At 70.3% G+C, this 57,671-nt stretch carries 39 protein-coding genes (2 of these 39 only partly in view); 18 read left to right on the top strand and 21 right to left on the bottom strand.

Features of this window, described 5'->3' with window-relative positions; all coding sequences use genetic code 11:
• Together QT196_RS22355 and QT196_RS22350 are read left to right on the top strand one after the other, a co-directional pair.
• On the top strand, nucleotides 1–731 hold the 3' portion of the coding sequence (locus QT196_RS22355; protein ID WP_168480716.1) for an ATP-binding cassette domain-containing protein. The gene continues 238 nt to the left of window position 1, outside the view; only the last 731 of its 969 coding nucleotides appear in the window; its start codon lies off the left edge, out of view; it ends in the stop codon at nucleotides 729–731.
• Nucleotides 728–1,486, top strand: coding sequence for an ABC transporter permease (locus QT196_RS22350; RefSeq protein WP_168480715.1), 759 nt, complete (start codon nucleotides 728–730; stop codon nucleotides 1,484–1,486). The genes QT196_RS22355 and QT196_RS22350 overlap by 4 nt, the downstream gene beginning before the upstream one ends.
• 58 nt (nucleotides 1,487–1,544) lie before the next feature.
• Here QT196_RS22350 and QT196_RS22345 read toward each other — a convergent pair whose 3' ends face one another.
• On the bottom strand, nucleotides 1,545–1,721 hold the full coding sequence (locus QT196_RS22345) for a hypothetical protein (protein WP_168480714.1): 177 nt from the start codon (nucleotides 1,719–1,721) through the stop codon (nucleotides 1,545–1,547).
• A gap of 139 nt (nucleotides 1,722–1,860) precedes the next feature.
• Entirely contained in the window at nucleotides 1,861–2,049 is a 189-nt protein-coding gene (locus QT196_RS22340) for a hypothetical protein (RefSeq protein ID WP_248001263.1), read from the bottom strand.
• Nucleotides 2,050–2,155: 106 nt separating this feature from the next.
• Between QT196_RS22340 and QT196_RS22335 the strand changes: the two genes are divergently transcribed.
• Both QT196_RS22335 and QT196_RS22330 read left to right on the top strand, forming a co-directional pair.
• Nucleotides 2,156–2,992 (top strand): helix-turn-helix transcriptional regulator, encoded by an 837-nt coding sequence (locus tag QT196_RS22335; RefSeq protein ID WP_290355539.1) that lies wholly within the window; start codon nucleotides 2,156–2,158, stop codon nucleotides 2,990–2,992.
• Nucleotides 2,989–3,186, top strand: a complete 198-nt coding sequence (locus QT196_RS22330) for a DUF397 domain-containing protein (protein ID WP_274737428.1) — start codon at nucleotides 2,989–2,991, stop codon at nucleotides 3,184–3,186. Before QT196_RS22335 ends, QT196_RS22330 begins: the two co-directional genes overlap by 4 nt.
• Nucleotides 3,187–3,238: 52 nt before the next feature.
• Here QT196_RS22330 and QT196_RS22325 read toward each other — a convergent pair whose 3' ends face one another.
• Nucleotides 3,239–4,138, bottom strand: coding sequence for a hypothetical protein (locus QT196_RS22325; protein WP_290355538.1), 900 nt, complete (start codon nucleotides 4,136–4,138; stop codon nucleotides 3,239–3,241).
• 44 nt (nucleotides 4,139–4,182) lie between these two features.
• Nucleotides 4,183–5,589, bottom strand: coding sequence for a histidine--tRNA ligase (gene hisS, locus QT196_RS22320; RefSeq protein ID WP_290355537.1), 1,407 nt, complete (start codon nucleotides 5,587–5,589; stop codon nucleotides 4,183–4,185).
• Between the two features lie 142 nt (nucleotides 5,590–5,731).
• On the opposite strand from hisS, the gene QT196_RS22315 reads away from it, so the two are divergent.
• The 4 genes from QT196_RS22315 (at nucleotide 5,732) to QT196_RS22300 (ending at nucleotide 28,321) form a co-directional block, all read left to right on the top strand.
• Entirely contained in the window at nucleotides 5,732–13,948 is an 8,217-nt protein-coding gene (locus tag QT196_RS22315) for a non-ribosomal peptide synthetase (protein WP_290355536.1), read from the top strand.
• Between the two features lie 71 nt (nucleotides 13,949–14,019).
• Nucleotides 14,020–21,897, top strand: coding sequence for a non-ribosomal peptide synthetase (locus QT196_RS22310; RefSeq protein ID WP_290355535.1), 7,878 nt, complete (start codon nucleotides 14,020–14,022; stop codon nucleotides 21,895–21,897).
• Entirely contained in the window at nucleotides 21,894–27,545 is a 5,652-nt protein-coding gene (locus QT196_RS22305) for a non-ribosomal peptide synthetase (RefSeq protein WP_290355534.1), read from the top strand. Before QT196_RS22310 ends, QT196_RS22305 begins: the two co-directional genes overlap by 4 nt.
• Entirely contained in the window at nucleotides 27,542–28,321 is a 780-nt protein-coding gene (locus QT196_RS22300) for an amino acid racemase (protein ID WP_168480708.1), read from the top strand. The genes QT196_RS22305 and QT196_RS22300 overlap by 4 nt, the downstream gene beginning before the upstream one ends.
• On the opposite strand, the gene QT196_RS22295 is transcribed toward QT196_RS22300, so the two are convergent.
• Nucleotides 28,258–29,037 carry an alpha/beta fold hydrolase gene (locus tag QT196_RS22295; RefSeq protein ID WP_168480707.1) on the bottom strand — a complete coding sequence of 260 codons (780 nt, stop codon included), beginning with the start codon at nucleotides 29,035–29,037 and terminating at the stop codon, nucleotides 28,258–28,260. The genes QT196_RS22300 and QT196_RS22295 overlap by 64 nt on opposite strands.
• A 227-nt stretch (nucleotides 29,038–29,264) precedes the next feature.
• On the opposite strand from QT196_RS22295, the gene QT196_RS22290 reads away from it, so the two are divergent.
• The 5 genes from QT196_RS22290 to QT196_RS22270 all read left to right on the top strand — a co-directional run bounded on the left by QT196_RS22290 (nucleotide 29,265) and on the right by QT196_RS22270 (nucleotide 33,387).
• Nucleotides 29,265–30,464, top strand: coding sequence for an NAD(P)/FAD-dependent oxidoreductase (locus tag QT196_RS22290; RefSeq protein WP_290355533.1), 1,200 nt, complete (start codon nucleotides 29,265–29,267; stop codon nucleotides 30,462–30,464).
• Nucleotides 30,465–30,693: 229 nt separating this feature from the next.
• Nucleotides 30,694–30,828: a lasso RiPP family leader peptide-containing protein gene (locus QT196_RS22285; protein ID WP_018090024.1), complete on the top strand. Its 135-nt coding sequence runs from the start codon at nucleotides 30,694–30,696 to the stop codon at nucleotides 30,826–30,828.
• A 36-nt stretch (nucleotides 30,829–30,864) separates the two neighbouring features.
• Nucleotides 30,865–32,703, top strand: coding sequence for a lasso peptide isopeptide bond-forming cyclase (locus tag QT196_RS22280; RefSeq protein WP_290355532.1), 1,839 nt, complete (start codon nucleotides 30,865–30,867; stop codon nucleotides 32,701–32,703).
• Nucleotides 32,681–32,938 (top strand): lasso peptide biosynthesis PqqD family chaperone, encoded by a 258-nt coding sequence (locus tag QT196_RS22275; protein WP_168480704.1) that lies wholly within the window; start codon nucleotides 32,681–32,683, stop codon nucleotides 32,936–32,938. Before QT196_RS22280 ends, QT196_RS22275 begins: the two co-directional genes overlap by 23 nt.
• Nucleotides 32,935–33,387 (top strand): lasso peptide biosynthesis B2 protein, encoded by a 453-nt coding sequence (locus tag QT196_RS22270; protein ID WP_290355531.1) that lies wholly within the window; start codon nucleotides 32,935–32,937, stop codon nucleotides 33,385–33,387. The genes QT196_RS22275 and QT196_RS22270 overlap by 4 nt, the downstream gene beginning before the upstream one ends.
• 75 nt (nucleotides 33,388–33,462) lie before the next feature.
• On the opposite strand, the gene QT196_RS22265 is transcribed toward QT196_RS22270, so the two are convergent.
• Nucleotides 33,463–34,176: a TioE family transcriptional regulator gene (locus QT196_RS22265; RefSeq protein ID WP_211117402.1), complete on the bottom strand. Its 714-nt coding sequence runs from the start codon at nucleotides 34,174–34,176 to the stop codon at nucleotides 33,463–33,465.
• Between the two features lie 102 nt (nucleotides 34,177–34,278).
• Between QT196_RS22265 and QT196_RS22260 the strand changes: the two genes are divergently transcribed.
• Nucleotides 34,279–35,454, top strand: coding sequence for an erythromycin esterase family protein (locus QT196_RS22260; RefSeq protein ID WP_290355530.1), 1,176 nt, complete (start codon nucleotides 34,279–34,281; stop codon nucleotides 35,452–35,454).
• A gap of 156 nt (nucleotides 35,455–35,610) precedes the next feature.
• On the opposite strand, the gene QT196_RS22255 is transcribed toward QT196_RS22260, so the two are convergent.
• Nucleotides 35,611–36,261 carry a response regulator transcription factor gene (locus QT196_RS22255; RefSeq protein ID WP_168480700.1) on the bottom strand — a complete coding sequence of 217 codons (651 nt, stop codon included), beginning with the start codon at nucleotides 36,259–36,261 and terminating at the stop codon, nucleotides 35,611–35,613.
• The gene (locus QT196_RS22250; protein WP_248001260.1) at nucleotides 36,258–37,394 is read right to left on the bottom strand and encodes a histidine kinase; all 1,137 of its coding nucleotides are present in this window, start codon (nucleotides 37,392–37,394) and stop codon (nucleotides 36,258–36,260) included. The genes QT196_RS22255 and QT196_RS22250 overlap by 4 nt, the downstream gene beginning before the upstream one ends.
• 131 nt (nucleotides 37,395–37,525) lie before the next feature.
• Between QT196_RS22250 and QT196_RS22245 the strand changes: the two genes are divergently transcribed.
• A complete protein-coding gene (locus QT196_RS22245) occupies nucleotides 37,526–38,278 on the top strand; it encodes a methyltransferase domain-containing protein (RefSeq protein WP_248001259.1) in 753 nt (250 codons plus the stop codon).
• Complete coding sequence (locus tag QT196_RS22240) at nucleotides 38,275–38,910, top strand: DedA family protein (protein WP_290355529.1); 636 nt, start codon at nucleotides 38,275–38,277, stop codon at nucleotides 38,908–38,910. The genes QT196_RS22245 and QT196_RS22240 overlap by 4 nt, the downstream gene beginning before the upstream one ends.
• A gap of 236 nt (nucleotides 38,911–39,146) precedes the next feature.
• Here QT196_RS22240 and QT196_RS22235 read toward each other — a convergent pair whose 3' ends face one another.
• The 4 genes from QT196_RS22235 to QT196_RS22220 form a co-directional block, all read right to left on the bottom strand.
• A complete protein-coding gene (locus QT196_RS22235) occupies nucleotides 39,147–41,003 on the bottom strand; it encodes an ABC transporter ATP-binding protein (RefSeq protein ID WP_290355528.1) in 1,857 nt (618 codons plus the stop codon).
• 107 nt (nucleotides 41,004–41,110) lie between these two features.
• Nucleotides 41,111–41,227: a class III lanthipeptide gene (locus QT196_RS22230; protein ID WP_290355527.1), complete on the bottom strand. Its 117-nt coding sequence runs from the start codon at nucleotides 41,225–41,227 to the stop codon at nucleotides 41,111–41,113.
• A gap of 60 nt (nucleotides 41,228–41,287) precedes the next feature.
• On the bottom strand, nucleotides 41,288–42,115 hold the full coding sequence (locus QT196_RS22225; protein ID WP_290355526.1) for a hypothetical protein: 828 nt from the start codon (nucleotides 42,113–42,115) through the stop codon (nucleotides 41,288–41,290).
• Between the two features lie 105 nt (nucleotides 42,116–42,220).
• Nucleotides 42,221–42,937: a CPBP family intramembrane glutamic endopeptidase gene (locus tag QT196_RS22220; protein WP_290355525.1), complete on the bottom strand. Its 717-nt coding sequence runs from the start codon at nucleotides 42,935–42,937 to the stop codon at nucleotides 42,221–42,223.
• A 92-nt stretch (nucleotides 42,938–43,029) separates the two neighbouring features.
• On the opposite strand from QT196_RS22220, the gene QT196_RS22215 reads away from it, so the two are divergent.
• Nucleotides 43,030–43,605, top strand: coding sequence for a TetR/AcrR family transcriptional regulator (locus QT196_RS22215; RefSeq protein ID WP_266737904.1), 576 nt, complete (start codon nucleotides 43,030–43,032; stop codon nucleotides 43,603–43,605).
• Between the two features lie 225 nt (nucleotides 43,606–43,830).
• Here the strand turns inward: QT196_RS22215 and QT196_RS22210 are convergent, their stop codons facing one another.
• Nucleotides 43,831–43,965, bottom strand: coding sequence for a hypothetical protein (locus QT196_RS22210; RefSeq protein WP_290355524.1), 135 nt, complete (start codon nucleotides 43,963–43,965; stop codon nucleotides 43,831–43,833).
• A 1,120-nt stretch (nucleotides 43,966–45,085) separates the two neighbouring features.
• Here QT196_RS22210 and QT196_RS22205 point away from each other — a divergent pair.
• Nucleotides 45,086–47,164, top strand: coding sequence for an AIPR family protein (locus tag QT196_RS22205; RefSeq protein WP_290355523.1), 2,079 nt, complete (start codon nucleotides 45,086–45,088; stop codon nucleotides 47,162–47,164).
• Between the two features lie 111 nt (nucleotides 47,165–47,275).
• Here the strand turns inward: QT196_RS22205 and QT196_RS22200 are convergent, their stop codons facing one another.
• From QT196_RS22200 to QT196_RS22165, 8 genes are all read right to left on the bottom strand, one after another.
• On the bottom strand, nucleotides 47,276–50,353 hold the full coding sequence (locus QT196_RS22200) for an HsdR family type I site-specific deoxyribonuclease (protein ID WP_290355522.1): 3,078 nt from the start codon (nucleotides 50,351–50,353) through the stop codon (nucleotides 47,276–47,278).
• 3 nt (nucleotides 50,354–50,356) lie between these two features.
• The gene (locus QT196_RS22195) at nucleotides 50,357–51,565 is read right to left on the bottom strand and encodes a restriction endonuclease subunit S (RefSeq protein ID WP_290355521.1); all 1,209 of its coding nucleotides are present in this window, start codon (nucleotides 51,563–51,565) and stop codon (nucleotides 50,357–50,359) included.
• Nucleotides 51,558–53,132 carry a type I restriction-modification system subunit M gene (locus QT196_RS22190; RefSeq protein ID WP_290355520.1) on the bottom strand — a complete coding sequence of 525 codons (1,575 nt, stop codon included), beginning with the start codon at nucleotides 53,130–53,132 and terminating at the stop codon, nucleotides 51,558–51,560. Before QT196_RS22190 ends, QT196_RS22195 begins: the two co-directional genes overlap by 8 nt.
• Nucleotides 53,133–53,519: 387 nt before the next feature.
• Entirely contained in the window at nucleotides 53,520–54,317 is a 798-nt protein-coding gene (locus QT196_RS22185) for a phosphotransferase (protein ID WP_290355519.1), read from the bottom strand.
• Nucleotides 54,307–54,789 (bottom strand): NUDIX domain-containing protein, encoded by a 483-nt coding sequence (locus QT196_RS22180; protein ID WP_290355518.1) that lies wholly within the window; start codon nucleotides 54,787–54,789, stop codon nucleotides 54,307–54,309. The genes QT196_RS22185 and QT196_RS22180 overlap by 11 nt, the downstream gene beginning before the upstream one ends.
• A 39-nt stretch (nucleotides 54,790–54,828) precedes the next feature.
• Nucleotides 54,829–56,421, bottom strand: coding sequence for a hypothetical protein (locus QT196_RS22175; RefSeq protein WP_290355517.1), 1,593 nt, complete (start codon nucleotides 56,419–56,421; stop codon nucleotides 54,829–54,831).
• Nucleotides 56,418–57,452 (bottom strand): glycosyltransferase, encoded by a 1,035-nt coding sequence (locus QT196_RS22170; protein WP_290355516.1) that lies wholly within the window; start codon nucleotides 57,450–57,452, stop codon nucleotides 56,418–56,420. The genes QT196_RS22175 and QT196_RS22170 overlap by 4 nt, the downstream gene beginning before the upstream one ends.
• Nucleotides 57,437–57,671 carry the 3' end of a hypothetical protein gene (locus QT196_RS22165; protein ID WP_290355515.1) on the bottom strand. 341 nt of this gene lie beyond the right edge of the window, so 235 of the gene's 576 nt are visible here — the last part of the coding sequence; the start codon falls outside the window, past its right edge — the gene reads right to left on this strand; the stop codon is at nucleotides 57,437–57,439. The genes QT196_RS22170 and QT196_RS22165 overlap by 16 nt, the downstream gene beginning before the upstream one ends.

The following is a 57,671-nucleotide window of genomic DNA, read 5'->3' as shown; positions in this document are numbered from 1 at the left end:
GACTCACCGGCCAGTACGCCTCGGTGGACGAGGACATCTCGGGCTGGGAGAACCTCTATCTCATCGCCCGGCTGTTCAACCTGCGCGGGCGCAAGGCCCGCGCCCGCGCCGACGAGATGCTGGAGCGGTTCAGCCTGACCGAGGCCGGCAAACGGCCCGTCGGCGGCTACTCGGGCGGGATGCGCCGACGGCTCGACCTGGCGGCCAGCCTCACCGGCGACCCCCGCGTGCTGGTCCTCGACGAACCGACCACGGGCCTCGATCCGCACAGCCGCAACAGCCTCTGGGCGGAGGTGAACCGGCTCGCCGGGCAGGGCACCACCGTGCTGCTCACCACCCAGTACATGGAGGAGGCGGAGGCGCTCGCCGACGCCCTGGTGGTGATCGACAGCGGCCGGGTCATCGCCTCCGGCTCCACCGCCGAACTGCGCGCGCGCCTGGGCGGCCAGATGCTCCGCATCCAGCCCGAGGAGCCCGGCGACCTGGCGCGGATCTGCCAGGTCCTGGTGGCCGCGGGCCACACCGAGGCCGCCGTCATGGCGGACGAGGGGCGGCTCCAGCTGCCGCTGACCGGCGGGGGCAGTCAGCTCACCGCGGTGGTCAGGACCCTCGGCGAGGCGGATATCCCGCTCGCCTCACTGGACACCCATATTCCGAGCCTTGACGAGGTCTTCCTCAAGCTCACCGGACCCGCGGCCAGGGAACCCGTCGCCGCTAGGAGCGCGGCATGAGTTCACTGGTACGTCACTCGCTGGCGCTGTCGCGCCGCAATCTGCGCAAGTCGCTGGCCAGTCCGGGGCAGGTGCTGGACACCGCGCTGATGCCGGTGGTGCTGTCCGTCATCTTCATCTACGCCTTCGGCGGCGCGATCGCCGGGAACAGCGCGGACTACCGGCAGTATCTGATGCCGGGAATCATGGCCCTGAACCACACCATCGTCTCCCGCACCGCGGGCATCGCGCTCAACACCGATTTCTCCTCCGGGGTGATGGACCGCTACCGGTCGATGCCCGTCGCCCGCTCCGCCGTCCTCATCGGCCGGGTCTCGGCGGATTCGGTCCGGCTGCTGATCAGCCAGCTCGCGGTGTTCGCGTTCGCCCTGCTCATCGGCTTCCGCGCGGACAACGGCCTGCTGCCCACCGTCGCCGCCTTCGGTCTCCTGCTGCTGTACGGGATCGCGCTGTGCTGGGTGAACGCCTTCATCGGCCTGGCCGCCCGGAGCATCGACACGGTGCAGAGCGTGAGCACCATCGCCATGCTGCCGCTCCAGTTCGGCAGTTCGGTGTTCGTCGCACCCGACACCATGCCCGGCTGGCTGCGGGTCTTCGTCGAGCACAACCCGATGACCCTGGTCGTCGACGCGTCCCGCAACCTGATGATCGGCGGCCCCGTCGCGGCCTCCGCCCAGGGCGCCCTGCTGTGGATCGCCGGGCTGATCGCGGTGTTCCTGCCGCTGTCGGTGTGGAAGTACCGGTCCCGGACCTGACCCGGCCGCGCGGGGCCGTCGCCGGCCTGACACCGGCGACGGCCCGTCCACACGGGGATTACTTGCCGTCCCCGCCCTGCGGCTGCGGCTCGCGGGGTGCCTCCGGGGGCATGGGCCCGCCGTCGTGCTTGCCGCCGTCCGCCTCCATGTCCGCGGGGTGCCGGAACGGGACTCCGCGCCAGCCTTCGGCGTCGGGCGTGCGCGTCTCATACGTCTCGACAGCTAAGGCACTCATCTACCAGCCTCCTCTTTCGCAAGGGGCCATGCCGCCGTACCGTCGGGGGCATGGCCCGTAGGCCGCGGAGGATTTCCTCTGCGGTTGGTCACCCGTCCCGGCGCTCACCTGTCCAGGGTTTTGGACGCCGGGGCGGGGGTCACTGCCCCTCGTGCTTGGGGTGGTTCCTGAGTTCGATGTTCAGGTCAACAACCTTGCTCTTGTCGCCCCGTGCCTCTGCCAACTGCCGCTCGTTTACCAGCGCCTGGCAGATGTCGCACTCTGCCGCAGGCTTCGGGGCGGGCCGGGGTTCGCCGAGCTGTACCGGTGGGGTCAGACTGCCGGACACGACCACTCCTCTCCGTAGTGATTCCACTACCAGGAGTCCTCAGCGTGGCCTACAGTCAGGGACCATTCAACGTGTCACTTGCGGACGGAAGGACAGTGAAGGGCCTTTGAATCGCAACGAGTTGAACCCGGACGCTTCCCCTCAGGCGGCCTACGGAGCGCGTTTACGTAGCCTGCGAGAGGCGCGCGACTGGACTCAAGAGGACCTGGCCGAACGCGCGGAATATTCGAGCGTGCATGTTTCGGCCGTCGAAAACGGTCGGAAACCTCCAACTCTCCGGTTCTCGCGTAGCGTGGACCGTGTCTTCGGCCTTGAGGGCACAGCGGACTCGTTCGAGCGTGAGTACCGCGAGATCAAGCACGGCAGCCTGTTGGAGGGGTTCCCCGAGTACGTCGGGTACGAGGGCCGGGCGGTAGAGATCCGGCTGTTTCAGATCGGGCTGATCCCCGGCTTGTTGCAGACACCGGAGTACGCGCGGACGGTGGCGGAGGGCGATGTGCAGCGTGGGGCCATCACGCCCGAACAAGCCGAAGAGCGGGTCTCCTTCCTCGCGGAGAGGCAAGCCGCGCTGGTGCGGTCCCGGCCTCCCATGGTGCTGGTGGTGATGGATGAGAGCTGTCTCCGTCACGAGATCGGTGGTGCCGAGGTCATGGAAGGTCAGCTCCGGCGACTGGTCGAAATCGCTTCCCTCCCCAACTGGGTAGTGCAAGTGGCGCCCTTCGACATAGGAGCAAGGCGGGCGTTCAACCTGCCGGTGAACCTCCTCACTCTGGCTGACAGGTCCGTGGTCGCGTATGCCGAGTCACAGGCACGGGGGCATCTGGAGCGCGAAGCCACCGCCGTGCTGCCCATGGTGACGGCATACCATCAGTTGCAGGCCGAAGCGTTGGCGCAGGCGACGTCTGTGGCCGTGATCGAGCAGCTGCGAAAGGGCATCCCGTGACGACCGAATCCCCCCGCTGGTTCAAGTCCTCCTACAGCAGCAACGGCGGCGACTGCATCGAGGTTGCCGCCACTGGCACCGGCGCTGTCCCCGTCCGCGACAGCAAGGACCCCAACGGCCCGGCGCTCACCTTCTCCGCGAACGGCTGGTCGTCGTTCGTCGCTGCCGTCAAGGGTGGGGAGTTCCCCGCCTGAACCCGCAGCAGACGCTGAGTAACCGGCCCTCGCCAAGTGGCGGGGGCCGTTGTCATGGGGCCGCTCGGTCACCAGTGCCGAGGGGTAGCCAAGTGGCTTGGCAGCATCGCAGCCCAGTTGATCTGCGTTCCGGCCTGTCGGTACCTGGGGGTTGCCAGGAAGGGCCAGCGACGGAGAGCAGCAGCGCGCCGACGCCCGTGGCAAGGAGCGGCAGTCGGCAGAGGCCGATCCGTGCGGGCCAGGTACCGCATCGGCTGCGGTGCGGTGGAGAAGAGATACTTCGGGGGTGCCCCGACGGCGGAACCAGGCGAGGGCGCCGGGCCGACCGCCCGCTGCGACGGGATCGCCTGGTCTGACATCGCCCCGCTGCTACTACGCATCGAGGTGCGACATCAGCCGGGCCGAAAGACGGCGGCCCGGGCGCGACGTCCGGGCGGAGTCCGACGATGCGCCGGACCGCTTCCTCGCCCCGCCAGGCGTCATGCCAGCGTTCGGTGTTCTCCTGGAGCCGCGAGACGTAGCCGCGGGTCATCTCGTAGAACGCCCGGACGCCGTGCTCCTTCATGTAGCCCCAGTTGAACTCCAGGCTCTTGAGCACGACGGGGAATGGATGCAGCGCCTGGGTGCGTCCCCAGGTCTCCAGTACGTCCTCGACGTCGAGCCTGCCGGCCCGCTCGTCCAGGACGGTCCACATGCCCTGGGCGTCGTAGTCGCCGAGCACCTGGTCGAGGATCCCGGCGCAGCGGCGCAGGTTCGCCTTCTTCGCCTGAAAGACCCGGGCGGCCTCGGTGCGCGCCTCGCCCGTGGGTTCCTTGCGGGCCTTGCTGATCGCCCGGGTCAACTCCGTGCTGAGAGCCGCCTCGTCACACAGTGAGTCTCCGAAGCTGAGCCACGGGTCCGGAAACCCGCGCTCAGCCGTAACCTCGAAGATCCGATCGCCTTGCGTTCCCATCCGCTCCTCCTCGAAAGTCGGCAGCAGGCAGGGCTCGCTACGCGTCAACTGGATGGTGCGCACCGCCGCGCGAGTTCCGCGACAGCCTGATCGAGCGGGACCTGGACTTGCTCGCCGCTGTCCATGTCCCGCAGCGTGACCGTACCGGCGTCTCGCTCGGCCTTGCCGTAGATCACGCAGAAGCGGGCCCCCTGGTCGCCGGCCCACTTCATCTGCTTGGCGAACTTCCCACTGGATCCGAGATAGACACCCGTTCGAACCCCGGCGCGGCGGATTTCAGCCGCCAGCCGGAAGCTGTCCGCAGACTGGTCCTCGCCCATGACCGTGACGGCCACGTCAATCTGCGAGTAGCTGTCCTGGTCGGCCTGATTCAGCAGCGGCAGGATGCGCTCGATGCCCAGCGAACCGCCACAGGCGGGCGAGTCCTTACCCCCGAGCCGACCGATGAGCCCGTCATACCGGCCACCCGAGGCGATCGAGCCCGGCATGCCCGGTGCCACGACCTCGAAGATGATCCCCGTGTAGTAGTCCAAGCCCCGCACCAGGTTAGGCGTGAACCCGATTCGCTCAGCGGGGATCGCGTCCTTCGTCAACTCCAACAGCCGGTCCACCTCCGACAGGCCCGCCTGACCCATCTCGCTGGACTTCAGCTCCCCCCGGATCCGCTCGACCGCATCCGACGAGGTGAGGTCATCCACCAGGCCCTGCGCCACCTCGGACGACAGCCCACGGTTGGACACCAGCTCGGCGACGACGGCCTCCGGCGAGAGCTTGTCGAGCTTGTCGAGCGTGATCAGCACACCGGAGCCGAGGTGCTCGGGGACCTTGTATGCCTCCAGCAGACCGAACAGCACATGCCGGGAGTTCACCAGGAACCGGAACTCCGGCACCCCGAGCGCATCCAGTGCGTCGTGCAGGGCGAGGACGACTTCGGCGTCGGACAGCGGGGAGGAGGAGCCGACGATGTCCAGGTCGCACTGCACGAACTCGCGGAAGCGTCCCTTGCCCGGCCGGTCGGCGCGCCACACCGGAGCGATGGCGTACCGCTTGTACGGGGAGGGGAGCTGGCTGCCGTAGGCCGCCGCCGCGCGAGCCAGGGGCACCGTGAGGTCGTAGCGGAGAGCAAGATCAGCCTCGCCGGTCGCCTCATGCTCACCGCGGCGGAGGATCTTGAAGATCAGCTTGTCGCCCTCGTCACCGTACTTGCCGGTGAGGACGTCCAGCCGCTCGAACGCCGGCGTCTGGAGGGGCTGAAAGCCGTAGCGGCCGAACACTTCCCGGATTGTCGCGAACGCGCGTTCCCGCCTCTCATGCTCGGCGGCGAGGAAATCGCGGGTGCCGGACGCGGGCTCAAACTGCTTCAACGAGGCCATGCGGCCATAGTCTTGGAAGCCGGGTGCCGCAGGCAAAACACATCGGCGCGGAAGCAGTGGCCGCAGCTCGGGCGGCATACGACCGCCTGCGCGCCCCCGCCGTACAAGGAAAACCCCAGCTCAGCAAGCGAAATGGCTTCAATAGCGCACTGAAACCCGAGGTTCTTAGCCTCCCGTCGGTGATGTGCCGCGTTTCTGCTGATGCACAAGGAGTTCCTCGATGAGTGGTCCGAAGGCCCAGGCGCAGTGGCAGGGAATGGAGCGGCCGTTCGCCGCGCTGACGCTTCCCGAGCTCTTCGAGGACCAGGTACGGCGTACTCCTGACGCCCCGGCCCTCGGCTGTGGTGGCGAGCAGCTCAGCTACCGGGAGGTGAACGCCCGCGCCAACCGGCTGGCCCGGCTGCTGACGGAGCGGGGCGTGGGCCCCGAGCGGATCGTCGCGGTGCTGGTGCCCCGGTCCCTCGATCTCGTGGTGTCGCTGCTGGCGGTGGCGAAGACCGGTGCCGCCTATCTGCCGATGGACACCGACTACCCGGTGGACCGCGTCGCGTTCATGCTGTCCGACGCCCGTCCGGCCTGCCTGCTCACCACGGCCGGTGCCGGGGCCGGTGCGGCGGCGGAGGGTTTTGCCGGGGCGTCCGTGCTGCTGGACGATCCCGCCGTGGCGCAGGCGCTGTCGCGGGCCGCGGACGCCGACCTCGGTGACGGGGAGCGGATATCGCCGCTGCGTCCGGCGCACCCCGCCTACGTCATCTACACCTCGGGCTCCACCGGCGTGCCCAAGGCGGTGGTGATCGAGCACCGGGCGCTCGCCGACTATCTCGGCTGGTCCCGGCAGACGTACCCGAGCGTCCGCGGCACCTCGCTGTGGCACTCGTCGGTGTCCTTCGACATGACCGTCACCTCGCTGTGGGTGCCGCTGGTCAGCGGCGGCCGGGTGCTGGCGGGCCCGCTGGAGGAGGACGCGTTCGGCGGCGCGCCGGAGTGCACCTTCCTCAAGGCCACCCCCAGCCATCTGCCGCTGCTCGATGTGCTCCCGGCGGGCTTCTCCCCCACCGAGGAGCTGATGCTGGGCGGTGAGGCGCTGATCGGTTCCGTGCTGGACGTGTGGCGGCGGCGTCACCCGGCGGCCACGGTGCTGAATGTGTACGGGCCGACGGAAGTGACCGTCAACGCGGCCGAGTTCCGGCTGGAGCCCGGTGAGCCGACCCCCGACGGGGTGCTGCCGCTGGGCCGGCTGATGGACAACGCCCGCGGCTATGTCCTCGACGCCGCGCTGCGGCCGGTCGGGGAGGGTGTCGCGGGCGAGCTCTACATCGCCGGGCCGGGGCTCGCGCGGGGCTATCTGGGGCGGCCGGGGCTGACGTCGGAGCGGTTCGTCGCCGATCCGTACGGGGCTCCGGGCAGCCGGATGTACCGCACGGGCGACCTGGCGCGCTGGCGGGCCGACGGACAGCTGGAGTTCCTGGGCCGCACCGACCACCAGGTGAAGGTGCGCGGGCACCGGGTCGAGCTGGGGGAGATCGAGGCGGCGCTGCTGCGGCATCCGCTGGTCTCCCGGACCGTGGTGCTGGTCCGCGAGGACCGCGCGGGCGACCAGCGGATCGTGGCCTATGTGACGGGGGCGGGGACGGGCGGCGCGGAGGCACCCGAGCCGGCGGCGCTGCGGGAGCTGGTCGCGGAGTCGCTGCCGGACTACATGGTGCCGTCGGCCGTGGTCGTCCTGGAGCAGTGGCCGCTGACCCCGAACGGCAAGGTCGACCGGGCCCAACTGCCCGCTCCTGACTACGCCGCGCACGCCGAGAGCGGCGGCCGGGCGCCGCGCAATTCCACCGAGGAAGCCCTCAGCTCGCTCTTCGCCGATGTCCTCGGCCTGCCCGCCGTCACCATCGACGACAACTTCTTCCACCTCGGCGGACACTCCCTCCTCGCCACCCGCCTCATCAGCCGGATCCGCGCCACGCTGCACGCCGAGATCAGCGTCCGCGCGCTCTTCGAGCACCCCACCGTTGCTGAACTCGCGCCCCAGCTCGCCGGCGCACACACGGCACGCAGCCCCCTCACGCCCACCACCCCACGCCCGGCGCACCTCCCCCTGTCCCCCGCCCAGCGCCGGCTCTGGTTCGCCTACCAGCTCGAAGGCCCCAGCCCCACCTACAACATCCCCCACGCCTTCCGGATCGGCGGCCCGCTCGACCACCCCACTTTGGCCACCGCCCTGGCCGATCTCACCGACCGCCACGAACCGCTCCGCACCCGCATCACCGAACACGACGGTGAACCGCACCAGACCGTCCTCCCCGCCGGTCAGGAGCACCCCGGTCTCCCCCTCCTCGACACCACCGAGGACCAGCTCCCCCAGCACCTCGCGGAGCAGGCCGCCCACGCCTTCGACCTCAGCCACGAGAACCCGCTGCGCGCCGTTCTCTTCCGCCTGGCCGAGGACGAGCACGTCCTGCTGCTCCTGGCCCACCACATCGCCAGCGACGGCTGGTCCACGGGCCCGCTCCTCCAGGACCTCGGCGCCGCCTACACCGCCCGCCGGGGCGGCACCGCGCCCGCCTGGCAGCCGCTCGCCGTCCAGTACGCCGACTACACCCTCTGGCAGCGGGAGATCCTGGGCTCCGAGGACGACCCCACGAGCCTCGCCGGGCGTCAACTGGACTTCTGGCGCGACCAGTTGACGGGCCTGCCGGAGCTGCTGGAGCTGCCGCTCGACCGGCCCCGTCCCGCCGTCGCGAGCCATCGCGGCGCGAGTGTGCGCTTCGCCCTGGACGCCGGGCTGCACCAGCAGGTCGCGCGGCTGGCCCGGCAGTGCGATGTCACCGTCTTCATGGTCTTCCAGGCCGCGGTCGCCGCGCTGCTGTCGCGGCTCGGCGCGGGCACCGACATCCCCCTGGGCACCGCCGTCGCCGGACGCACCGACGACGCCCTCGACGACCTCGTCGGCTTCTTCGTCAACACGCTGGTGCTGCGCACCGATGTCTCCGGCGACCCGACCTTCCGCGAACTCCTCGGCCGGGTCCGGGACACCGATCTGGCCGCCTACGCCCACCAGGACGTGCCCTTCGAGCGGGTCGTCGAGGCCGTCAACCCGGTGCGCACGCTCTCCCACACCCCGCTGTTCCAGACGATGCTCACCTCGCAGAACACCCCGGACCACGGCGCCGCGACGGGCGGCCTGGCCGCCGTGGCCGAGGAGGTGCCGCGGCGGACCGCGCGGTTCGATCTGTCCTTCCACACCTGGGAGCGGCAGGCCGCCGACGGCTCCTGGACGGGGGTGGACGGTCTGCTGGAGTACGCCACCGACCTCTTCGACGGCGCCACGGCCGAGGCGCTGGCCGCCCGGCTGGTCCGGCTGCTCGGCGCGGCCGTCGCCGGGCCCGATCTGCCGGTCGGGGAGCTGAATCTGCTGACCGCCGCCGAGCGGGACCGGCTGCTGCACGCCTGGCAGGGCGAGCCGCGCGAGCTGTCCGGGCGGACGGTGCCGGAGCTGTTCGAGGACCGGGCAGCCCAGCTCCCGGATGCCCCCGCCGTCGTCCACGAGGGCACCGCGCTGACCTACCGCGAGCTGAACGAGCGGGCCAACCGGCTGGCCCGGGTGCTGGCCGCACGGGGCGTGGGACCGGAGAGCTATGTCGCCGTGGCGATGCCGCGGTCGGTGGAGCTGGTGGTCGCGCTGCTGGCCGTGCTGAAGGCAGGCGGCGCGTATCTGCCGCTGGATCCGACCTATCCGGCCGACCGGCTCGGCTTCATGCTGGCCGACGTGGACCCGGTGCTGGTGCTGACCGGGCGCGGGGTGATGGAGGAGGTCCCGGCGCCGTGCCCGCTGCTGCGGCTCGACGAGCCCGGTACGGCCGCCGAGGTGGCGGCGCGCTCCGCCGCCGACCTCACCGACGCGGACCGCAACGGCCCGCTGTCGCTGGACAACGCCGCCTTCGTGATCTTCACGTCGGGTTCCACCGGCCGCCCCAAGGGCGTCACGGTCCAGCACCGCTCCCTCGACGGCTATCTGTCCTGGACCCGGTCCGCCTACCCCGGCGTCGCGGGCACCGCGCTGGTGCACTCGCCCGTCGCCTTCGACCTCACCGCGACCGGCCTGTTCGCGCCGCTCACCTCGGGCGGCTGTGTGCAGCTGATCGAGCTGGACGCGTCGAGCGCGGCGGCCGAGGGCCAGCGCGGTCCCAGCTTCGTCAAGGCGACCCCGAGCCATCTGCCGCTGCTGATCGAGCTCCCCGACGCGTTCTCGCCCGCCGAGCAGCTGGTGCTCGGCGGGGAGTCGCTGATGGGCGAGGTGCTGGACGAGTGGCGGGGCCGGCACCCCGGGGCGACCGTCATCAACGAGTACGGGCCGACGGAGACCACCGTCGGCTGCTCGGAGTACCGGATCGAGCCGGGGGACACCGTCCCGGCGGGTGTGGTCACCATCGGCCGGCCCGTCTGGAACACCCAGATGTTCGTGCTGGACGCGCGGCTCCAGCCCGTCCCGGTGGGCAGCCCCGGTGAGCTGTACATCGCCGGGGACCTGGTGACCCGCGGCTACCACCGGCGCCCCGACCTGACCTCCACCCGCTTCGTCGCCAACCCCTTCGGGCCGCCCGGCAGCCGGATGTACCGGTCGGGCGACCTCGGCCGCTGGCGGGCGGACGGCCAGCTGGAGTTCATCGCCCGGGTCGACGACCAGGTCAAGCTGCGGGGCTTCCGGATCGAGCTGGGCGAGATCGACGGCGTCCTCGGCGCCCACCCCGAACTCGCGCAGGCCGCGGTGATCGTGCGGGAGGACCGGCCCGGCGACAAGCGGCTGGTCGGCTACGCGGTCCCGGCCCCCGGGTGCTCCCCGGACCCGGCGGAACTGCGCCGCTACGCCGCCCGGCAACTGCCCGACTACATGGTGCCGGTGGCCTTCGTTCTGCTCGACGAGCTGCCGCTGACGGTCAACCGCAAGCTGGACCGCCGGGCGCTGCCGGTGCCCGACTACGGCGCCGCACGCGCCCCGGGCCGGGGTCCGCGCACCGCGCACGAGGAGATCCTGAGCGGTGCGTTCGCCGAGGTCCTGGGCCTGCCGCGGGTGGGCGTGGACGACAACTTCTTCGATCTGGGCGGCCATTCGCTGCTGGCGACCCGGCTGATCGCCGGGCTGCGCGGCACGCTGGGCGTGGAACTGTCCATCCGGGCGGTCTTCGAGACGCCCACCGTGGCGGGTCTCGCGGCCCGGCTCGCCGAGGCGGAGCGGGCCCGTCCGGCGCTGGTGGCGGCGGACCGCCCGGAGCGGGTGCCGCTGTCGTTCGCCCAGCGGCGGCTGTGGTTCATCCACCGCCTCCAGGGCTCCAGCGTCACCTACAACATCCCCACCTGGATACGGCTGTCCGGCCCGCTGGACCACGATGCGCTGCGGGCCGCGGTCGCGGACGTGGTGGCGCGGCACGAGGTGCTGCGCACCGTCTACCCGGAGGCGGACGGCGAGCCGTATCAGCAGGTCCTGGCGGCCGGTGAGCTGACGCCGGAGGTGTCCTTCGTCCCGGTGGCGGGGGAAGCGGGACTGACCGAGGCGCTCGCACAGGCGGCCCTGCACCCGTTCGGGCTGGTCGGCGAACTCCCCCTCCAGGTCAGTGTGTTCTCCCTGAACGAGCGGGAGCATGTGCTGGCGGTGGTGATGCACCACATCGCCAGTGACGGCTGGTCCATGGCGCCGCTGGCCCGTGATCTGTCCGAGGCGTACGGCGCCCGCCTGGCGGGCCGCAGCCCGGAGCGCGACGCGCTGCCCGTCCAGTACGCGGACTACGCGCTGTGGCACCGGGAGCTGCTGGGGTCGGCGGACGCCCCGGGCAGTGTGATCTCGCAGCAGCTGGCGTTCTGGGAACGGGAGCTGGCCGGGGCACCCGAGCTGCTCGCGCTGCCACTGGACCGGCCCCGCCCCGCGGTGGCCAGTCACCACGGCGGCAGTGTGCAGCTGGAGCTGGATCCCGAACTGCACCGTCAGCTGGTCGCGCTGGCGCAGAGTTCCGGCGCCACGCTGTTCATGGTGCTGCACGCGGCGATCGCGGCGCTGCTGTCGCGGCTCGGCGCCGGCACCGACATTCCGGTGGGTACCGCCGTGGCGGGCCGTACGGACGAGGCGCTGGACGACCTCGTCGGCTTCTTCATCAACACCCTCGTACTGCGCACCGATCTGTCCGGCGACCCGACGTTCCGTCAGCTGCTGGCCCGCGCCCGGAAGACCGACCTGGCGGCCTACGCCCACCAGGACGTGCCCTTCGAGCGCGTCGTCGAGGCCGTCAACCCGGACCGGGTGCTGTCCCACTCCCCGCTCGTCCAGGTCGTGACCACGCTCCAGAGCTACCAGCGGGGCGCGCTGGACTTCCCGGGCACCGAGGCGACCGCGCCGAAGGTCACCAATGAGATCGCCAAGTTCGACCTGATCTTCTTCTGGGAGGAGCGGCAGGACGCGGACCTGGTCCCGGACGGCATCGGTCTCGAAGTGAAGTACGCGACCGACCTGTTCGACCACGAGACCGCGGTGAGCGTCGCGGACCGGCTGCTGCGGGTGCTGCGGGCGGCCGTCGCCGACCCGGACCGCACGGTCGGGCAGATCGAGATCCTCGCGCCGCAGGAGCGCGACCAGTTGCTCTCCGGCTGGAACGACACCGCCCGCGACACGGCGGCGGCGACCCTGCCCGCGCTCTTCGAGGAGCGGGTGACGCAGGCTCCGGACGCACCGGCGCTGGTCCACCGGGACCGTACGTACCGCTACGCGGAGGTGGCGGAGCGGGTCAACCGGCTGGCCCGGCTGCTGATGCGGCACGGCGTGGGCCCGGAGCGGGTGGTGGCGCTGGCGCTGCCGAAGTCGGCGGACCTGATCGTGGCGATGCTGGCGGTGGTCACGGCGGGCGGAGCGTATCTGCCCGTCGACCCGGAGTACCCCGCCGAGCGGATCGCGTACATGCTCGACGACGCCCGCCCCACCTGTCTGCTCACCCTCACCGACACCCCCCTCCCCGAAACCGACTGCCCCCGCCTCCTCCTGGACGACCCCACCGTCGTCGCCGACCTCAACGACCTGCCCGCCACCCCCCTCGACGCCCGCGCCGGGCTGCACCACCCCGCGTACGTCATCTACACCTCCGGCTCCACCGGCCGCCCCAAGGGCGTCGAGGTCACCCACGCCGGAGTGACCGATCTGTCCGTCTCCGCGCGGGAGAACTATCTGCTGGACGGCGACAGCCGGGTGCTCCAGCTCTCCTCACCCAGCTTCGACGCCTCGGTGATCGAGCTGGTCATGGCGCTCACCACCGGCGCCGCCCTGGTGGTCCCGGACGGCGGGCCGCTGGCCGGTGAGGCGCTGGCCGACGTTCTGCGGGACGCCCGGATCACCCACGCTCTGATCCCGCCGGCCACCCTGGCGACGGTCCCGGACGGTGAATTCCCGGACCTGCGCACGCTGGTGACCGGCGCGGACGCGGTGAGCGTGGAGCTGGCGGGCCGCTGGGCCACCCGGTACCGCATGATCAACTCGTACGGTCCGACCGAGTCCACCGTCGCCGCCACGATGAGCCGCCCGCTGTCCGGCGAGGGCGTCCCGCCCATCGGCGTCCCGGTCGCCCGCACCCGGGTGTATGTGCTGGACGCGGGGCTGCGGCCGGTGCCGGCCGGTATCCCCGGTGAGCTGTACATCGCCGGGCACGGCCTCGCGCGGGGCTACCGGAACCGGGCCGCGCTGACCGCGGAGCGCTTCGTGGCGAACCCGTACGGCACGCCCGGGGAGCGGATGTACCGCACCGGGGACCTGGTGCGCTGGCGCGCCGACGGCGAGCTGGAGTACGTCGGCCGGACCGACGCCCAGGTGAAGGTGCGCGGCTTCCGTATCGAACTCGGTGAGATCGAGGCGGTGCTGGACGCCCATCCGCGGGTCAAGCAGACGGTGGCACTGGTCCGTGAGGACAGCCCCGGCGACAAGCGCATCGTGGCGTACACCGAGCTGCTGCCGGAGCTGTCCGGCCCGCTGCCCGCCGAGGACCTGCTGGAGCAGATCTCCGGCAGTCTGCCCCGGCACATGGTGCCGTCCGCGGTCGTCGTGGTGGAGCAGTGGCCGCTGATGCCGAACGGCAAGGTCGACCGCAAGGCGCTGCCCGTACCGGGCCGTCCGGCGCCGTCCGCCGACAGCCACGGACCACGGACCCCGCGCGAGGAGACGCTCTGCGGGCTCTTCGCCGAGCTGCTGGGGCTGCCGGAGGTCGGCATCCACGACAGCTTCTTCCGGCTGGGCGGGCACTCCCTGCTGGCGACCCGGCTGATCAGCGGGATCCGGGCCGCGCTCGGTGCCGAGGTCACCGTCCGGACGATCTTCGAGAATCCGACGGTCGCCCAGCTCGCGCAGCAGCTCGACGGTGCCCGCAAGGCCCGCCCGTCCCTCCGTTCCATGCGCCGCCGGCCGTCCTGAACCACCGCTGGTGCAGTCCGCCCGGCCGGTCCCCCCTTTTGTGCGTCCCTGAAGGAGTCCCTTTGTTCCCCATGTCGTACGCCCAGCGCCGGCTGTGGTTCGCGTTCCAGCTGGAGGGACCCAGCCCGACGTACAACTGCCCGCTGTACGTGCGCCTGTCGGGCGAGCTGAACCGGGACGCGCTGGTGGCCGCGGTCGCGGATGTGACCGGCCGGCACGAGGTGCTGCGGACCCGGTTCGCGGAGGAGGACGGCGAACCCGGCCAGGTGGTGCTGACCCCCGAGGACGGGCGGCCCGAGGTCCGGTTCGTGGAACTGTCCGGGGAGGCGGCGCTGACCGGGGCGCTGGCGGAGCAGGCGCGCCACTGCTTCGACCTCACCGCCGAGGTGCCGCTGCGGGTCACCCTCTACCGGGTCGCCGAGCGGGAGCACGTCCTGCTGCTGCTGATGCACCACATCGCGGCCGACGGCTGGTCGATGGCGCCGCTGGCCCGGGATCTGTCGGAGGCGTACGCGGCCCGCTGCGCGGACGCCGGGCCGCAGTGGGAGCCGCTGCCGGTCCAGTACGCCGACTACGCGCTGTGGCAGCAGGACGTGCTGGGCTCCGAGGACGACCCGGAGAGCCTGCTGTCGGAGCAACTCGGTTACTGGCAGCAGCAGTTGGCGGGCGCGCCGGAACTCCTCGAACTGCCGCTGGACCATCCGCGTCCGGCGGTGGCGAGCCACCGGGGCGCGACCGTGCGCTACACCCTCGACGCCGGCCTCCACCGGCAGCTGGTGGAACTGGCCCGCGCCTGCGACGCCACCGTCTTCATGGTCGTGCAGGCCGGGCTCGCGGTCCTGCTGTCGCGGCTGGGCGGCGGCCGCGACATCCCGGTCGGTACCGCCGTGGCGGGCCGTACGGACGAGGCGCTGGACGACCTCGTCGGCTTCTTCGTCAACACCCTCGTACTGCGCACCGATCTCTCCGGCGACCCGACCTTCCGCGAACTGGTGGCCCGGGTCCGGGACACCGACCTCGCCGCCTACGCCCACCAGGACGTGCCCTTCGAGCGCGTCGTCGAGGCCGTCAACCCGGGCCGGTCGCTGTCCCACACCCCGCTCTTCCAGGTGCTGCTGACCCTCCAGAGCAACGCGGACAGCACCTTCGCCATCCCGGGCGTCGAGGCCTCCTTCGGCGATGTGGCGACCGGGGTGGCCAAGACGGACCTCACCTTCTACCTGGAGGAGCGGTACACCTCCGGGCAGGCCCCGGCGGGCATGGTCGGCGAGATCCAGTACGCCGTGGACCTGTTCCGGGAGGAGAGCGCGGAGATCCTGGCGCAGCGGCTGATCCGGGTCCTCGACGCGGTGACCGCGGCCCCGGACCGGGCCGTGAGCCAGGCTCCGGTGCTCGACGCCGCCGAGCACCGGCAGCTGATCGTGGAGCGCAACGCGACCGGCCACCCGGTCCCGCCGGCGACCATGCCGGAGCTCTTCGACACCTGGGTGGGCACCGATCCGCAGGCGCCCGCGGTGGTGTGCGAGGACCTCGTGCTGAGTTACGCGGAGGTGGCGGAGCGGGCCAACCGGCTGGCCCGGCTGCTGATACGCCACGGCGTGGGCCCGGAGACGGTGGTGGCGCTCGCCGTGCCGCGCTCACCGGAGATGGTGGTCGCGGCGCTGGCGGTGCACAAGGCGGGCGGGGCGTATCTGCCCGTCGACCCGGAGTACCCCGCCGAGCGGATCGCGTACATGCTCGACGACGCCCGCCCCGCCTGCCTGCTCACCGTCGGCGGCGTCACCCTGCCCGAAACCGGCTGCCCCCGCCTGCTCCTGGACGACCCCGCCGTCCTCGCCACCCTGAACGACCTGCCCGCCACCCCGCTCGGCCCCCGCGCCGGCCTCCAGCACCCCGCCTACGTCATCTACACCTCCGGCTCCACCGGCCGCCCCAAGGGCGTCGAGGTCACCCACGCCGGAGTGGCGTCGCTGGCGGCCACCCACGCCGAGGCCTTCGCGGTCGGGCCCCGGTCCCGGGTGCTCCAGTTCGCGTCGCTGAGCTTCGACGCCGCGGCCTGGGAACTGATCATGGCGCTGACCACCGGCGCCGCCCTGGTGGTGGCCCCCGCGCACCGGCTGGCGCCCGGCGAGCCGCTGGCCCGGCTGCTGGCGGAACAGCGGGTCACCCACGCCACCTTGCCGCCCGCCGCGCTCGGCGTGCTCGGGCCGGACGGTCTGCCCGCCGGGATGACGCTGGTGGTGGCGGGCGAGGCCACCGCCCCCGAGCTGGTCGGGCGCTGGTCGGCCGGACGGCGGATGGTGAACGCCTACGGCCCGACCGAGGCCACCGTCTGCGCCACTATGAGCGAGCCGCTGTCGGGCGCCCAGGTGCCGCCGATCGGCGGCCCGATCCGCAATGCCCGGGTCTATGTCCTGGACGCCGCGCTGCGCCCGGTGCCCGCCGGGGTCGCGGGCGAGCTGTATGTCTCGGGCCCGGGGCTCGCACGGGGCTATCTGGGGCGGCCGGGGCTGACGTCGGAGCGGTTCGTCGCCGATCCGTACGGTGCGCCCGGCAGCCGGATGTACCGCACGGGCGACCTGGCACGCTGGCGGGCCGACGGCCAGCTGGAGTTCCTGGGCCGCACCGACCACCAGGTGAAGATCCGGGGCTTCCGCATCGAACTCGGCGAGATCGAGGCCGCGCTGAGCGCCACCGGGCGGGTGGCCGAGGCGCTGGTCACGGTGCATGACGACGCGACCGCCGGGCGCCGGCTGGTGGCCTATGTGACGGCGGCGGGCGGTGCGGAAGCGCCCGACCCGGCGGCACTGCGCGAGCTGGTCGCGGAGTCGCTGCCGGACTACATGGTGCCGTCCACGGTGATCGTCCTGGAGCAGTGGCCGCTGACCCCGAACGGCAAGGTCGACCGGGACCGACTGCCCGCCCCCGACTACGCCGCGCACGCCGAGAGCGGCGGCCGGGCCCCTCGCAACGCCACCGAGGAAACCCTCACCGCGCTCTTCGCCGAGGTCCTGGGCCTGCCCGGCGTCACCATCGACGACAACTTCTTCCACCTCGGCGGGCACTCCCTGCTCGCCACCCGCCTCCTCAGCCGGATCCGCACCGCCCTGCACGCCGAGATCCCGCTCCGCGCGCTCTTCGAGCACCCCACCGTCGCCGCGCTCGCCCCCCGGCTCACCGGCGCCCGCACGGCCCGCACCCCCCTCACGGCCGCCGACCCGCGCCCCGCGCACCTCCCGCTCTCCCCCGCGCAGCGCCGCCTGTGGTTCGCCTACCAGCTCGAAGGCCCCAGCCCCACCTACAACATCCCGCACGCCCTGCGCCTGACCGGGCCGCTCGACCACGCCACCCTCACCCAGGCCCTCGCCGACCTCACCGACCGGCACGAGACCCTGCGCACCCGTATCACCGAGCACGACGGGGAGCCCCACCAGACCGTCGTCCCCGCCGAGCAGGCCCGCCCCGCACTCCCCCTCGTCCCCACCACCGAGGACCAACTCCCCCACCACCTGGCCGAACAGGCCACCCACGCCTTCGACCTCACCCACGAGAACCCGCTCCACGCCACTCTCTACCGCCTGGGCGCACAGGACCATGTCCTGCTGCTGCTCCTGCACCACATCGCGGGCGACGGCTGGTCGATCGCCCCGCTCCTCGACGACCTGTCCACCGCCTACACCGCGCGCCACCAGGGCACCGCCCCCGGCTGGCAGCCCCTCGCCGTCCAGTACGCCGACTACACCCTGTGGCAGCGGGAGGTGCTGGGCTCCGAGGGCGACCCGGACAGCCTGATATCGGGCCAACTGGACTACTGGCGTGGGCAGTTGGCAGGCGCTCCGGAGCTGCTGGAGCTGCCGCTCGACCGCCCCCGGCCCGCCGTCGCCTCCCACCGGGGCAGCACGGTCGGGCTGGCCGTCGACGCCGAGGTGCACCAGGGGCTGGTCGCGCTCGCGCAGGCCACCGACTCCACGCTGTTCATGGTGCTGCACACGGCGGTCGCCGCGCTGCTGTCGCGGCTCGGCGCGGGCACCGACATCCCCCTGGGCACCGCCGTCGCGGGACGTACCGACGACGCCCTCGACGACCTCGTCGGCCTGTTCATCAACACCCTCGTACTGCGCACCGATGTCTCCGGCGACCCGACCTTCCGCGAACTCCTCACCCGGGTCCGGGAAACCGACCTGGCCGCCTACGCCCACCAGGACGTGCCCTTCGAGCGCGTCGTCGAGGCGGCGCGGGTCTCCCGGGTGCTCTCGCACATCCCGCTCGCCCAGGTGATGCTGCACCTCCAGAACAACGCGGACGCGCCGGGCAGCCTGCACGGGGACGTGCGGATGGCGACCGAGCCGACCACGCTGGAGGCGGCCAAGTCCGATCTGTCCTTCGGGCTGCGCGAGCGGTTCACCGGGGACGGCCGGCCCGCGGGCCTGACCGGCTCCCTTGAGTACGCCGAGGATCTCTTCGGCCGCGACGGGGCGCGGGCCCTCGCCGCGCGGCTGGAGCGGATGCTGACGGCCGCCGCGGCCGCACCGGACCGCCCCGTGAGCGAGGCCGACCTGCTGGCGCCGGGCGAACGGCAGCGGCTGCTGGTGGAGTGGAACGGCGCCGCGGGGGAGGCGGTCCCGGCCTCGCTGCCGGAGCTGTTCGAGGCCCAGGTGGCACGCACCCCCGATGCCGTGGCGGTGGTCTACGAGGGCACGACGCTGACCTACCGCGAGCTGAACGCGCGGGCGAACCGGCTGGCCCGGCTGCTGGTGGCGCACGGCGCCGGTCCGGAGCGCTTCGTGGCGCTCGCGCTGCCGCGGACCGCCGAACTGGTCGTGGCGCTGCTGGCGGTGGTGAAGTCCGGGGCGGCGTATGTCCCGGTGGACCCGTCCTACCCGGCGGACCGGACCGCGTACATGCTCGCCGACTCCGGCCCCGAGCTGCTGCTGAGCACCACCGAGGCCGCGGCCGGGCTGCCGGCGTCCCGGCCCCGGACCCTGCTGCTGGACGACCCCGGCACCGCCCGTGCGCTGGCGGGGTACGACGGCGGCGAGCTGACCGACGCGGACCGCGGCGGCCCGCTCTCGCCGTCGAACGCCGCGTATGTCATCTACACCTCGGGCTCCACGGGCCGCCCCAAGGGCGTCGTCGTCCCGCACCGCAATGTGGCGCGGCTGTTCGCGGCGACCGAGGAGTGGTTCGGCTTCGGCCCGGACGACGTGTGGACGCTGTTCCACTCGTACGCCTTCGACTTCTCGGTGTGGGAGCTGTGGGGGCCGCTGCTGTACGGCGGCCGGCTGGTCGTGGTGCCGTACGAGGTGAGCCGTTCCCCGGAGGACTTCCTGCGGCTGCTGGCCGACGAGCGGGTGACGGTCCTCAACCAGACGCCGTCGGCGTTCTACCAGCTGATGCAGGCCGACGCGGAACACCCCGACCTCGGTGCGCGACTGGCGCTGCGCCGCGTGGTGTTCGGCGGTGAGGCGCTGGATCTGGGCCGGATGGCCGAGTGGTACCGCCGCCACGGGGACACCGCGCCGGTCCTGGTGAACATGTACGGGATCACCGAGACCACCGTGCACGTCAGCCATCTGCCGCTGGACGAGCGGGCGGCGGCCGGGCAGACCCGGAGCCTGATCGGCCGGGGCATCCCGGATCTGCGGATCTATGTGCTGGGCGACCGGCTGGAGTTGCTGCCGCCGAACGTGCCCGGCGAGATGTATGTGGCGGGCGCCGGGCTGGCCCGCGGCTATCTGCACCAGCCCGCGCTGAGCGCCGGTCGGTTCGTGGCCGACCCGTTCGGGCCGCCGGGCGCGCGGATGTACCGCACCGGTGACGTGGCCCGCTGGACGGCCGACGGGCAGCTCGAATACCTCGGGCGCGCCGACGACCAGGTGAAGGTGCGCGGCTTCCGGATCGAACTCGGCGAGATCGAGGCCGCGCTGGAGTCCCACCCGGCGGTGGCGCAGGCCCGGGTCGTCGTCCGGGAGGACGGGCCCGGCGAGAAGCGGCTGGTCGGCTATGCGGTCCCGGAGAGTGGGGCGGGCGGGCTGCCCGCCGCGGGCGTGCTGCGGGAGCACCTGTCCGGCGCGCTGCCTGACTACATGGTCCCGGCCGCCGTCGTCGCCCTGGAAGCCCTGCCGCTGACCGCCAACGGCAAGCTCGACCACAAGGCGCTGCCCGCGCCCGAGTACACCGGCAGCACCACCGGCCGGGCCCCGCGCACCGCCCGCGAGGAGACCCTGTGCCGGGTCTTCGCGGAGGTGCTCGGCCTCGCGCACGCCGGAATCGACGACAGCTTCTTCGAACTCGGCGGGGACAGCATCAGCTCCATCCGGCTGGTCTCCCAGGCCCGTGCCGCGGGGCTGGAGGTGACGGTCCGGCAGGTCTTCGAGTGCCGTACGGCCGCCGCGCTCGCCGCCATCGCCACCGAGATCTCCGGAGAGACCGCGCCGCGCCCGGCCGACGACGGCGTGGGCGACTTCCCGATGACGCCGATCATGCACTGGCTGTCCGCACAGGACGGACCGACGGCGGGCTTCAACCAGTCCATGACGATCCGGGTCCCGGCCGGGCTCGGGCAGCGGCAGCTCACCGACGCCGTACAGCGCTGGCTCGACCACCACGCCGTGCTGCGGCTGCGGATGACACGGGCCGAGGACGGTGCGGGACGGCCGACGGTCGGCGCCCCCGGATCCGTCCCCGCGGACTCCGTCCTGCGCCGGGTGGAGATCGCCGGACTGGCCGCCGGTGCCCGGGACCTGGCGCTCACCGAGCACGGGGAGAAGGCCCGGCTGCGGCTCTCCCCGCACGACGGCGCCGTGATCCAGCTCGTCTGGTACGACGCCGGGGACGCGGCACCGGGACTGCTCCAGATCCTGATCCACCACCTCGCGGTGGACGGCGTCTCCTGGCGCATCCTGCTGCCCGATCTGCAGACAGCCTGGGAGGCCGCCGCGGACGGGCGGGACCCGGCGTTCGCCGAGGTGCGCACCTCGTTCCGCCAGTGGGCGCAAGGGCTGCACGAGAGTGCTCAGGAGCCCCGGTGGGAGGACGGCCTCGGGGTGTGGACCTCGGTCCTCAGCGACCCGTCGGCGGCCGCGCTGCCCGGCGTACGGCCGCTGGACCCGCGGACCGACACCGCGGAGACCGTGCGCCATATGACCCTCGGTCTGCCGCCGGAGCGCCTCGAACCGCTGCTGACCACGGTCCCGGCCGCCTTCCACGCGAATGTGAACGACGTGCTGCTGACCGGCTTCGCCCTCGCCGTCCTGGAGTGGCGCCGCCGGCGCGGCGACCGCTCGGCGGCGGGTGTCCTGGTCGACCTGGAGGGCCACGGCCGCGAGGACATCCTGGACGGCGCCGACCTGTCCGCCACCGTCGGCTGGTTCACCAGCCTCTACCCGGCGCTGCTGGCCCCCGCGGCCGTCGACTGGGCGGAGCTGCGGGCGGGCGGCCCCGGCGTGGGCGCGGCCCTGAAGGCGGTCAAGGAGCAGCTGCGCGCGCTGCCGGGCAACGGCGTCTCGTACGGCATGCTCCGCTACCTCAACCCGCGCACCGCACCGCGCCTCGCCGAACTCCCCGCCCCCCGCCTCGGGTTCAACTACCTGGGCCGGTTCGCGGCGGCGGGCGGCAGCGACGGCGAGCTGTGGACCATGGCGAACGGGCTGCCCTCGCCCGCCCCGCGGGACGCCGGGGCCGCGGTCCCGCACGCGCTGGAGGTCAACGCGCTCACCGAGGACCTGCCCGGCGGGCCGCGGCTGAACGCCACCTGGTCCTGGCCGGCCGGCCTCCTCCCGGAGCCGGCCGTGCGCGAACTCGCCGAGCTCTGGTTCGAGGCGCTGGACGCGCTGGTCGTCCACACCGCCGGCGCCGAAACCGGCGGTCACACACCCTCCGATCTCTCCCTCGGGCTGTCCCAGGACGAGATCGACGCACTTGAAGCAGAACTGGGGATGCTCCGATGAAAAAGCAGTCCGCGCTGGAAGACGTCCTTCCGCTGACGCCGCTCCAGGAAGGCATGTTCTTCCACTCCTGGTACGACGACGAGGCGGTCGACGTCTACGGCGTCCAGATGGTCCTCGCCCTCGACGGACCGCTGCGCCCGGACCTGCTCAGGGCATCGGTGGCGGCGCTCCTCAAGCGCCACCCCAACCTGCGGGCGGGCTTCCGGCAGCGGGCGAACGGCCAGCCGTTCCAGGTGATCCACCGCGAGGTGCCGCTCCCCTGGGAGGAACTCGACCTCACGGCGCAGGACGACGCCCCGCGGCGGCTGGCGGAGTTCCTCACCGCCGACCGCGCCCGCCGCTTCCCGCTCGACCGCCCGCCGCTGATGCGGTTCACCCTGGTGCGGCTCGGGCCCGACCGGCACCGGCTGGTGCTCTCCAACCACCATCTGCTGCTGGACGGCTGGTCCACCCCGATCCTCGTACGGGAGCTGTTCACCCTGTACGAGCACGGGGGCGACGACCGGGCGCTGCCGCCGGTGGTGCCGCAGCGCACCTACTTCAGCTGGCTGGCCGCCCAGGACGACGCCGGGTGCGAGCGGGCCTGGCAGCAGGCGCTCGACGCACTGCCCGGCCCCTCGCTGGTGGCGCCCGCCGACCCGGGCCGGGTGCCGGTCGCGCCGGAGCGGGTGGTGGCCGCGTTCCCCGAGGGCTTCGGCGGCGACCTCGACCGGTTCGCCCGGCAGCGCGGGCTGACCGTCAACACCCTGGTCCAGGGCGCCTGGGCGGTGGTCCTGGGCCGGCTCACCGGCCGCGACGACGTGGTCTTCGGGACCCTGGTCTCCGGCCGCCCGCCGGAGGTCGCCGGGATCGAGTCGATGGTCGGGATGTTCATCAACACCGTCCCGGTCCGGGTACGGCTCGACGCGGGCGCCCCGGTCGTGGACCACCTCGCACGGCTCCAGGACGAGCAGACCGCGCTGCTCAGCCGGCACCACCTCAGCCTCGCCCGGATCCAGCGCCTGGCCGGGACCGGCGATCTCTTCGACACCTTCATGGTGTTCGAGAACTTCCCCGGGGACGACGGCGCCCGGCCCTCGTACGCGGGCGTACGGGTCGAGGTCGCCGAGGGCCATGACTCCGCGCACTACCCGCTGCGGGTGGTCGCGGGTCTCACCGGGCAGCGGCTCCAGATCGAGCTGGAGTACCGTCCCGACCTCTTCGACCGGGACGAGGCCGCGGCCGTACTCGGCGCGCTGGAAGGCGTACTGGGCGAGATCGTCGCCGGTCCCGGGCAGGCCGTCGCCGACCTCACCTGCCCGCTGCCGGCCACGTTCCGGCGACTGGACACCGCCGCCCCGGCTCCCGGGCCGGGCCCCGACGACGAGGCCGAGGTACTGCCGCCGGTCGCCAGGACGGCGTTCTCGGCCACCGAGGACATCCTCCGCGGCCTCTTCGAAAGCGTGCTGGGCCGCCCCTGCCCGGGGGTCGACGACAGCTTCTTCACGCTGGGCGGGCAGTCGCTCACCGCGATCCGGCTGCTCAGCCGGATCCGCGCGGCCTTCGGCGTGGAGCTGCCGGTGCGGTCCGTCTTCGAGTCGCCGACCGTGGCCGGGCTGGCCGCCCGGCTGGCGCAGGCGGACACCACCCGCCCGGCCCTGGTGCGGGCCGTGCGCCCGGAGCGGCTGCCGATGTCGTACGCCCAGCGCGGTCTGTGGTTCGCCTTCCAACTGGAGGGCACGAGCCCCACGTACAACATCCCACTGCCGCTGCGGCTGCGCGGCGCCCTGGACCGGGACGCGCTGCGGGCCGCGGTGGGCGATGTGCTCGACCGGCACGAGGCGCTGCGCACCCGGTTCACGGAGGTGGCCGGTGCGCCCTGCCAGATCGTGCTGCCTCCCGAGGAGGCCCGCCCGGAGCTGGAGTTCGTCACGCTCGACGGCGAGGAGCAGCTGGCCGCCGCCCTGGCCGAGCGGACCGGGCGCGGCTTCGACCTGGCCGGGGAACTCCCGCTGCGGGTCACGCTGCTGCGGATCTCGGACCGGGAGCATGTGCTGCTGCTCCTCATGCACCACATCGTGAGCGACGGTTCCTCGCTGGCGCCGCTGGTCCGGGACCTCTCGGTGGCGTACGGGGCGCGGCTGCGGGGCGGCGCGCCCCGGTGGCAGCCGCTGCCGGTGCAGTACGCCGACTACGCGCTGTGGCAGCGGGAGCTGCTGGGCGCCGAGGACGACCCGGACAGCGTGCTGGCGCAGCAACTCACCTACTGGCGCAACCAGTTGGCGGGCGCTCCGGAACTGCTGGACCTGCCGCTGGACCGTCCCCGCCCGGCGGCCGCCAGTCACCGCGGCTCGACCGCGCCGTTCACCCTGGACGCCGCGACGCACGAGCGGCTGGTCGAGCTGGCCCGGCGGTCCGACGCCACGGTCTTCATGGTGCTCCAGGCCGGACTGGCGGTCCTGCTGTCGCGGCTCGGCGCGGGCAGCGACATCCCCGTCAGCACCGTGGTGGCGGGGCGCACCGACGAGTCGCTGGAGGAGCTGGTCGGCTACTTCGTCAACAACCTCGTACTGCGCACCGATGTGTCCGGCGACCCGACCTTCCTGGAGCTGCTGAAGCGCGTCCGCGAGACCGATCTGGCCGCGTACGCACATCAGGACGTGCCCTTCGAGCGGGTCGTCGAGGCGGTCAACCCCACCCGGACGCTGTCCCACGCACCGCTCGCCCAGGTGGCGCTGATCCTCCAGAACACCGGCAGCGCCACGCTGGAACTGCCGGGTCTCGATGTCTCCTTCGAGGGCGAGGCCGAGGCGGCCGCCAAGGTCGACCTCGCGTTCAACCTGAGCGAGTCCCGTACGGCCGAGGGCCGCCCGGCGGGGATCGGCGGTCTGCTCGAATTCGCCGCTGACCTCTTCGACCCGTCGACCGCCCGGCGGCTCACCGAACGTCTGGCCCGGCTGCTGGCCGACGCCTGCGCCGGCCCCGAGCTGCCGGTCAGCCGCCTGGAGGTGCTCTCCGCCGACGAGCGCGACGCGCTGCTCCAGGACGGGCCGCACCGGCGCCCCGCGCCGCCCGCCGCCACCTTCGCCGAGCTCTTCGAGCGCCAGGTGCGCCGCGCCCCGGACCGCCCCGCGCTGGAGACGGACGGCGTCCTCAGCTACGCGGAACTCAACGAGCGCGCCAACCAGTTGGCGCGGCTGCTCGTCACCCGCGGGGCGGGCCCCGAGCGCGCGGTCGCGGTCGCGCTGCCGCCCTCCGGGCACCTCGCGGAGGCCGTCCTCGCCGTGCAGAAGGCCGGTGCGGTCTATCTGCCGCTGGACCCGGGCTATCCGGCCGAGCGGCTGGCCGCGATGGTGTCGGACGCCGCGCCCGTCCTGCTGCTGACCACTGCCGCGCTCGCGGACCGGCTGCCAGAGACCGGTGCGGTACCGGTACTGCTGGTGGACGACGCCACCACCACGACCGCGTGCGCCGCACTGTCCGGCGCGGACCTCGCCGACGCCGAGCGGACCGCCCCGCTGCGGCTCGACCACCCGGCGTACACCATCTTCACCTCCGGCACCACGGGCCGCCCCAAGGGCGTCGTGGTCACCCACACCGGGCTGGCCGCCTTCGCCGCCAACCAGGCCGCGCACTACGGCGTCGGGGAGGGCAGCCGGGCGCTCCAGCTCGCCTCGCCCAGCTTCGATGTCTCGGTGGCGGAGTTCTTCTGGTCGCTGCTGTGCGGCGGGTGCCTGGTCGTCCCGGAGGGGACTCCCACGGGCGCGGAGCTGGTCGAGGTGCTCCGGGAGCGCCGGATCAGCCATCTGATGATCCCGCCGTCGGTGCTGGCCGAAGTGCCCCGGACCGCACTGCCGGAGCTGAAGGTGATGATCACCGGCGCGGAGGTGCTGCCCGCCGAGCTGGCCGGGTTCTGGGGCCGGGACCGGACGCTGATCAACGCCTACGGCCCCACCGAGGCCACCTGCGATGTCAGCTTCGCGATCCGCGACCCGCGGACCGCGGACGGCACCGCGGTCATCGGGCGGCCGATCGACGGCGCCCGGGTGTATCTGCTCGACGCGGCCCTTCAGCCGGTGCCGTCCGGTGTGGTCGGCGAGCTGTACGTCTCCGGCACCGGCGTGGCCCGCGGCTATCTCCACCAGCCGGCGGTGACCGCGGACCGCTTCGTCGCCGACCCGTTCGGCGCCCCCGGCTCCCGGATGTACCGCACCGGTGACCTGGCGTACTGGGACGGCGAAGGACAGCTCCGTTTCTGCGGCCGGGCCGACAGCCAGGTCAAGGTGCGCGGCTTCCGGATCGAGCTCGGCGAGGTGCGGGCGGCGGTGAGCCGGTGCGCCGGAGTGGGCCGTGCCGTGGTGACCGTCCGCGAGGACCGGCCGGGCGACCGCCGTCTGGTGGCGTACGTCCAGCAGGCACCGGACGAGCCGCCGTTGAGCCCGGCGGCGGTACGGGACGAGACCTCCGCGCTGCTCCCCTCGTACATGACGCCCTCGGCGTTCGTCGTCGTCGACAGCTGGCCGCTGACACCGAACGGCAAGCTCGACCACCGGGCGCTGCCGGCGCCCGCCCCGGTCACCGGGCGGGCCACCCGGCCGCCGGCCTCCCCGCAGGAGGAGCTGCTGTGCCGGCTCTTCGCGGAGGTCCTGGGCGCCGAACAGGTCGGCGTGGACGACAACTTCTTCGAGCTGGGCGGGCATTCGCTGCTGGCCACCCGGCTGGTGAGCCGCCTCGCGGCACTCCTGGGCGGCGCCCCGGCGCTGCGCGATGTGTTCGCCGCACCGACCCCGGCCCGGCTCGCCGCCCAGCTCGACGGCGGCGGCAGCAGCGCCTTCGAGGTGATGCTGCCGCTGCGCACGGCGGGCCGCACCGCGCCGCTGTTCTGTGTGCACCCGGTCGCCGGATTCAGCTGGCGCTACTCGGCGCTGCTCGGCGCCCTGAGCCCCGACCACCCGGTGTACGCGCTCCAGTCCCGGGGCCTGGACGGCACGGAGGCGCCCGCCCGTTCCCTCGACGAGATGACCGAGGACTACGTCCGCGAGATCCGCCGGGTGCAGCCGGAGGGCCCGTACCACCTGCTGGGCTGGTCACTCGGCGGGATCATGGCGCACGCCGTGGCCACCACGCTCCAGGCGCAGGGCCAGGAGGTGGCGCTGCTCGCCGTGCTCGACGCCTACCCGGCACCGGCCGACGGCCCCGGCACCGGCGGCCCCGAGGAGATCCTCACACAGATGTACGAGGGTTACGCCGGGATCTACGGCCTGCCCGAGGGCGCCTCGCCGGAGCTGCCGGACACCGACGTGATGCGGGCCCGGATCACCGACTGGCTGGGCCGCGGCGAGAGCGAGCTGCGCCATCTCGACGACGCGCAGCGGGCGGTGGCCCTGGACATCATGGTGAACAACGTGACGCTCACCAACGCGCGCCGCCCCGACCGGTTCCGCGGCACGATGCTGCTGGTGGTGGCCACGCAGAAGCAGCAGGAGTGGACCAGCCCGCAGGCCTGGAAGGAGTTCCTCGACGGCGAGCTGGAGATCCACGAGGTGGACTGCGAGCACGCCAGGATGCTGGAGCCGGGGCCGGCCGCCGACATCTGCGCCGTCCTCGCGCCGCGGATCTCCGGGCCGCGGGACACCACGGCCGGCGCGGCCGCGGGGAGCACCCGATGACCACCCCGGTGCTCCCCGCAGCGGCGGTCCTCGGCGTCCTGGGCGGCATGGGCCCGCTGGCCTCGGCCGAGTTCCTCCGGACGCTGTACGCGGGCGAGTGGCACGGTCCTGAGCAGTCCCGCCCGCGGGTGCTGCTGGACTCCGACCCGGCCTTCCCCGACCGCACCGAGGCCATCCGGCAGGGCAGGGCCCGGGAGATGACCGAGCGGCTGGAGGACCGGCTGGCGCAACTGCTGGAGCGGGGCGCCGATCAGGTGGTCGTGGTGTGCTTCACGGCGCACCACTTCCTGCCGCTGGTCGATCCGGTGCTGCGCGGGCGGGTGGTGTCCCTGGTGGAGACCACGGCGGCGGAACTGGCCGGTGCCACCGGCCGGTTCCTGATGCTGTCCACCGAGGGCAGCCGCCGGGCGCGGATCTTCGAGTCGGAGCCCGGCTGGGACGCCGTGGCCCACCGGGTGGTGCGCCCCGACGAGGACGCCCAGGCCCGGGTGCACCGGCTGATCTACCGGATGAAGCGCTACGGCCCGCTGCCGCACGAGGCGCTGCCCGAAGTGGAGCACCTCATGCGGCGGCACGACTGCACCGGCGTCGTGCTGGGCTGCACCGAATTCCACCTGGTGTCCCGGGATCTGACGGAACGCTACGGCCCGGACCGGACGGTGGACGCCCTGCGCACCCTCGCGGTCCGCTTCTCGGCGGGCCTGCCGGCCCCTCAGCGGCTGGTGAGCAGCCTGCCCACCTCGGCCACCAGAGAGGGTGCCTGCTCCAGCAGGTAGAAGTGGTCCCCGGGGCGGACCCGCAGCCCGAAGTCCCCCTCGGTCACCTCCGCCCAGGCCCGCATGTCCGCTTCGTGGACATGCGGGTCGCGGTCGCCGAGCAGGGCGGTCACCGGCACCCCGAGCCGGGGCAGCGGGGCCGGCGGCCGGTAGTCGTCGATCAGCCGGTAGTCGGCGCGGATGGCGGGCAGCAGCAGCTCCCGCAGATCGGGGTGGTCCAGGGCGGCGGAGAACGTCCCGCCGAGCGCCATGACATCGGCCACCAGCACCTCGTCGCTCTCCCGGGAGATCCCGGAGGGCCGCAGCCGGGACGGTGCGCTGCGGCTGGAGACCAGCAGCCGGCTCAGCACACGTCCGTGCCGCCGCTCGATCCGCAGCGCCACCTCGTGCGCGACCGACGCCCCCATGCTGTGCCCGAAGAAGGCCAGCGGCCGGTCCAGGGCGGGCACCAGCTCCCCGGCGATCCGGTCGGCGAGCGCGTCCATCGACTCGACGGGCGGCACCGCGATCCGGTCCTCCCGTCCGGGATAACAGACCGCGACGACCTCGATATCCGCCGGCAGCCACTGCGGCCAGTCCCGGAAGAAACTGGCCGCGCCGCCGGCGTGCGGAAAGCAGACCAGCCGCATCCGGGGGTCCGGAACCGGCCGGGGACGGCGGAACCACTCCTGGTCGAGGGCGCGGTGCGGGCCCCTCGCGGCGCGGGAAACAGTCATGGTCAACCCTTCGGGAGATACGGCACAGGGGAGGTACGACCGGGGCCGGACTCGGCCGGAGACGCTAGCGGACGCCCCTATCGACGCCGTATCAGGACCCCGTCGGCATCACGGCGACCGTCCGGTAATAACGACACAATGACGCGGCGATTGCCGCCCTCCCTAACGTCCTGATCAGGAACTCGGCCCGCCTCACCGCGGGTCACGAGCGGGTCAGGGAGTCGACTGTGTACGACGTCATCGTGGTCGGGGCGCGCTGCGCCGGTGCTTCTACGGCCATGCTCTTCGCACGTGCCGGATACCGGGTGCTGATGGTGGACCGCGCCGAGTTCCCCCGGGACACGCTCAGCACGCTCTACATCCACCAGCCCGGGGTGGCGCTGCTGCGGCGCTGGGGAGTGCTCGACAAGGTGATCGCCACCGGCTGCCCGCCGCTGGACCGGGCGGTCTACCGGATCGCGGACATCCGTATCGAGGGGTGCTCGATCCCGGTCGACGGCCACCGCGCGGCATACGCCCCGCGCCGCTATCTGCTGGACGGGATCCTCGCGGACGCCGCGGTCGCCGCGGGCGTGGAGTTCCGCCAGGGCTGCGCCGTCACCGACGTGCTGTCCGACGACGAGGGCCAGGCCACCGGGGTGCGCTGCCGTACCTCCGACGGCGGGACCACGGAGGAGCACGCCCGCCTGGTGGTCGGCGCCGACGGGATGCGCTCCCGTTTCGCCACCATGGTCGACTCCCGCGTCACCACCGAGGACCCGCCCGCGACCTGCGCCTACTACACGTACTGGGAAGGCGTCACCGACCGCTTCGAGCTCTACGAGGCACCGGGCCGCTGGGTCGGCACCGTGCCCACGAACGACAACACCACGCTGATCGCGGCGTACTTCCCGCAGTCCGAGTTCGAGCGGGTCCGCAAGGACGCGATGGGCGCCTACCTGGAGGCGGTCCGCAGCACGGCCCCCGAGCTGTACGCGAAGATCGCGTCGCAGACCCCGCTGGAGCGGCTGCACGGCACCGGCGACCAGCGGAACTACTTCCGCGAGGCGGCCGGGCTCGGCTGGGCCCTGGTCGGGGACGCCGGCCACCACAAGGACTCCATCACCGCCCGCGGTATCACCGACGCCTTCCGCCAGGCACAGCTCCTGGTGGACTGCGTCGGCACCGGTCTGCGCGACCCCGAGACGCTGCTCGACGGGCTGGAGGAGTACGCCTACCAGCGCGACGAGATCCTCATCGACGCCTACCACTCGACGCTCTCGGTGGCGGCCCTCGAAGTGGCCGAGCACCGGCTGTCCATGCTGCGCACCGTCGCCGGGGACCAGGAGCTCATGGACCGCTACTTCGCCACGCTGGCCGGCGTGATCGGGGTGGAGGAGTTCTTCACCCCGGAACTGCACGCACGGCAGGAACTCACGCACCCCTAGGAGCCCGCCGATCCGGCGCGCTCCCCACCCACCTCCGTCCGGCAGCGGCCCGTTCGCCTCACCACGGGCGCCGCACCGGACGGCTGCTGAAACGTCGTGCCCCGCACCCAGCGGGACACGCACAGGCACCCCCGCCGGGATCAACCATCCATGCGATCAAGACCCCGGCAGAGGTGCCGACTCACCGCAGGTGGCGCGTGACCACCTGCTTTCACTGAAGGAGGCTGAGATGGAAGAGCAGAACGAGCTGTCCACCGTGGAGCCCTACGCCGCCCCGATGCTGGTCGAGGTCGGCGAGTTCAACGAGGACACCCTGGGCTTCATCGGCTGGGGCAAGGACATCTTCGGCCACTACGGCGGCTGAACCGTCCCGTCCCTGATCACTCTCAGGAGTAGGTAGATGACCGGTACCGGATTCGTGGTCCTGCCGGACACGGCGGCCGCGGCCGAGGCGCGCGCGGTGACGCCCTGGGCGGCTCCGCGGGTGCTCTCGCATGCGTCGGGGCGGCCGTGGCTGGTGGGCAGCTGGTCCCCCGCGCAGATGCGGGTGGCCACCGCGGGCCCGGTGCAGGTGGTGGTGGCCGGGGTCTGCCCGGTCACCACCACCCGGTTGTCCGAACTCACCGCGCGGATACGGACGGTGTCCGACGTGGACGCGCTGGCCGCCGCCCTGCCGGGCGCCTGCCATGTGGTGGCCTCGGTCGGCGGACAGGTCCGCGTCCAGGGCAGCCTGACCGGACTCCGCCGGGTCTTCCACACCCGGATCAACGGGGTGGACCTCGCCGCGGACCGGGCCGATGTGCTCGCCGCGATGACCGGCGCCGGAATCGACACCGGCGCCCTGGCCGTCCGCATCGCCTGCGGCGGCCTCCTGCCCGCTCCGCTCGCCGACCAGCCCCTGTGGACCGGCGTCACCGCCCTGGAACCGGACCACTGCCTGGTCTGGGACCGCGAACGGGCCCGCGCACTGCGCTGGTGGCGGCCGCCCGCCCCCGAGGCCCCGCTGTCGGCAGGCGCGGAAGCCGTGCGGGACGCGCTCACCACGGCACTGCACGACCGTGCGCCCGACGAGGGCCGGCTGAGCAGCGACCTCTCCGGAGGCATGGACTCGACCTCCCTCTGCTTCCTCGCCGCCCGCAACACGCCCGATCTCCTCACCTTCCGATGGGGCGAGGCCGAGGCGGGCAACGACGACGCCGCCTTCGCCACCCAATCCATCAGCGTCCTCGACCGCGCCGAACACCTCGTGGTGCCCCCCGGCGACCTCCCGCCGCTGTTCGCCGACCCGGACGCCCTCATGGACACCGAGGAGCCGTACCCCTTCGTCCGCACCGCGGCGCGCACCCGGTACACCGCACAGCTCCTCGCCGACCGCGGCGCCCGCCGCCACCTGGCCGGCCACGGCGGCGACGAACTCTTCACCCCCTTCCCCGGCTATCTGCACCCCCTGCTCCGGCGCCATCCGCTCACCGCGCTCCGCCACGTCCGCGGATACGCCGCCCTCAAACGCTGGCCCGTACTGCACACCCTGGGCGCGCTGCTGCGCCCCGGCGACGAAGCGGCATGGTGGCGCGCCCAGGCCGAGCACCTCACCGACCCGCCGCTGCGCAAGCGCCGGCCCAGCCTCGGCTGGGGCCTGTGGCCGCTGCGCGCACCGTCCTGGGCCACCGGCACCGCCACCGACGCGGCCCGCGAAACACTCCGGCGGACCGCCGACCGGTCCCGCCCCCTCTCCACCGACCTGGGCCAGCACCAGACCCTGGTCGCACTGCGCACCAGCGCCCCCTGGTACCGCCTGCTGGCCCGCCCGTTCGCCGAGGCCGGAGTGCAGCTGGACTCCCCGTTCTACGACGACCGGGTCGTGGAAGCCGTCCTGGGCGTCCGGGTGCCCGAGCACGCCGGCCCGTGGCGCTACAAGCCGCTCCTGGCCGACGCGATGCACGGCATCGTCCCCGCGAGCGTGCTGGGCCGCGGCACCAAGGGCGAGTTCAGCGACGAGGCCGGCACCGGGCTGCGCCGCAACCTCCCCGCGATCCTGGACCTGTTCACCGATTCCGCCCTGGCCACCCACGGCCTGATCGATCCCGCCGAACTGCGCACCCAACTGCTCTCGCCCCAGGCCGACAACGCCATGGGCATCGCACTGGAACCCCTGATCGGCTGCGAACTCTGGCTGCGCGCCGCCACCCGCCCCACCCCTGCTTGGAGGTCCGACGATGCCCGTACGCCTGCACCCTGACGTGGTGGCCACCGACACCGACGACGGCACGGTCCTGCTCAACGAACGCACCGGCCGCTACTGGCAGCTCAACGCCACCGGCGGCCACGTCCTGCGCCAACTGCTCGACGGCCACGAGGCCACCCGGATCGCCGCCGAGGTCGCCGACCGGCACCGGATCGACCACCAGCGGGCCGAGCTCGACGTGGCCGCGGTGATCGAGCAACTGCGCACCGCGCAGCTGGTGATCGCGTGAGCCTGCCCGTCGCCCTGTCCGAACGGCGCAAGCTCCCGCTGCACCGCCGCCTCGTCCCCCTGCTCGCCGTCGGCATCGCCCGCCTGCTGGCCAAGGCCACACCCGCCCGGCTGCGCACCGTCCTGGAATTCGCCCGCCGCGGCGCACCCCCGGCCACCCCCGACCAGGCCCTCGCCGCCCGCGACGCCGTCGTCTCCGTCAGCCTGCGCTGCGCCGGCCAGGGCTGCCTGCAACGCTCCATCGCCACCGCCCTCCTCTGCCGCGCCCACGGCTCCTGGCCCACCTGGTGCACCGGCATCCGCACCCACCCCTTCGCCGCCCACGCCTGGGTGGAAGCCCACAACCAACCCATCGGCGAACCCCACCCCAAGGGCCACTACAAACCACTGATCGTCATTCCTGCGGTGGGGGCTGGGAGCGGCGGCTGCGAAGATCCCGCCGCTGCCTAGCAGTTACGGTCCGGGCGCTGCTGATGCCTCTACGGATACGGGCGCGGGTCCACGTCACCCAGCGGGCGCCAACGCTCACCGACCGGCAGCCTGCCGCTGGCCCAGATACCGGCTCAGGTGAGTGGCGGCGTCGAGCATGGCCAGGCCCCGCGCGGTGAGCTTCTGCCGCCAGTCGTCCAGGGCACCGGCCAGGGTGTCGGTGCCGCCGGCCGTGCGGATCTGCTGCACCACGGTCGCGATGTGGTCCAGCGGATAGCCCCCGCGCCTGAGGAGGTGCGCGAGCTCGGCGTCCCGGATGTCACCGGCGTGGAAGAGGCGGTATCCGGTGCCGGGGTCCCGTGCGGGGGTGACGATACCGGCGTCCTCCCAGTTCCGCAGGGTTGCCGGGGTGACGCCGAGCCTGCGGGCGAGTGCCCCGACCGTCCGGGGCGCACGGTCCGCCGCGGCGGCCGTAGCGGCGCCGGGCTCCCCCATCAGGTGCTCCACCGCGCTCCGCACCGCATCGAGGGTGTCCCGGTCACGGGCCAACTGGCTGTGCCCGCGGTCGATGAGCGCCAGGGCGTCGCCGATTCCGTTCGCGTGGACCGCGTTCATGATCTGGCCGGCCGCCGCGTGGCCGTACCCCGGGATGAGCGCGAGGTAGGCGCGGAGCGCCGCCGCATGCACCTCGGTGTAGATCCGGTATCCGCTGCGGGTGCGCTCAGCGGGCGGCAGGCACCCGTCCCGCTCGTAATTGCGGACCGCCTGGGTCGAGATGCCGTGCTCACGCGCGAGATCAGCTGGCCGCATACCTCTCACCTATTTGAGACTTCACCCCAGACCTTAGCCCACCACTCCACGACCAACCCACCACAACCCTCAACCGTTCTTTCAAAGATACGCTTGAGGCTCATGACCCAGGACATTCATGACTTCGTGCCCGCGTCAGGTGACCTGCTGGCGCTGGGTGAACCGACCCACCAGGAACCGGCCTGCGGGCGGGTCCGCAACGAACTGTTCGCTCAACTGGCCGGCCACGGCTTCCGGTCGATCGCCCTGGAGACCGATCGCATCGCCGCGCTCACCGTGAACGACTTCGTCCAGGACGGAGCCGGAGACCTCGACACCGTGATGCGCGAAGGCTTCTCCCACGGCTTCGGAGAGCTGACGCCCAACCGGCAACTGATCCTCTGGATGCGCGAGTACAACCGGAACCGGCCGCCGGCGGAACGACTGACCTTCCACGGCTTCGACGCCCCGCTGGAGACCACCAGCGCCCCCAGCCCACGGCGCTACCTCACCTACGCCCGCGACTATCTGGGCCTGGACCTCGACCTCGACGGCCTCATCGGCGACGACACACGATGGAGCCGCACGGAGGCGGTCATGGACCCGGCCATGTCGCCCGGCGCGACGGCCGAGGCCGAGCAACTCCGCACCCTCGCGAACGACATGCTCACCACGCTCTCCCTGCGCGCCCCGGAACTGATCGCGGCCACCTCACACGCCGCGTGGTCCCGGGCCAGGACCCACCTCACCGCCGGTCTCGGCCTGCTCCGCTACCACCAGCAGTCCGCCCAGCCCCTCGACCAGAGCGCCCGTATCTCCCGCCTGTCCGCCACCCGCGATGCGCTGATGGCCCAGAACCTCCTCGACATCCGGGACACCGAGGCCCAACGGGGCGCGACCCTGGTCTTCGCCCACAACACCCACCTCCAGCGCAACCCGAGCCACTGGTCCTCGGACACCCTGGACCTCAACTGGTCCGGCGCCGGCGCCCTCATCAGCCCACTGCTGGGCGAGCGCTACACCTTCATCGCCGGCAGCCTGGGCCGCAGCGAAGCCCTCGGCCTCCACGAACCCGCCCCGGACACCTACGAGGCCTCCCTCCAGCCCCACACCACCACCTGGAGCCTCACCGCCCCCACCACAATCCCCCCAGCCCACACCCGCACCGATACCACCCCCACCCAGGGCTACTTCCCCCTGACCCAGGCAACCCTCGACGCAGCCGACGCCATCCTCCACATCGACGCGGGCCCGGCATCAGCGAACGAGCCCACCGGGACGCCCGCCAGCACACCCTGACCGCATGCCCTACGCCCCCGGGGGCCTCGCCGCATGGTCGGCCCCCGAGCATGAGCCAGTCCGCTACCGCACGGACGCTGTCGGAGTCTCACTCTTCTGCGATTGCTCCATACGCTTGCCGACCATCCACCGGCGTGTGGGTGGTTCGCGGCGGCTTCAGCGCGTCAGCCCAGCGTCCTTGGCGCACAGCGCAGCCTGCACCCGATTGTCCACCTCAAGGGCGGCCAGAATGCGGCTGACGTGCGCCTTCACCGTGCTCTCCCGCATCCCCAGACCTGTGGCGATCTCAGCGTTGGATGCGCCGCCGGCAAGGAGCCGGAGCACGTCGGTCTCGCGCGGTGTCAAGCGCTCCATCCGGGCCCGGGCGGCGGCCGAGGCGCCGTGCGCCGTGTGGTGATGGTGCGCGATGAGTCGTCTCGCAGCAGAGGGGTGCAGCATCGCTTGCCCGTCGGCGACGACCTCGACGGCCCGGATGATCTCCGCAGGATCGGTGTCCTTCAGCAGGAAGCCGACCGCGCCGGCGGCCAGCCCGTCGTAGACGTACTGGTCCAGGTCGAACGTCGTGAGCATCACGACCTTGGGCGGCTCAGACAGCGCGCTCAGCCGCCTGGTGGCCTCGATACCGTCCATGTGGGGCATCCGCACGTCCATCAGCACGACGTCCAGGCACTGCGCGGTGGCCCGTTCGAGGGCTTCCCGGCCGTCGGAGGCCTGTGCGGCAACGGTGATGCCGGGGGCGTCCTGAAGGATGTCGGCGAGCGCCAGCCGCACCAGGCCATCGTCGTCGACGATCATCGTCCGGATCACGCCGCCCCCCTGCTGCGCTGGTCGTCGAGCGGGATTGTGGCGGCCACCCGCCAACCTCCCGACCCCGTAGGACCGTACTCCAGATGGCCGTTGAGCGCGGTGACCCTCTCGGCCAGTCCGACCAGGCCGTAGCCGGACCCCTCGGCCGCGGCCTCGGACGAGGCTCCGGCCGGGTTGCGGATCACCACCGTGGACCGCGGCGGGCCGTAGCGCACCTCAAGCTGTGCGGTAGCTCCGGCGGCGTGCTTACGGGCGTTGGTCAGGGCTTCTTGTGCAAGTCGGTGAATGGCGAGCCGATGGCTGGCCGGTACGGAGTCGGGGTCGCCCTCAACGACCGCTTCGATCTGCTGTCCGGCCGCCCGCCCCTCGTCGATCACCGTCGAGAGTTCCGGCAGACCGGGTACCCGTGAGGCCGGTGTCTCCCCGGCGTCGTGGCCGCGCAGCACACCCAGTACGTCCCGCAGATCGCCAAGCGCGTCGGTGGACGCAGTGCGCAGCAGGCCGATCCGGTTGGCCACCGGCCCGGGCAGGTCGGCGGCCCGCTGCTTGAGGGCACCGGTGTGCAGGGCGATGACCGTGAGCCGGTGGGCGAGCACATCGTGCATCTCGGCGGCGATCCGGGTGCGTTCCTCCAACCTGGCCTGTTCGGCGCGGAGTTCGCGCTCCACCCGCAGGCGGTTGACCTGTTCGGCAAGCGAGGCGACGTGCCGACGGCGGTTGCCCGTCCACAACCCGATGACCACCGCGAGCAGCAGCACTAGCAGCGGCCCGTATTTACGGGTCAGCCACAGGCTGTTCCCCGGATGCGCCAGCGAACTGCCGACCATCGCGACCACCACGCACACCCCCTCGAAGACGAACCGGCCCCGGGAGACGCGATAGAAGAGCACGACCAGCAGTGGGAAGAACAATCCCAGTAGCACCGCGCCGACTGTGGTGCTCACTATGGCGAGCACTGGCTTGCGGCGTCGCAGCAGGATCGGGATGGTCAGCGCCACGGCCACCCCGACGCGGGGGCTGAGCAGTGTGCCCCCCGCGCCTACATACGCCTGTTGCACCGTTCCCGCTCCGACGACGCAGATCATCAGCGCCTCGGCCCACCACGGCCAGGCCTGGCCTTTCCCCTTGTCCACCAAGTCAGCATAGGTTCGCACCGGCCTTGTCACCTCGCCTAGTTGACGGGATTCACCCCCTACTTTCGTACGGGGTGGCCGCGGCAGAACGGCCGATGGAACAGGTTCGGCCGCTCCCTAGCGTGGTGAGCATGAACCAGACACCGGCTACTACCGCAACCGCTCCCGCGATCACCACCCTGACCGACCCTCGACAGCGCAATGGCGCCGTCGCGTTCTTCCGGGAGGCCGCCCGTTCCAGGCAGACCACCGGCGCTGTCGCCCCGAGCGGCTCGCCGCTCGCCCAGCGGCTCGCCGCGCCGCTGCCTGCCCCCAGCGGCCGCAGCCCACTGCGGGTCCTGGAAGTCGGCGCGGGTACCGGTACGGTCACCCGCGCGCTGGCCGAGCGCATCGGGCCGGGCGACCGGCTGGACACCGTTGAGATCAACCCCCGGTTCGTACAGCTGCTCACCGGGGCGCTACGGACGGACCCAGTGCTGGCCAGCGCGTCCGAGCAGATCCGGATCGTCCCGGAGTCGATCTGCCACACGCCGCTGCCCGTGAACAGCTACGACATGATCGTCTCTTGTCTGCCCTTCATGAACTTTGCCCCCGACATGGTCCGCTCCCTACTGGAGCGGTACATGGCCGCCCTGGTCCCTGGCGGGCATCTGACGTTCTTCGGCTATCTCGGCACGCTGTCCCTACGGACCCTGTTCGCCCAGCGCGCCGAGGCTGCCCGGTACCGCGCGGTGGCGGCCGTATTGGCCGAGTTCTCCGCCCGCTACGGCGGGGACGGCGGCAGCGTCGTATGGCGCAACCTGCCGCCCGCCCGAGTTTCACACCTGAGGGCACCCCAGCCGTGTGCAGACGTCGCGGACTCGGCTTCTTTCGTTCAGCGATGACGATGACGCCCGGAGACCTGCTGACGACGGTGCCGCCACCAGCCGCCTACCCCGTGATCACCGCGCTGGTGGTGCTGGAGTCGGTGCTCTTCCTCGGCCCGTTCGTGCCCACCCTCGGACTGCTGCTGGTCGCGGGCGGCCTGGCGTATACGGGCACGCTGACACTGCCCGCCGTCATCGCTTGCGCCGCGGCCGGCGCCGTCGTCGGGGACTTCCAGGCGCACCGGATCGGACACCGGCTCGGCGACGGCCTGCGCACCGGCCGATTGACTCGCCGGATACCGGGACCGGCCTGGGACCGGGCCTATGCCGCGATCCGCCGCCGCGGCCGCCCAGCCCTGCTGGTCTGCCGCTTCATACCACTGGTCCGCACCCTGGCACCGCATGCGGCCGGCGCCGCCGGGATCCCCTACCGCCGCCTGGCCCCGATCAGCGCGACGGCGGGAGTGGCCTGGGCCTGCACCGAGACCGGCGTCGGCTACGCCGCCGCAGCGTCCTGGAGCCAGCTCCCCGGCAGTCAGGACGTTGTGCTCACGGTAGGTGCCGTCGCAGTCACACTGTTGCTCGCACTCGGCATACGGGCCGTGGTGACATGCCGCCGGTCCAGCGGTGTGACCCGCGGCGACGAATAACACCCGGCACCGGGGTTCCGTACTCGTCCTCACTCCTGACAGAGGTGCGCGACCACACACCACATCTGGCAGTGATCGACATTCGCCTGCCGCCAGGGTTCAAGAGACGAGGGGATACGCGCGGCCGTGACGTTGCGGCAGTGGTCTCGGAGGCGCCGCAGGCGAGACCGTCATCGCCCCGGGGATCGTCCGTCGGCTGCTGGGGCGGCGCCACGTGCTGGCCGTTCTGGCCCATCTCAAGCAGTGACGCCGACCGCGCGACCAGTGCCCGTCGCCATATCACCGAACTGCGTGCGGTAGAGAGAGGCATAGAGCCCATTAGCTGCCAGCAGCTCCTCATGACTGCCGCTCTCGGCAACGCCGCCATCCCGCAGCACAAGAATCCGGTCAGCCCCACGCACGGTGGACAGGCGGTGCGCCACAATCAGCGCCGTGCGACCGTGCAGGGCTCGCGCCAGCGCCTGCTGGACCCTTTCTTCCGATTGCGAGTCGAGATGCGCGGTCGCCTCGTCGAGCACCACGATCCTCGGATCCTTCAGCAACAGACGGGCAATCGCCAGCCGTTGTCGCTCACCGCCCGAGAGATGATGCCCGCCCTCACCGACCACGGTGTCCAAACCCTCGGGCAAGCGCTGCACGGTGTCCCAGACCATGGCCGCCCGGCAGGCGCATTCACATGCCTCATCGGTGGCGTCGGGAAGCGCGTAGGTGAGGTTGGCCCGCAGCGTGTCGTGGAAGAAGTGACTGTCCTGCGCCACCACTCCAATGGCATCCCGTATTGATTCCTGGGTGACGGTGCGCAGGTCGTGCCGGCCGATCCGAACAGTGCCACTCACCGGGTCGTACAGCCGGCACACAAGATTGACCAGAGTCGACTTACCTGCACCTGACGGGCCGACCACGGCGAGGGTCCGGCCGGCCTCCACATGTAGATCGACGCTCTGGAGAATGTCCCGTTCCTCTGCATCAACCGGTGCTTCCTTGTCCAACGTGCCGAGGCTGGAACCTGGCGACGCTTGATGGCGAAAGCAGACATTTTCGAAAGTGATGGACGTGCTCTCCGGGGGCAGTTCTATCGCCGTGGGGCTGTCCTGGATGTCGGGAGCAAGGTCCAGAACCTCAAAGATGCGCTCGAAGCTGACGACAGCAGCGGTGACATCGGCGCGAGTCTGGGAGAGAGAGGTAATGGGCCCGTAGAGACGAGCCATCAGGGTGACCATGGCCATGAGCGTGCCCACGGTGATGCCGCCGTCGACCGCCAAGAGCCCACCTGCCAGATAGACCGCGACGGTTCCCATAGCCGCCAGCCAGGAGACAGTGAGCGCCAGCACTGCATTGGTAACGGTCAACCGTATGCCGGCATCGCGCAGCCGCCTGCCGCAGCGCTCGAAGCGCTGGATCTCGGCCTCGGGCCGGCCGTAGAGCTTGGCGAGAACCGCCCCCTGGCTACTGAACCGCTCGGTCGTGAAGCTCACGAGTGCGGCGTTGTCCGTCAGTTGCCTCCGGTTCAGCTTGCGCATCCGTCTGTTGAGAACCCGGGCCGGCAGCAGGCATGCGGGCACCAATATGCAAGCCAGAAGGGTGATCTGCCAGGACAGAAAGACCATGGTGACCGCCACCGCTACGAGCGCTACAAGATTCGATAGCAGAGTGGACGCGGTAGTAGTGAAAGCCCTTTTAGCCCCCAGGACATCGGAATCGAGGCGAGCAACAAGGCTTCCGGTTGGCACCCTGGTGAAGAAGGAGACAGGCATGCGTTGTACGTGGGAAAAGGCACGCTGCCGCAGGGTCAAGGTCATGCCCTCCCCGATGCAAACGGCCAAACGCCGCTCGAAAAAGGTCACCACCGCAGTGACAGTCGCCAACGCTACGAGCTGCACGACCAGCTCGATGATCCGTTCCTTGTCCTGCCGCAACACCCCCTCATCAACGATGCGTTGGGTGATCAGCGCCGGCAAAACTATCAGCGCCGATTCGAGCAGCACGAGGAAGAAGAAACCTATGAGGCGGCTGCGGAAGGGCGCAGCAATTTCTGCGATCCGGCGCCAAGTGCCCGGAGCCCGCCCCCCTTGGCCCTGCTGCCTGTCCTCCATTGCCTCTCCTTTCAGATACCGCGGCATCCTGGGCCGACCGCCGTAGTCGGAAACGACGTGCGGGGCGGCTTTCGCCGCCCCGCACTCATCCGATCTCAGCCAGTCACTCAGCAGAAGAGGCTGATGCCGCTGGTGTCGTTGCAGTGTGCGCTGTTGCCGGAGCCCAGAGCGACGACGTCCTCGTCACGAAGCTCCAGAGACTGCAGGTCAAGAATGTTCGCCATGATGACGCTCCTTGATTGGTGCGGGGCCAAGACGGCCCCATGGTGGGTGTTAACCCGCCGTCAGGACTCCTGGTGGGCCTGACGGAGGAATGGGAGGAAACTCGCGGTGCCGCTCAGCGCACTCTTGAGGCCGAGCAGAATGCCCGCGTTTCCAGTCGCGTAGTCCATCGAAATCCGCATCAGCTGGAAGCCGGGGAAAACGACATCTCCGTGAAGTCCGAGCTGATACCAGGACAGTCGTTCGAGGTGGCGTCGAGTGACCTGAACGGTATCGGAGTCAGTAGGACCTGTGATGTGTTGCAAGGCCGCCATCTGGCCAACGCGGCCGTTCCAGAGGGAAGGTTGTACGAAGAACCCGCCGGCGCAGGTGTTGCGCGCCGCTCCAATAGCGTCTAACAGCCGACCGTCTTCACGGTGACGCAACAGCTCCGAGCCAACGATGGCGACTCCTGCGGCACCGGTCTCGACATATGGATTGAGCCGCCATCCCTCGTCGACGTTCAAGGTGTTGAAGCTCGACATCACGCAGCGGTCCAGGTCAAGGTGGGACGCCTTGAATGCCGCGTCCAGCCATGAGAGGTCGCTGGTGTGCTCGTACATCCGCAACATCAGCAGCGCGGGTCCTGACCAGCCGTGCATGAGGCCGGCTGGTCCCTTCGACTTGCGGACCAGGCCGAGCTCGGCTTCAGAGCGGGTGCCGGCGGCTCGCGGGAACCTACCGCTGGCGACCGATTCCGCTACTCTCTCGGCCAGTTGCGCGGCGCGACCACTCATTGTGCTGTCACCCGCAACTTCGGCGAAGTGCAGCAGGTTCAGCCCGATACCGGAAAGCCCGCCGAACAGATGCTGGGCGTCCTCATCCCCGGAGTCCTCGTCCTGCGCGTACACCCTTCACAGGTGGCACGCGCCGAGTGAGGCGTTGCGGTGGGTACGGGGCATGTCGCCGACGGCCGCACGGCCCGGCTCGGCCCGGCGTCGATCCGAGCCCGGGGCTCACCTGCCCGCCATCGCGACGATCACGGGTATCGACATAGCAAGCGCGTTGTTGACACCGTGGACGACGATGCCGGGCCACACCGAGCCGGTGCGCCGCAGCAGCACGGCGTTGATGACGCCGACCACGAACGCGACGGGCAGCACCGGGTTGAGGCCGTGCACGAGCGCGAAGACCGTGGCGCTGGCGAGCACGCTGACCCAGGCCCCGTAGCGGCCCAGGGCGTTGGCCAGCACCCCGCGGAAAATGAGTTCCTCGCCGATCGGGGTGGCGACGAACCCGGCCACCGCGGTCGCGAGGTACCAGAGGAGGCCACCCGATGCGGCCGCTTGGTAGCCGACCTGAACGTTCTGGTGATCGCCCGCCACCGCCTGGTAGAGCAGCGAGGCGATCGCGGCCAGTACGAAGGCGACGACGCCGAACCCGACGGCGGCGAGCAATGACCGCCCGCTCGCGCGCCGCACGCCGAAGGGCGCGAGCCGGCGGATCCTGAGCAACGCCGCGACCGCGAAGGCGCCGAGGCCCATCACCGCGGAGAGCACGAACCCGACGAGTCCCGCCATGGTGTCCGACAGGGCGGCATGCCGCAGACACACCACCACCACCGCGTCGAGGACCACATAGGCGGCCAGGCCGGCGACGATCTCCGGCCAGCCGGGGCCCGACGGCCGCTCGACGGGCGCTTCGGCCAGGACGGGGCGGAGGGTCTCGTGCATTCGATGCTCCTGATCAGCGAGATTGCGCCAGTACGCCGCACTAGCACGCTGTACCGTACACCGTACTAGCACACTGTGCTAGGGTCGCTTTCGTGAACAAGAGCAGGCAGGAAGAGATCCTCGCCGCAGCCCTCCGGCTGACGTACGAGCAAGGCGTCGGAGCGTTGAGCGTCCGGTCCGTCGCGGCCGCGGCCGGCGTCGGGGCGACCACATTGCGGCACTACTTCCCGTCCCAGGCCGACCTCTATCAGGCGGTCGCGAGCCGGCTCGTCACCAGCGTTCTCAGCGACCTCGACATCACCGACGACAGCCGCGATCCAGCCGCCCGCCTGTACGACTGCCTCGCGCAGTTCGTGCCGCAGCCCACCGAGCAGACGCAGGCACTGACCGGCTGGGCCGAACTGCACAGGCTGGCCCTCGGCGGCGACGCGGGAGTCATGGAAATCCTCAAGAGCGGGCGCCAGGCCTCAAAGGAGGCACTCCTCCGCTGGTTCGGCGCGCTCGCCGACCAGGGCCATACCGCCCGGGCCGACATCAACACCCACGCCACACACGCCCTCACCCTGATCGACGGACTCAACCTCGACCTGTTCCTCTTCCCCGACCAGGTCGATCTCGCCGCGGCAAAAACGGCACTCCGCTGGTTCGCCGAGCGCACCGTCTCCTGACCTCCACCCGCCTCCCGGCGTCGCTTCCCTCGGCCTACGCGCCAAGTCGGCGCCGGCGAAACACGCGTGGAAGGTCGCCAACGAGGATGCCCAGACCTGGCGAGATCCCCGAATCGCCACCGGACTCTGCGAGTTCGGCCAGTAGCTGACGAGGTCTGCGGGATTCAGGAAGTCGCCACCGCCTGGCGTCGCCCACCATCCGATGGGCGACGTAAGGCGGTGGCGTCAGACGCGTCCCCGCCCGTCCGTCTCCTCATTGGTTGCGGCCCGGGCGCGACGGCGGCCCAGCAGGGCGCATCCCACCATCACCAGACCGATGGTGAAGACCTTGGCGGCCCCGTAGTAGCCGGACGCCAGCACAGAACTGAGACTGAAGACCGCCGCCGGGCCCGGGCCCGGCTACGCCGCCGCATCCGGTAAAAGCAAAAGCCCCAGGTCACGGCGAGTGAGTCCTGGGGCTTCCACAGAGCCGCCTTCGGGATTCGAACCCGAGACCTACGCATTACGAGGGGGTGCGGGATCGTGACGGTCAAGTGTGGGAGGTGCCATCGGATCCCGTTTTCCCAGGTCAGGGGAGTGCGGCCAGGCCTCCGCCTGCCGCCCAATCCATCTAATGCCACCCCATCCGCTCACGCATCGCTCACGCATCTGAGTCACTCCAAGCACCGACGGCTCAGGGCAGAGACGGTAGCCACCGGGCCACCCACTGAGCGAGCGTCCAGCGCTGGCCGTCGAGCTCGGTGGCTGACGCTTCAGCACTGTCTTCCTCAGGCGGGCCGAGCCTAGCGGTGACGTTCTCGCCGCCTTCGGGAACAGGCAAGCCGAGCGCCCGGGCCGACGCCTGGCGGTTCCGGATGGGCTGCCAACGCCCTCGCGAACCAGCTGGGCGGGCCTCCGGCAGGCTCGGGTAGTCCCCCTTGTATTTCGCCACGGTGGCCACCGACGCGGGGGTGATCCGACAATCTCGCACCGTGCCCTTCGGCCAGGCCCGCAGAGTCCTGGACCCCAGCGGATCGGCCAGGAAGAGGTCCCACCCGTCGAAGCGGCGGACGGACGCTGACCCGGTCGGTGGAGAACGAGCACGTTGAGACCGCTTGTGCGCGTCTCTCCAAGGGCCAGCTCGATCACATCGCCGCCCGCGATCCACAAGAGGAAGTCCGCCCCGGCCAGCAGCTCCGCCGCCTGCACCGGCGAGAGTGGAGTCCACGGCCCCGCGCCCGAACCATCGCGTTCGTACCAATCACGGAATCCCCCTCCAGGCGCACCTCCTCAAGAGAGCCACTCTCGATGCTGCTGCCTAACGAAGTCAGCGCCGTTACGCTCAGCGGGAATTCGCCGCTCTCAGTCCCATCGTGACTACGCAGTGCGGCGAAGCGCTTGACGTGCAGGCTCTTAGGCAAGCAACCTGATTCGCTGATGAGGCGTGGGAGTACCCCTCGCCACCGTCCCAGCACGGCCGCCAGCCGCCGACAGGAGCACAGTGACCGCCCTGCACGCCCAGCAGCTCGAACACGCCCTTGATGAGCAGTTCACTGGGATCGTCGCCGTTGATGATCTGTCGAAGTTTGAGCAGCGAATCCAGCGGAACTCATTTCTCTCCCGTTCCCTTGCTGCCCTGGCAATCCGCGAGTTCACGGGCTATCCACTGCAGCGCTGCGCCGAGTTCGTCATCGACTCGTTCGGCGACCAGGGCATCGACGCCGTGGCGGTAGATCTCGCATCAGAAGAGCCTCAGGTCTGGGTGGTGCAGGCGAAGTGGAGCAGCGACGGCACAGCCACCTTCTCTAAGGACGCTGCCCTCGACCTAAAAAACGGTCTGGAACTACTGATCGCCCGGGAGTACCAGTGCTTCAACGCTAAGCTGACGCCGCTCATCCCCGATCTGGAACGGGCACTCAGCAATCCGCGGGTACAGATCACCCTGCTGCCGGCCTGGGCAGGGACCCAGCCGATGGGGGCCGAGGCCAAGGGGGTGCTCGACCGGTTCTGCGCGGAGTACGAGGACTCGCTGCGCCTGCGCATCCTGCGACTGCCGGACTTCATCCGCATCCTGCGCTCTGGAATCGCCGAACCCCAGATCAAGCTGAAGGCGTCGGCTTCGGCTGTCGATGTCAGTCCGATCAAGGATCCCATCCTGGCGTACCACGGCACGATCGGAGGAGCGGAGGTCGCCCGCTGGTACGAGGACAACCATCACCGGCTCTTCCAGCGGAATATCCGAAATCCCCTCGGTGTCACCGCGGTAAATCGCACCCTTGTGGAGACCCTTCGTAGAAGGCCCGAGTACTTCTGGTACTTCAACAACGGGATCACGGTGCTATGCGACAAGGTGATCATGGGCCCTCGGGGGGACCTGGAAATGGAAGGAGCGAGCATTGTCAACGGCGCTCAGACGGTAGCCTCCATCCACGAGGCGTACCAGCAAACCCCGGATCTCGTGACACGCGCACGGATCGGTGTCCGCATCATCTCCTTGACGGACTGCCCGGAGGGCTTCGACCACGACGTCACCCGAACGACCAACACCCAGAACAGGGTGGAGCCCCAGGACTTCATCGCCCTGGAGAAGGTGCAGCAGCAGCTCCGCGACGACTTTTTGCTTCGGCTGCGGAAGACCTACGTCCTGCGCCGGGGCGAGGAGCCACCGCAGTCGAAGGACGACGGTTGCAACCTCAGGGAGGCCGCAACCGCGCTCGCCTGTGCCCACGCCTCTCCGGAACTGTCCTTCCAAGCCAACGTGGACATCGATCTTCTCTGGGATCCGAAGCAGCACCACCGGCTATTTCCGCTCCACCGTACCGACGCCGTGAAGACCTGGCGCACCATCCTGGTGCTCCGGGAGGTCGAGCGGCAGATCGGCGTACAACGCCCGCAGTGGGAGGGGCGCGCCGGCACACTCGCCGACCTTGGTCGACTGCTCATCGCCCACGTGACCTTCCAGTGCCTGCCCCGAGGCTGGCAGGAGATCCCGGAGTCCGATTGGCCAACGGTACCGGCGCGCGTCGCCCCACTCGTTGACGCCTCCGTAGCCACCTTGATCCACTGGATCGACACGGGGTACGGGCCCAAGAGCCAGGTGAGCAGCATCTTCCGTAATGCGGAGCGATATTCCGACGTCGCCGGTTCAGCGCTGGCGACCCTACAGGGCGATAACCAGCCTCCGCCCCTCTCAGCGGAGTACCGCGCGTCCGAGCGTGAAGGGCACGCACGGAAAGCCAAGGCAGTCACCGTGATCTTCGAGAACAACGCGCTGGAGGAAGGGACACTCCTGGAGTTCCGCCCAGTTCCCGGCCGCGAACAGCAACAGCTCACCCCCTGGCTCACGGCGGATCCCCGCCGGGCGCGTGCAACCTGGACCCGGAACCGCCGTAACTGCCTGGTGTGGGCGGTGGACGGTATCACCTACTCACCGACCGGCCTGGCCCAGAAGATGCTCGTGGAGGCCGGTCACCAGAGCAAACCGCTTCAGGGAACGCGGCGCTGGTTCGTTCCACAGCGCGGCTCCCTAGTGGACATCGCCGACCGGTTGCGCCAGGAAGCAGAAGAAGAGGAAGAATGAGCTTGTCGCCTAACCTCGCAGGACACGGGGCCAGCTGAGGGTGTCCGAACTGGCAGCCGCGACGACGAAGGCCCAGGCCGCTCAAGGCGGTTCGGGGCCTTCCCGTATTCGTCAGTCAACGAGATAGTGGGCTTCGATATAGGCGACGGTGGAGTCGTACGGCTCCCCTACGGGCTTCAACGTGTACCGACGGAAGACTGCAGCTGTGGCGCGGCGGGCACCTCGGTTGCGGGCATCGGCGTTGTCCCAAGACCGGGCGAGGGTCTGCGTGACCACCTGGTCGATCTCCTCAGCCAGGTTCCTCTCCGTGATTGTGAGGCCCGACGGCGCGTGGTCTTGGATGATTCGGGACAGGACACCCACGTGGTCCTCGTCGAGCACGATGACCGCTTCATTGGGGTGCTTCTCGGCGTTGACGACGGCGCGGGCGACCCGGAGCGCGTCGGCCAGGAAGTCGAGGGCGTCCTGGGCGTTCTGGATGATTCGGTCCCGCAGCAGCCTTATCCGCTCCGCGAGGGCGGTGTACTTCGCGGACTCCGGGTCGACGCCCTTGTCGAGGGCGGCCTTGATGTGATCCAGGATCTCGGCTGCGGACGGCGGTGTCTTGTCCCCATCGTCGCCTGTGACGGGCTTGGGCCTGACGAGGGCCAGTAATTCCTTGAGGATGGCGATGCCCTGGGCGTCCAGGACGAGGGCTTCCTCCTGGGACGCGGCCACGGAGAAGGAGTGAACGTGAGCGTTGATGATCTCCAGGACCATCGGCCCAAGTTCGCCAAGTCGTTCCTTCCTCTCCTCGTCGGAGGACTTCTTGAACAGAGTTGTGTACACGGATCCGAACAGCGCAAAGCCGTCCTGGTACTTGGCTACCCGCTTGTCGCTGTTGATGAGCGGGTACAGGCGGGCCAGGAGTCGGTAGTCCTTGGCGAAGGACTGTGCGGTGTCAGGGTTGGCGTCCAGGAAGGCGTTGATGGCTCGCATGGACGCGTATCCATGGAACGTGAGGTCCAGGCCGTCCACGTCCGCGAAAAGGTCTTCGATGCGCGCGAATACCGTGCGGAACTCGGCGACCAGCTCGAACAAGTTGGTGACGAACCCGCCACCCTTGCCGGCCTTCTCTTGGGTGGGGTCGACGACAGCCCGCTGTACCTCCTCGGCCAGTCCGATGTAGTCCACGACCACGCCAGAGGTCTTCACGAACCCACTCGGGGACACCCAGGTTCGGTTCGGGCGGGTGATTGTTTGAAACAGGTTGTGCGCCTTCAGCGGCTTGTCCAGGTAGAGGACACCCTCGTTGGGTGCGTCAAACCCAGTCATCAGCTTCGCGGTCACCACCAGGAAGCACAACGGATCGTCCGGACTGAGGAACCGACGCTTCTGGTCCTCCTCCTCGACTTCCGAGAGCTTGTACGGGCGCATGGCGGGCTCTTCGTCCTTGGAGTCCGAGACTGAGATGTTCACCTCTGCGGCGATGCGTTGGTGCTTGCCTACTTGGGCCAGTACCTGCGAAGCCTCGTACCCCGCGAGCAGTTCGTTGATCTTGCCCGTGTACGCCACTGCCAGTTCACGATTGAAGGCGACGACCTGAGCCTTCAGACCGTTGCGGTAGGCGCTAGCGAGGTAGTGATCCACGATGTCCTGGCAGACGGTGTGGATGCGGTCAGGGTTGGCGAACACTGAGGTGAGGCGCCCGAACTTGCGTGACAGGGCCTCACGGTCGGGCTCGTCCAACTCGAAGGTATCGGCGAACTCGTCGAATTCGTCCTGCAATGCCTGGTCGTTCATCTCAAAGACGACGGGGCGGGGATCCAGCATGACTGGCACCGTCGCCTCGTCCAGCAGGGACCGGGACACTGAGTACCGATGCAGCACTCTGCCCGGGTCGGTCTCCTCGCCGAAGAGGGCGAAGGTGTCTGTGGCGAGATTCCTGATGGGGGTGCCAGTCATACCGAAGAACTTCGCGTGCGGCAGCGCTGCGCGCATCTGTCCAGCAAGGGACTTCTTGTCGGCGGACTGGGTGCGGTGTGCCTCGTCGACCAGCACGATGATGTTGGTCCGGGTAGAGAGGTTCTTGCCAGCGTCGGCGAACTTGTGGACGGTCGTGGAGATGACGCCCCGCACGTCGTCGGCCAGCAAGGCACGCAGTTCGGCGCTTGTTGCCGGCTGATGGAAGTAGGCATCTCCCATTGCCGCGGTGAACACTCCGGACGTCTGGCGGACAAGGTGCGTCCGGTCCGAAAGCAGAATGATCGTCGGAGAATCGGTGCGGGTATCGGCCAGCATCAGCGAGGCGGCGAACACCATCAACAGCGTCTTACCAGAGCCCTGGTGGTGCCAAATCAAGCCCTTCGAGCCGCCTGCCACGACGCGCTGGTGGATCAGGTGCGCTGCCTCCATCTGCGGGTACCGAGGCAAGTACTTCTTGTCCGCCCCGCCACCGGAAGTGGCGAAAAGGACAAAGTTGGCCAGCATGTCCAGCACCGTCGCCGGCTTGAGAAGCAGTTCGACGGAGCGCTGTATGTCTGCCTGCCCCGACAGGTTCTCGTCGTCATCAGTGGACCGGAACGGCTGCCACAGGTTCGTGGGCGCGCCAGCTGCACCGAACCGCAGCTTCAGCCCATCTGAGGCGATGGCGAAGACATTGGGGGTGAAGAACCACGGGTACTCGGCGACATACACGTTGTTGATCTCGCGCGCGGCATCAGCCCACGCGGACTTAGCGGTAGGTGACTTCACCTCGGCTACTACCAGAGGCAGGCCGTTGACCCAAAACACAAGGTCAAATCGCCGGGATGTCTTGCCGGGGACCGTGATGGTTACTTCGTCGGACACCACTAGCGTGTTGGCGGTCGGGTGCCCGAAGTCGATGACCTTGAGGGTGTGCCACACCCCGCCGGCGTCGCGGAACTCCTTGTGCCCGCGCATCAGGCGCAGCACCTGCTCGTTAGCCCGTACCAGGCCGCCCTCGACTGCGTTCACCGTGGCGACGATCTCTTCGACGACCGCGTCCGCGTCGAACCCCTCGATCACTCCAGGGTTGAGTCGGATGATGGCGTCCCTCAGGTCGCCGACGAGCACCGTTTGCGTCGTCTCACGTTCCAGCGATCTTCCCGCTGTGAAGCCCCAGCCCATCGGGAGGGACCACTGGATCATCAGGTTCTGGAACTCACGCTCTCGAATGCCCTTCGCCACGTATTAGACCTCCAAGTCAGCGGACTTAATGTCGATGGTGCGATCCAGCAGCCCCGAAAGGAGCGCCACCCGAGCTTGCCGGAGGCGCTCCGCCTCAGCACGGAGGGCCGCGACCTGCCGGTCCACGGCGTCAGCCATCCGCGCGATGCGCTCCTGCTCATCACGAGGGGGGACAGGCATGACGATCTTGCTGAGGTTCGCGGCGGAGATGCGAACAACCTTGGTGACGCTCGTGAACTGGCGCTTATGCGTTTGGAATTGAGGCGAAGCGAAGAAATAGGAGGTGAATCTCGGGTCAAGATCATGGCGAAAGATGAAGCAGTCGTCGTGAACCGCCACGGCGTCCTCACCCAACCACGCCACAGCCTTGCCGATGTCCTCGATGTTCTCGCTCGTCCCAGCGATCACCACATCGCCAGGATGTGCCAGGCGCATCGAGCCGCGGAAACTCTCGGGAAGATGCGTCACCGTGTGTGTGGCCGAGACCCCGTAGTCCGTATAGATCTGGCCGTAGTGGATACACCCGAGGCCCGACTCCACGTAGTCGCTCTTCACGAACCGGCGGCCGCGGGTGAGCTTTCCAGCCTCCGCCAGCGGAGCGGAGGACCAGCCTTTGCCGCCACGGCCCAGCGCATCGCCCAGGGTGGCGTTACGGACTCGGAGGAGGGCGTCTGCCTCATCCCCGAGTGCCGTGATCTGTCCGTCCACCGCACCAATGACCTCGACAATCCGCTCTTGCACGGGCAGGGGCGGGATGGCCATGACGATGTTCAGGAAGTCTGTCGGCTTCACACGCTCTCGCCTGCCGCCCATTCCCTTCGACGCACCTTGGAGCGCGCCCCACATGCGCTGCGTCGTCGTGAGCAGACGAAAGAAGTCGGGATCCAGGTCAGACGTGAACGCGAAGGTAGGGAACTCCTGAGAGGCGAACGATTCCGGAAGATCGCTGGGGGTGACCGTGATCGCGCCTTCGAACGCCTTGAGTCGGCTGTAGACGACAACGCCCTGTCCGATTCGGTTGAGCTTCTTGTAAGCGGTGGAGCTCCCCGCGACCGGATCGCGGTAGAGCAGCCCGCGCCCTCTGTTCAAGACTCCGACCGTTGGATAGGTCTGATGCGGGTCCACATCGATGACTTCAACGTTCGGCGTCAGGAACCGCGAGAGTGGTGCCCGACCCCAACCTTCCCGTGTGCTCGTCGCCGGGTCAGTCATCGAAGCCCTCAATGCCGGCACCCACGAGCGTGGCGAGCATGTGCTGCTCAGTCTGCTGACGCTCGGCTCGGGATGCGTTGTATTCCTTGATCAGGGTGGGCAGGTCTGCCTCTTCGGCCGTGAACTGCTTGATGTAGCGGCTGATGTTGAGGTCGTAGCCGTTCGCTGCGATCTCGCTCGCGGGTACGAACTCGGCGACAGGAACATCAGTGCCGTCGGGGGCACGCGTGGTGCCGTCAACCGCGACGCGGGAGTGATAGGCGGCCACCGTGCTGGCAATATCACCCTCGGTGAGCACGTTGCGGTTCTTCCCCTTAGCGAACCGCTTGGACGCGTCGATGAACAGAACGCCGTTCTTACGTTCGTCGATCTTGGTTCCGCGGGCGCGGAATACGAGGATGCAGGTCGGGATGGTCGTGTTGTAGAAGAGGTTGGCTGGCAGCCCGATCACGGCTTCAAGCAAGTCGTCGTCGATCACCCGCTGGCGGATAGCACCCTCCTGGCCGCCTCGGAAAAGGACTCCATTGGGCAGGACAACGCCTGCACGGCCCTTCTCCGGATCCATGCTGGCGATCATGTGCTGCACGAATGCCCAGTCCGCCGTCGACTGCGGCGCCACCCCGCCGCGGGCACGCGGATCAGTCGTCCAGGGCTTCCATTTCAGGCTGTACGGAGGGTTGGCGACGATCACGTCGAACTGTTTCACGCTCCCATCCGGCTTCGTGAAGCGCGGATCCTTCAGCGTGTCGCCGACCTCCACCTTGAACTGGGTGAGGTTGTGCATGAAGAGATTCATGCGGGCCACACCGGCGGTGTCCTGTACAGCCTCCTGACCGTACAGCTTGAGCGAGTACCCGCGCCCGCCACGTGCCTTGAGGAGGCTCGCTGAGGCGATGAGCATGCCACCGGACCCGCAGGTCGGGTCGTACACAGATTCGCGGCCCTTGGGATCAAGGGTCTCGACAATTAGCTCGACGACCTCGCGCGGGGTGAAGAACTGGCCAGCGCGGGTTCCGGACCCGTCGGAGAACCGCTTGAGCAGGTACTCGTAAGCCCCACCGAGCACGTCGTGGGACATGTTGCCCTCGTGCATCTTCGGGGTGCGGTCCATCGCCCGCATGACCGCCGCCAGGACCTCCCCCGACAGGACCTCTTCGGCAGCCCAGGTCATGGATCCGAACAAGCGGGAGAACTTGTCAGGGTTCGCCGTCTCAATCGCCTGCAGGGAGGCACGGACCCTCTTGCCGAGGCCGGGCTGGGCGATCGTGGCGAGGACGGCCGACCAGAGGGCACGACGCTTCTGGAAGGTGTCCAGGTGAATGAACGGGATCTCAAACTGTTGGTAGTCGCGGTACTCGATCTCGTGCGCTTCTTCGGCGGAGAGGTCGGCCAGGCTCCCGTTCTCGACCAGAAACTCCTGGTGGTGGTGCTCCCAGGTGTCGGACAGGTACTTCCAGAACATCAGCGGGAAGACGACCGAGGCGTACTGCGCTTCGGGCATCGCGACGCGCAGCTCGTCGGCGGCGTCCCACAACCGGTTCTCGATCTCCTGCTGCGTCACTGCCATCAGTCGGGGGTGTCCTTGCTCGTCAAAAGGTGGCGGCCCGAAGGCCGTGGTGTTCCTGCCGGTCACCCTATTTCGGGCGCGCCCAGCATGTACACGACGGGCGCATCCTGCCGGGGGAGCGCAGGCGGGGCGCCGTATTCTCTGCGCGGGCGACTCACCAACGATATCCCTCCCCAGGACCGAGAAATGTGGCAAATGACCCAAAACAAGGGATGCGGCCAGAAGCGGCCAGACCCCCCGCTTGTTGGTCTTCTCCCCCTCTAGCACACTGCCCGCCTGAGCCACGCCGCTGAACTCCGAGGTCAGGCACGCGCCATGGCCGCCGTCCCGCCCGGGACCCTGCCCAACTTCGGCTCCACACCCCGCTCCGTGGCAAGGATGTCTTGCTCACCTCCACCTGAGTAGCCGCCTGGCTGCCCGTTCCTGTATGTCGCGGTCTGTACTCAGCGCGGCGTCGGCGAGCAGATGAATGCGCCAGTACAGATGGAGCCGGCTTTCGGTCGTGACGTCGGGCTGACTGGCGAGAGCGAGTATGGGGGTGGGGTCGTCGAGGTCGAGGCGTACGACGAGGCGAGCGAGGTCGGACCGATGGTCGCCGAAGATGGCAAGCTCCCAGTCGATGAGCAGTGGGGGGCCAGCGGGTTCGCGCAGGAGGTGGCCCGGCTGCAAGTCGTGATGGAGCAGCACTGGCTGGATGGCGTTGTCGCTGGCGTCGACTTCTTGGTGGAGGAGTCGGGCCACGGCGCGTAGGGACGGGGCGGCTGCCGCGTATATGCGCAGGCGGTCATGGAGGTAGTCGGTCCAACTGTGGTGTTGTCGAGCGCCGGCGAGGCGGCCGAAGTGCGTGCCGGGGATGCGGTGGACGGCGGCCAGCGGTTCGGCGAGGTTCGCCAGGAACCGCTCGAAGTGCACAGGGCTCGCGTGAAGTGCGGTCTGTGCTGTCCATGGACGGGTGCTGCTGCCGCTGGACACGGCGAGCAGCTGTGGAGCCGGGGCACGGTATCTGGCCAGGAGGCGGAGAGCAGCGGCTTCGTTGGCGGCACGGCTCGGGTCACCATAGTGCTTGAGGATGTACGGCGTCGGTCCGTCCACCGACCAGACACGGTTGGCCTGGCCGGTGGTGATCTCGCGGGCGGCGGGTGGGACGCGGCCGTCGATGCCGTCCATGGTGCTGTCAGGCGACATCGCCGAGGTAGCTATCGAGGGGGTGGGGTGCCTCAGCAAGGGAGGCGATGAGCTGGCGGATGGCCTGCGGCAGCAGGTTGAGGGCAGGGACTTTGCCCAGCGGTACCCATTCCAGGCCGGTCTGCACCTCGTCCTGGGCATGGCCGCCGAGCTGGCCGGGATCGCTGGTGGGGGTGCACAAGAAGATCGCTTCGATGCGGTGGGTGTTGGCTTCGCTTTCGGCGTGGTCGTGGTTGGCGCCGATGTATTCACGGAGCCACAGCAGCCGCTCGACGGTGACGGTCAGGCCGGTCTCCTCGTCGACTTCGCGGCGGACGGCGTCGCCGAGACTCTCCCCGGGGTGTTGGCCGCCGCCGGGGAGGAAGTAGCACTCCTGGTCGTCCCAGACGGCACGCATGAGGAGCACGTTGCCGTCGTGGAGGACGACGGCTTTGGCAGAGGTGCGAATTTCGGCGGTGGAAGGATCGGTCACGGTTCTGGTCCAACTTCCTCTTGCGGATTGGGCGGTGCTTCAGCGCTCAGTCTTGCCGAAAGTGGTGGCGTGTCCGGTGATGCGGCGGAAGAACATCCGCCAGGGGCCGACGAGACGGATGAAGGGTTGGGCGGGGCTGCTTGCGACCAACGCCGCGCGGCGGCCTCGTGTGGGGCTCGGGGTGGCAGCAATGCGGCTCGTCGAGGGAACGACCGCAGCATGGAGAGCAGGAGCCAGCCTGATGAGCCGGGCGGTCGGGACGGGGCCATGCAGCAGGACCCCAGTGAGGGCAAGCGCGGACCACAGGGGGCCGGCCCAGCAGGCGGAAACAACCGCGGCAGCGATCAGCGGGGCGCCGGCGACCCAGGCGACCTCGTCGGCCCATTCCCGGAGTACCAGCAGCGCCTTGCCGATGTAGGAGAGGGCGCTCGGTAGGTGAGCTACGGCCTTCGCGTGGCGGTCTGGCCGGGCTGACGTGTGGAAGGCGAGGGCGTGGAGGTTAGTCAGGCCGCGTGGCTCGGTATAGGGCTCGTCCAGGACGGCGACAGTGGCGGGTGCGATGTCGGCGCCGAGGAGGGAGAGGCGGTGGCCGGTGCCGAGATCCTCCATCGGTTCGGGGAAGCCACCGAGGGTTCGTAGGGTCGGCAGGTGGACGGTCATGCCACAGCCGACGCCGTAGATCATCGGTCGCAGCAGTGTCCTTATGGGGCTTGGGACTTGGGTGGTAGTGAGCCATTGCGTCAGGCGGATGCGGGCGAGCTCGATGCCGAGTGAGCGGCGGAGCTGGTAGAGCCATTCTCCTGCCAAGAACAGGCCGGTTGCGCCTGGCGGAAAGGGGCGGCGGCCGAGCAGTGGCAGGCGCTGCTGCTGGATCAGGGACGGTGGCCGGCCGGTGAGGGCCCTGTGGCGAGTAGCTGTCTCGGCGAAGGTGGTCAGCGTACGAACGTCCGGGATGGCGTCGGCGTCGTAGACGCAGACAAAGGTGTTGTCCGCGTCGTTCTCGCAGCACCAGCCGAGGGTGCTGAGGATCTCGTCGAGGCGGTCGACGGCGTGGTTGAGCTGTCCGGCCTTGCGGCCGCCGCTGTCAGGTTGGTGCAGGTGCACCAGACGCAGCCCGACGGCTGGCTGGTCTTCGGCAAGGGCGGCGACGGTTTCGCGTGTCGTGGGCTCTGCGTCGTACAGCTCGGAGAGGAGGGGGAGGCGCCTCTTCCTGGGAGCGGCGTTGACCTCGTCAGCGACGTCGCCGCAGCGGGCGCGGGGGAACGTCCCGCGCAGTTGCGCCTCGGTGAGGCAGCTGGTGTCCGCCAGTTCCGGAAGGCGTTCACGGTCGCGACGGCGGGCGTTCTCTTCTCGTTCGGTGGTGATGGCGACGACCACTGCACGTTCTCGTGGGTAGTCGAGGGCCGTGAAGGCGGCGATCGTCTCGGGGGCAAGGGTTTGCTCGCGCAGCATGGGCAGCAGGACCACCAGCCACGGCCCGTCCTCGTCAGCCGAAACCGGGTCTCGGCGTGCATTGTCCAGAAGCCAACGCGTACAGAGTTCGACTGCGACGAATGCCCAGAGCCCACGGGCCAGCAGGAGGGCGAGCAAGACGGGAACTGTGTAGTGGAGCCACAGTTCGGCCAGCATCATCGTTCGTCCTCCAGCAGGCGGTAGACGGAGCGAACTTGATCGGCGATGCGCGGCCAGGCGAAGAGCTCGGCGCGCTCCCGGGCCGCGGCACGTCGTGAGGCGTGGGCGGCGGTGCCGAGTTCGTCGAGGAGGGTTTCGATGGCTTCGGCGGCGGCAGCTGCGTCACCGGGTGGTGTGAGTAAGCCGGCCGGGCCGTGGCCCGTGTAGTACGAGATGCCGCCGGTGTCGGTGGCGACTACCGGGGTTCCGCAGGCCAGGGCTTCCAGGAGTGCGTTGTTGGCGGTTGCGTCTGTCAGAGGGAGGAAGACGGCCGCGGCCTGGCGGTAGAGCTGGGTGAGGGTGAGTTCGCTGATTCCTTCCAGCAGGCGCACGGCTGGGTGCCAGGTGCGCCGGTTGGCCTGGCGGGTGACGACGGCGAGCTCGATGTCGTTGCCGTGCCGTCGATGGAGCTGGTCGTGGACCGTGTCCAGGACCTCCCAATCGCGCAGCCACCAGCCCACAGTCAGGAGCAATGGTCGGCCGCCGGGCTCCGGGACTCCTGCCGGCGTGAACGCGGCGGTGTCGATGCCGTGCGGGATCAGGTGCACGCGCTCCTCGGACAGGTGGTTGGCAAAGAACGCCAGCTGGTCGGGGGAGAGGGCGATGATCTGGCTTGCGTGTGTGGCGAGCCGCCGCCAGTTCGTGGTCGGCATGAAGCCGGCCAGGCGGGCGGGCGGCTGGTGATAGGTGACGGCGGTGGGGCCCAGTCGGTGGCGGGAGAACCAGAACTGCTCGTCGCCGTAGAGGATGTGGGCGGGCCCGCGCCCAGCGAGGACGCGTGCATCCGTGGCGAAGTGCTCGGCCGGGTAGAACGGCAGAGGGCAGCGGCGGCGGAGCCAGTGATGGGTGGCAGTGGCGATCTTCTGGCCGGTGATTCCTCGTGGCGCGGTGATGCGCTTGGCTTCCGGCAGGTAATCAAGGAGCCGGTCGTAGCCCCCATGGTGGCTGTGCCAGGGGACGCGGACGGCCGAGGCGATCACTGTGTGCGGCACGGTGCCACCGCCCTCGCAGCTGGGGGCAGCAGCCCCATGGCTCGGAGCGTCGGTGCAACCGCCGTGGATCTGGTGAGGCGCAGCACGGGCAGCCCATGGGGCTTGTTGGGGCCGAGATGGTGGTGCCAGCGACGGCGGTGCTGGCGGTGATGGGCCGGGCCCCAGAGGAGAATCGAGTCCCTGGCGAACAGATGCCGGAAGGTTTCCTGGTTGCCGGCG

This window comes from Streptomyces sp. P9-2B-2, from assembly GCF_030406865.1.
In the GTDB taxonomy this organism is placed as follows: domain Bacteria; phylum Actinomycetota; class Actinomycetes; order Streptomycetales; family Streptomycetaceae; genus Streptomyces; species Streptomyces platensis.
The sequence above is the reverse complement of the archived record's forward strand: the minus strand, read 5'-3'. Positions and strand labels throughout refer to the sequence as shown.

What these genes read in the sequence shown, in the direction of transcription:
- QT196_RS22240 (WP_290355529.1), top strand. Translation starts at nt 38,275, where the DNA reads ATGACGATGACGCCCGGAGACCTGCTGACGACGGTGCCGCCACCAGCC.
- QT196_RS22175 (WP_290355517.1), bottom strand. Translation starts at nt 56,421, where the DNA reads ATGATGCTGGCCGAACTGTGGCTCCACTACACAGTTCCCGTCTTGCTC.
- QT196_RS22305 (WP_290355534.1), top strand. Translation starts at nt 21,894, where the DNA reads ATGAAAAAGCAGTCCGCGCTGGAAGACGTCCTTCCGCTGACGCCGCTC.
- QT196_RS22265 (WP_211117402.1), bottom strand. Translation starts at nt 34,176, where the DNA reads ATGCGGCCAGCTGATCTCGCGCGTGAGCACGGCATCTCGACCCAGGCG.
- QT196_RS22195 (WP_290355521.1), bottom strand. Translation starts at nt 51,565, where the DNA reads ATGACTGACCCGGCGACGAGCACACGGGAAGGTTGGGGTCGGGCACCA.
- QT196_RS22185 (WP_290355519.1), bottom strand. Translation starts at nt 54,317, where the DNA reads ATGTCGCCTGACAGCACCATGGACGGCATCGACGGCCGCGTCCCACCC.
- QT196_RS22190 (WP_290355520.1), bottom strand. Translation starts at nt 53,132, where the DNA reads ATGGCAGTGACGCAGCAGGAGATCGAGAACCGGTTGTGGGACGCCGCC.
- QT196_RS22285 (WP_018090024.1), top strand. Translation starts at nt 30,694, where the DNA reads ATGGAAGAGCAGAACGAGCTGTCCACCGTGGAGCCCTACGCCGCCCCG.
- QT196_RS22275 (WP_168480704.1), top strand. Translation starts at nt 32,681, where the DNA reads ATGCCCGTACGCCTGCACCCTGACGTGGTGGCCACCGACACCGACGAC.
- QT196_RS22315 (WP_290355536.1), top strand. Translation starts at nt 5,732, where the DNA reads ATGAGTGGTCCGAAGGCCCAGGCGCAGTGGCAGGGAATGGAGCGGCCG.
- QT196_RS22220 (WP_290355525.1), bottom strand. Translation starts at nt 42,937, where the DNA reads ATGCACGAGACCCTCCGCCCCGTCCTGGCCGAAGCGCCCGTCGAGCGG.
- QT196_RS22230 (WP_290355527.1), bottom strand. Translation starts at nt 41,227, where the DNA reads ATGGCGAACATTCTTGACCTGCAGTCTCTGGAGCTTCGTGACGAGGAC.
- QT196_RS22235 (WP_290355528.1), bottom strand. Translation starts at nt 41,003, where the DNA reads ATGGAGGACAGGCAGCAGGGCCAAGGGGGGCGGGCTCCGGGCACTTGG.
- QT196_RS22350 (WP_168480715.1), top strand. Translation starts at nt 728, where the DNA reads ATGAGTTCACTGGTACGTCACTCGCTGGCGCTGTCGCGCCGCAATCTG.
- QT196_RS22300 (WP_168480708.1), top strand. Translation starts at nt 27,542, where the DNA reads ATGACCACCCCGGTGCTCCCCGCAGCGGCGGTCCTCGGCGTCCTGGGC.
- QT196_RS22325 (WP_290355538.1), bottom strand. Translation starts at nt 4,138, where the DNA reads ATGGGAACGCAAGGCGATCGGATCTTCGAGGTTACGGCTGAGCGCGGG.
- QT196_RS22280 (WP_290355532.1), top strand. Translation starts at nt 30,865, where the DNA reads ATGACCGGTACCGGATTCGTGGTCCTGCCGGACACGGCGGCCGCGGCC.
- QT196_RS22345 (WP_168480714.1), bottom strand. Translation starts at nt 1,721, where the DNA reads ATGAGTGCCTTAGCTGTCGAGACGTATGAGACGCGCACGCCCGACGCC.
- QT196_RS22245 (WP_248001259.1), top strand. Translation starts at nt 37,526, where the DNA reads ATGAACCAGACACCGGCTACTACCGCAACCGCTCCCGCGATCACCACC.
- QT196_RS22310 (WP_290355535.1), top strand. Translation starts at nt 14,020, where the DNA reads ATGTCGTACGCCCAGCGCCGGCTGTGGTTCGCGTTCCAGCTGGAGGGA.
- hisS (WP_290355537.1), bottom strand. Translation starts at nt 5,589, where the DNA reads ATGCCGCCCGAGCTGCGGCCACTGCTTCCGCGCCGATGTGTTTTGCCT.
- QT196_RS22260 (WP_290355530.1), top strand. Translation starts at nt 34,279, where the DNA reads ATGACCCAGGACATTCATGACTTCGTGCCCGCGTCAGGTGACCTGCTG.
- QT196_RS22295 (WP_168480707.1), bottom strand. Translation starts at nt 29,037, where the DNA reads ATGACTGTTTCCCGCGCCGCGAGGGGCCCGCACCGCGCCCTCGACCAG.